Origin of the sequence: Pseudoalteromonas sp. CR1 (genome assembly GCF_019392235.1) — a bacterium.
Taxonomy (GTDB): domain Bacteria; phylum Pseudomonadota; class Gammaproteobacteria; order Enterobacterales; family Alteromonadaceae; genus Pseudoalteromonas.
In genome coordinates this window covers 1-42130 of record NZ_JAHXRM010000025.1, presented here as the reverse complement: position 1 = coordinate 42130, position 42130 = coordinate 1, and the positions used below count along the sequence as shown (strand labels likewise).

The following is a 42130-nucleotide window of genomic DNA, read 5'->3' as shown; positions in this document are numbered from 1 at the left end:
GTTGCCTGCTCTGCCGTCTCAGTGGGGTCGCATTATAGGGAGCCGCGAATTTAACGCAAGCCTTTTTTTACTAAAAAACTTATTTAAATTACACCCCAAGCAAGCGCACACCCTAAACACAAGTTACCCACAACCCACTGTTGATAACTCTACTTTTATGTCCGTTTATCCTAAACACTTGGTCATTCCTATGGTAAGTTGCGGTCACTTTTTTAACACATGTCTTTAGGTAGTAGTTATGGCAGATATAATAAATAGTATTAGTGGCCTTTTATGGGGTCACGTTCTCGTATACTTATTAATAGCAGCGGGTTTATTCTTTACCTTTAAATTGGGTTTTATTCAATTCGTACAATTTCCACATATGTTCAAGGTTATGTTTGGCTCTCGAAAGTGCGGTAATAACGAGATCTCTTCATTTCAGGCTTTTTGTACTTCACTAGCAGCCCGAGTGGGCACTGGCAATATGGCAGGTGTCGCTGTTGCATTATACCTTGGTGGCCCAGGTGCTATTTTTTGGATGTGGTTAATTGCTTTGATTGGTATGGCAACAAGTTTTGCTGAAAGTACACTTGCTCAGGCATACAAGACTAAAGATAGTGATGGTAATTTTAGAGGTGGTCCTGCGTACTATATGCAAACCGGCTTAGGTAAGCGTTGGATGGGAGTTTTGTTCTCACTGTGTTTAATTTTAGCTTTTGGTCTGGTATTTAATGCTGTGCAATCAAACTCTATTGCAGCCGCTTTTGAAGTAGCATTTGATATTCCAAAATATATTGTGGGTCTTTGTTTAGTTATTGGCTCTGGGATCATAATTTTTGGCGGCCTTAAAACAATTTCTCGATTTGCTGAAATGGTTGTTCCTTTTATGGCTCTAGCCTATTTGTGTGTTGCGCTTTATGTTTGTGCTGTTAACTTAAGCGCACTTCCTGATGTATTTATGCTGGTAATAGATAGTGCTTTTGGAATAGAACAAGCCGGTGCTGGCGCAATAGGTTATGGTGTAATACAAGCCATGATCCAAGGAATTAAACGGGGATTGTTTTCTAATGAAGCGGGTATGGGTAGTGCTGCTAATGCTGCAGCAACTGCAACCCCTTATCCCCCTCACCCAGCATCACAGGGGTATGTGCAAATGCTTGGGGTTTTTATTGATACAATTGTAATTTGTACTGCGACTGCTGCACTTATTTTATTATCTCAACAATTAATACCTGAATCAGGAGTGTTGGGTATAGAACTTACTCAGGCCGCATTAACAGAGCATGTTGGAAGTTGGGGCACCTACTTTATTGCTATCGCAATTTTATTTTTTGCTTTCACATCTATTGTTGCGAATTACTCTTATGCAGAAACCAATCTTATGTTTTTAGAACACAACTCTAAGAAAGGAATGTTTATATTTCGCTTGATTGTTTTAGGAATGGTTATGTTCGGGGCAGTAGGTGAGCTTGGGTTAATTTGGACATTAGCCGATATATCAATGGGTTTAATGGCTATTGTTAATGTTATTGCACTTTTTATGTTGTCAGGTGTTGTGATATGGCTTTCAAAAGATTACAACGAACAACGCAAAAGAGGCCTAACTCCTACATTTGATAAGAGCAAACACCCAAAGCTAAATAAAGAGGTTGACCCTCTGGCCTGGAAATAAAAATTAAATCGCGAGCTCCGGCTCGCTTTTTTAGATTTATTTTTACTACTACTTTATATTTATTGACGTATAGGAATGCATTAAAAAGTTATCTGTAAAAAAATGAGACCTAATGGATGACGTAACAAAAAAGTACAGTATCGACACGACTGATTATCAAGTTGGACAAGATAATGTGCAAAAATGGGGGTTCGACATCCATAACCCTGTATTTGGAATAAGCGCATTTTTAGTTGTTTTATTTGTAATACTTACCTTAGTTTTTGACCCCACACTTACCCGTGATGCACTAACTTCAACTAAAGACGCTATTATTAATCAATTCGATAGTTACTTTATGCTATTAGCCAACGCCTTTGTGATTTTTTGCGGTGTTTTAGCATTTTCCCCTTTAGGTAAAATTCGTTTAGGAGGTATAAAAGCTCGTCCAGAACATGGTTACATGTCGTGGCTTTCCATGCTCTTTGCAGCAGGAATGGGAATTGGCTTACTATTTTGGGGAGTTGCAGAGCCAACAGCCTATTATACCGGTTGGTATCATATGCCCATGGGAGTTGAGGCAAATTCAGCACAAGCACATTCATTAGCTTTAGGTGCAACTATGTACCACTGGGGCTTACACGGATGGGCGATTTACGCCGTGGTTGGGCTAAGTCTGGCTTTTGTTGCATTCAACAAAGGTCTTCCTTTATCTATACGTTCTGTTTTTTACCCTTTATTTGGTGATCGTGCTTGGGGTTGGCTTGGACATATCATAGATATACTTGCGGTACTGTCTACCTTATTTGGTTTAGCTACATAGTTAGGGCTTGGTGCACAACAAGCAACCAGTGGAATAAATTACCTATTAGGTACAGATTTCGGCACAGCTTTTCAAATATCAGTTATTGGATTAGTAACTTGTATTGCTATTTTTTCTGTTATTAGAGGTATTGAAGGCGGTGTAAAAGTACTAAGCAATGTTAATTTAATCTGCGCGTTTATTTTATTGTTAGCTGTTATCGTACTTACAGTCTCTGATTCAATTCCTGCCGTGTGGTTTACCCTTAAAGCATACGCAGAACACTTCGTGCCATTGAGTAATCCTTTTAATAGACCCGATGAAGACTGGATGCATTCTTGGACTGTATTTTATTGGGCGTGGTGGATATCTTGGTCACCATTTGTAGGAATGTTTATAGCTAGGGTTTCTAAAGGGCGAACTGTACGAGAATTCTTACTTGTTGTAATAGGCCTACCAACTCTGCTTAGCTTAGTATGGATGGGTGTATTTGGTAATATGGCAATTACACAAGTTATAGAGAAAGTTGGGCCACTTGGTCAAAATGGTTTAACTGATATTTCAGTTACTTTATTTCAAGTTTACGAACAGCTTCCGTTTTCTAGCTTTATCTCTATTATTTCTATCGCTTTGGTTTTAGTCTTTTTTATTACTTCATCTGACTCGGGATCGCTTGTAATAGACGGTATAACTGCTGGCGATAAAATAGATGCACCAGTGCCACAACGTATATTTTGGGCAACTGTAGAAGGTATGATAGCAGCAGTATTACTTTGGGTTGGAGGCTCGCAAGCATTAGAAGCACTTCAATCAGGAGTCGTTACAACTGCCCTACCGTTTTCAATAATACTAATTTTAATGTGCGTTGCGCTTATACAGGGCTTACTAAGTGAATACCCGTTTTACAAAGCCCAAAGTAAACTGCAATAACAGTTCATCTTTTGTAAGTGGCCCTGATGGGTCGCTTACACATCGACTTTAAAATTTACCTTAGACACGCCTTACATATATTCATATTCATTAACATCAGATCCCAATGTTACTTCATCATTTAGATAGGGCAAATTTTTCGCGCACACCGTTAAAAATATCTGATTTACTTAAGTGTAGATGCAGGTGTAATTGCCAATAGTAATTAAATCATTATCGTTCTTATTTTTTTCAGTCACAGTAAAAAATATATTAGAGGTAAGTTGGTGTTAAAAATAAAATGTGGGAACTTAAACTAGCAAACTTTAGGTGTTTTAAAGTGAGGGGTAGCTTTAAATTAAGACTATTTAATTTAGTTTTTAGTAAAGATGGTGCCCGAGGCCGGACTTGAACCGGCACGACTTGTTAGTCGAGGGATTTTAAATCCCTTGTGTCTACCAATTCCACCACTCGGGCATCGAGTTTGCTAATTAAAGCGTGTGGAGTAAATTATGTGGAGGCGGAACCCGGAGTCGAACCGGGGTAAACGGATTTGCAATCCGGTGCATGGCCACTCTGCCATTCCGCCTTAACCTTCCAAATAATTTGGAGCGGCACACGAGGCTCGAACTCGTGACCTCGACCTTGGCAAGGTCGCGCTCTACCAACTGAGCTAGTGCCGCATATAATAAATTTTTATCAAACTTTTAATTAAATTGGTCAGTAATTAAAAGTGGTGCCCGAGGCCGGACTTGAACCAGCACGACTTGTTAGTCGAGGGATTTTAAATCCCTTGTGTCTACCAATTCCACCACTCGGGCATCGAGTTTACTACTTAAAGCAAGTGGATAAAACTAATATGGAGCGGCACACGAGGCTCGAACTCGTGACCTCGACCTTGGCAAGGTCGCGCTCTACCAACTGAGCTAGTGCCGCATCATATTAATTCTAAAGTTTCTTTTTAAAAGGTATATGTTGGTGCATATAACTAAACCACAAAGTGGTGCCCGAGGCCGGACTTGAACCGGCACACTCTAAGAGCGAGGGATTTTAAATCCCTTGTGTCTACCAATTCCACCACTCGGGCATCGAGTTTGCTATTTAAAGCATGTGGAGCGTTGATTGGAGGCGGAACCCGGAGTCGAACCGGGGTAAACGGATTTGCAATCCGGTGCATGGCCACTCTGCCATTCCGCCCCAGTACTGGGGTACAACCTTAGATAACGTGGAGCGGCACACGAGGCTCGAACTCGTGACCTCGACCTTGGCAAGGTCGCGCTCTACCAACTGAGCTAGTGCCGCATTTCGTTATCTTGGGGGCTATGCCCTCTCAACACGGACGCATTCTACAGAGATTATTAAACGCGTCAATACAAAAAATGCTAGTTTTGAACTGTTTGCTTGTTTTTTATCTAAAACGGTGCGTTATTATACATTTACAGTTAATTTTTGGTCAATTCACTCCATGCTGCATTCAAATATTGCAGCATAGAACTCAAGGTCAAAAACGTTGCTATATAGAGTAGTCCAAAACTTAAATAATTCATCCATGTATCATATTGCCAAATCAATCCAATGATGGCTAACATTTGCGCAGCAGTTTTTATTTTACCCATATTTGATACAGCCACGTTGCCACGCTTGCCCTGCTCAGCCATCCATTCTCTTAATGCTGATATAACAATTTCACGACTAATAATAATAAGTGCAGGAATAGTCATGTACATTGACTGATATTGATCTGAGAGAGCCACAAGTGCCGCACACACCATTACTTTGTCAGCAACAGGATCTAAAAAAGCGCCAAATGGTGTTGATTGTTCTAGTTTTCTTGCAAGGTAACCGTCAAGTATGTCGGTAATTGATGCTAGCCAAAAAATAAAAGCGGCAGCAAAAAAAGCCCAGCTATAAGGCAAATAAAATATCACCAAAAAAATGGGGATAAGAAAAAGTCTAAATGTTGTGAGTGTGTTTGGAATATTCCACATAACTACTTGGATATGTCTTTTCTTTTATATTCGCATGAAGGGCTAGCCCTTGTCATGTAAATGGTTAAATATCTTCTCAGCCATGTCAGGGCTGATCCCGGGAACTTTCTTTAATTGTTCTATATTAGCAGCTTTTACCCCCTGCATGCCCCCTAAATATTTTAATAATGTTTGGCGACGCTTAGAACCTACTCCATTTATTTCTTCTAGCAAGGATTGAGTGCGTTGTTTTTGACGCTTATTTCGATGCCCTGCTATTGCAAAACGGTGAGACTCATCACGGATATGTTGGATAAGATGAAGTGCAGGTGCATCAGAATCCATCGGGATTGTTTTACGCCCTCCATCTATAAGTAAGGTTTCAAGACCAGGTTTACGACTTGTGCCTTTTGCAACCCCTACTAAAAGAGGCATTTTAGTATGAGACCAATTAGCAAAATATTGCTCTGCCCGTCCTAACTGTCCTTTACCACCATCTATAAATATAACATCGGGAATTTTGTCTTCATCAACGAGTTTGTTGTAACGTTTATTTAAAGCAAACTCCATGGCTGCATAATCATCACCACCAGTTATACCGGTTACATTGTAGCGTCGGTATTCTTTTGTATTTGGTCCTTGCGAATCGAACACAACACAACTTGCTACCGTGTTTTCTCCCATGGTGTGACTGATATCAAAACATTCCATCCGTGCTATATCATCTAAACGTAATGTTGCTTTTAATTGGGCATAGCGTTTATTAATAGAGTCTTGTGTACTTTGTTTGACAGCAATACTGTTTAACGCATTTTTATTTGCTAGTTGAAGATATTGCGCCCGCTCTCCACGCGTAACCACTTTAAGCGCCACTTTGCGATCACTGATTTGCGTAAGTGCTTCGCTTAGCGCGCTACTTTCTTCTATTTCAAACGGAAGTATAATTTCTTTAGCAATACGCCCTGTTGCACCTGGCGCTAAATAATACTGCCCTAAAAATGAGGTTAAAATCTCTTGCTCGCTTGAATCTTTCGGTACTTTAGGAAAATACGTTTTACTGCCTAATACTTTGTGATCGCGGATCATGAGTAAATGTATGCCGTTTAACCCATTTAAATGTGCGAAGCCCACCACATCCATTTCTGCGAAATTACCCGAAATAGACTGTTGCTCCTGCATTTTTCGTAGTAGCATTATTTGGTCACGTACCTTTGCTGCAAGCTCAAAATTGAGTTCCATGCTAGCCGCTTCCATTTTTTTTATTAGCTCAGCAATCACTTCATCCGATTTACCCGTTAAAAATTTACGGACATAATCAACTTGTTCGCTGTAATCGTCTTCGGTAACTTTATTAACACACGGTGCAGAACATCGCTTGAGCTGATACTGCAAACAAGGGCGGCTTCGGGCGCGATAATAGGCATCCTCACACTGGCGAACTGGAAATATCTTTTGCATTAAACGCAAACTTTCCGAAACAGCACCTGCACTCGGAAATGGACCAAAGTACTCGCCTTTTATCTTGCGGCTACCCCTATGAAACGCTAAACGAGGATGTTTGTGGTGCGTTAATAAAATATAAGGGTACGACTTATCGTCTCGCAATAAAATATTGTAACGAGGTTGATATTTTTTTATGAGGTTATTTTCGAGCAGTAGCGCTTCGGTTTCGGTATTAGTCAGTGTAACTTCAATATCACTGATGTTACTGACTAAAACACGGGTTTTGCTATCAGTGATGTTGGATCTAAAGTAACTGCTTACGCGTTTTTTTAGTTGTTTAGCCTTGCCAACATAAATAACTTGATTGTCACTATCAAGCATGCGGTATACACCAGGCTCGCTTGATAGCGTTTTTAAAAAGTGTACGTGATCAAATTCAGACATATAAAAGGATTAGTACGAAATGTCTATGTCAATCATCTTATGACGAATAGCTAAATGTGTAAGTTCAACGTCGCCACCTACGTTTAATTTTTCAAACATACGGTAACGATAACTATTAACTGTTTTAGAGCTTAGATTTAAGCGTTCTGCAATATCTTGTGCTTTTTCACCTTTGGTGATCATAAGCATTATTTGAAGTTCGCGCTCTGATAAACTCTGAAACGGATTTTCGTCTGTGCGACCAGTAACCTGTGCAAGTGCTATTTGTTGTGCAATTTCAGGCGCAATGTAGCGCTGACCTGCATGGACTGAACGAATGGCACGAACCATTTCATCAGAGCCGGCTCCTTTGGTAAGAAAACCATGTGCACCAATTTGCATTACTTTAGACGGAAATGGATCTTCGCAATTAACGGTAAGAACAATAATTTTTACATCAGGGCAATAGCGACAAATCTTTTTAGTTGCCTCCAATCCACCCATGCCAGGCATATTCATATCCATAAGTACGATGTTAGGTGTGTGCTGTCGACAAAACTGAACGGCTGCCTCACCGTCTTTTGCTTCACCTACAACTTTAAACCCACGCACATCATCTAAAATGCGCCTGATCCCGGTTCGTACTAGTTCATGATCATCAACTAAAAGTACATTAATCAATGCAATACCCTCATTAACTCAACAATACGCGTCTAAATAATTCAATTTGTCACATTAACACAGTTAAAGCGAAACAATAACTAATATTATCGCTCTCATTTTGGCACATTAACTAAAGTTATAACTACTGGAGTCAATGTGCCCAGCACTTTAAGACGCTGATTTTTCACTAAAACGGTCAACCCACAGTGCAATAATGCCATCGCCTGTTACATTACATGCCGTACCAAAGCTGTCTTGTGCTAAGTACAATGCAATCATTAACGCTACTGCCCCTTCATTAAATCCAAGCATGCTGGTTAAAAGACCAAGAGCCGACATTACCGCGCCCCCCGGTGCGCCTGGAGCAGCTATCATCACAACACCTAACATGAAAATAAATGGCAACATACCCATTAACGATGGAACTTCCATACCTGGCGATAAAAACATAACAGCCATAGCACACGTAACAATGGTAATAGTTGAACCCGACAAATGAATTGTGGCACATAAAGGTACTGTAAAGTTTGCAACATCTTCTTTTACATTATTTGCTTTACTTGATTGCAGAGATACTGGGATTGTTGCCGCGCTCGACATAGTACCTAATGCAGTAAAGTAGGCAGGTAACATATTTTTAACTAACTCAAGTGGATTACGCTTTAACAAAATTCCCGTAGCAATATACAAAACGCTTAACCATAACCAGTGCATAACAAGAGCCGCAATTAATACCACTCCAAATGTTTGCAGCGTATCAACCACTGTGCCCGCTACAGTCATTTCAGCAAACACACCTGCAATATAAAATGGTAATGCAGGAATAATCACTTTTGACAATAAGGCATCTATTACATCACGACCCTGATCTGATACCTTTTTAAGTGTGTCTAATTCAAGCTGGCTCATACCAATGCCAAATATAAAAGCCGTCGCAAGGGCAGTCATCACCCCCATTAGTGGTGGGATTTCTATATCAATAAAACTGCCTATCTCGGTGGCCACTTCGGCTTCGAACGTAATACCACCACTTAAAAATGGAATAACAGCACTTACTAACAAAAAGGCAAGCGTGCCGGCAATAACGGTAGAGCTATAAGCAAATCCAACCGTTTTACCAAGTAAGTGACCAGACCCTTTAGGAAGCCCAGCAATACCCGAAGCAATAAAAAATAAAATAATAAGAGGAATAGTGAAGGAAATAATTTGACCAATTAACTCTTTAACCGTGAATAAGAGTTCAACACCTGTTAAAGGCACGTAAAAGCCCACCAATATACCAGCCACAATACCGGCAATTAACTTTAAGATTAACTTCATTTTTATTACTCAATTATTATTAGATAAACGTTTTTATCATGTTTTGATTAGCTTGTGTCATAAAACCGCTGAACTAAGGTTTATTTGCATAAATAATCATCAAAATAAAAGTACATCTGCGCTCAGTAAATTATCGAACGCCAAATTCATTCAATTTATTGGTTGTTAGTGCATACAGCCTGTACCTATTAAGCCAATTAAAAGCGCGTAAAGTATTGCGTATGACTGTGTTGGTATATAAAGGCTACGCCTTTAGTATTTACATTTTTCCTTTAGTTTATTTATGAATAAAAAATCGCCATGACTAATAAAAGCGTCTTATCATTAAAGTTAATATGCGCACCTAATAACAAAAGGCACTGCTAATATAGATTTTTATTTCACTTAGTTATAAGCTCAATCGATATATCTTATAGCCAAACTTTACTTTTATTTTTTTAAACTCTCAGTAAAGTGTCAACATATAGTTAGTAGCAAAGGCTATTAGCAAGTTGATCAGATTGTATCCAAAGGAACATTATGTCTACTATTTTTGAAGATAACTCACTAAGTATCGGTAATACACCGCTGGTAAAACTTAAACGTGTTACAGGTGGGAATGTATTCGCTAAAGTGGAAGCGCGTAACCCAAGCTTTAGTATAAAATGCCGTATTGGTGCATCGATGATTTGGGAGGCTGAAAAAGCAGGTCAGCTAACTGAAGGTAAAGAACTTATCGAGCCTACATCTGGTAACACAGGTATTGCACTGGCTTTCGTTGCCGCAGCACGTGGTTATAAACTAACGCTTACAATGCCAAATACAATGAGTTTAGAACGTCGTAAACTACTTAAAGCATTGGGTGCAAACCTTGTACTTACAGACGGTGCTAAAGGCATGAATGGTGCAATACAAAAAGCAAAAGAAATTCAAGCAACAGACCCAGAAAAATACATTTTGCTACAGCAGTTCGAAAACCCAGCAAACCCAAAAATACACTTTGAGACTACAGGTCCTGAAATTTTTGACGCGCTTGACGGCAAAGTAGATTACTTCGTAGCGGGTGTAGGTACTGGTGGAACTATCACAGGTGTTAGTCGTTACCTTAAAACAGAAAAAGGTTTAAACGTTAAGTCTATTGCTGTTGAGCCAACTAACTCTCCAGTAATCAGCCAAACACTTGCCGGTGAAGAAGTTAAGCCAGGGCCACACAAAATACAAGGTATTGGTGCAGGATTTATTCCTGGCAACCTAGATCTGAGCTTAATTGATGCTGCAGAGCAAGTATCTAACGAAGATGCGATTTCAATGGCACACGAGCTAATGAAAAAAGAAGGCATACTAGTAGGTATTTCTTCAGGCGCTGCAGTAGTAGCAGCAAAACGAATTGCTGAAAAACCTGAAAATGCTGACAAAAACATTGTCGTTATTTTGCCAAGTGCTACTGAACGTTACTTATCAAGCCCACTCTTTGATGAAGAGTTTAGTGACCAAGAGCTTGTTCAATAAGCATTACTAACCACTTTTTAAAAGGATGCCTAGGCATCCTTTTTTATTATTTACTCTGTAATATCTTTTTATTTACCTTCCATGTCTTTACATATTAGCTAATTCACCACACACTTAAATAAAACTAACTAACAAAAATTAACATGAAAAAAATAACCTATTTAGTCAGCCTTATTCTGTGTTTGTTTTTAGTTGCCTGTAGCGATGATGTGAAAAAACTTGGTGATTCACCCGGCGACACCGCAACAGCTTACTTTGACGCCTTGTACAATCAGCAAGATCTTCAAAAAGCAACAACCATGGCTACACCCAACCTTACGCGAATTATGAAGTCGTACGGTACAGCCAAACAATTTACGCGTAACTTAGTTAACATGCAGTACGATGAGGTTGTTATTGAAGTTGATATGACCAACATGAGTGTGCGCGAGCAATATGGCGACAATGCTAAAATAAATCTTATTTTTACTGGTTATTTAAACGGTAACAAAATAGATGATATGCGAAGCGTAAAAATGCTACGTAAAAAAGGTAAATGGTATATCGATAAAATAGTCGCCGACCCATACGCACGTTAAAGTAATTAATAAAAAGGCCTTACACATGTAAGGCCTTTTTATTTGCTCAATAATTAATTCGTTATACCAACTCCGAAATAATACTTAATCATTTTGCGGAGCTAAAGTAGATCATTTAATTAAGCGAACGGAGATTACAACTCACCTTGCTGAAAATTATCAACAGCTATTGCTTGTTTGCGTAGCTTATTGGCATGGTGCATAGCATCAGCATCGGTTTGCGTTACTAAGTCATTATTTAATGCAAAATTAATTGCCCCCTCAATATCGAGTGTTGCAGGAATATTGCCTTTGCGCTGCCATTGTTTTAAATCTTTAAACTGGGCTTGCATATCGTGCATAGCTAAAAATGCACTTTCCATTACTCCAGTACCCGCGTTTTCATCTACATAGCACAAATGCGTTAAACGATTTCTAAACACACCGGGTTGAGTCATATGTTCACAAATACGTTGTGTAATTTCATCACTCGGTTTTTCATAATGATTACCAATTGGAAATACAATACGTTTAAGCACAAAATTAATAACTGGGTTTGAGAAATTTTTAAAAAAGCCATCAAACGCTTGGCCTATTTCAAATAATGATGTTTCTATCGCATATTTAACAAAAGGTAAGTCGGCTTGTTGACGGCCCTCGTCTTCGTAGCGCTTTAGAACCGTAGAGGCTAAATACAAGTGGCTCAATACATCACCTAATCGGGCTGATATCATCTCTTTGCGTTTTAGCTCACCGCCTAACATTAACATTGCCACGTCCGTACAAATAGCCAAGCTTCTGCTCATTCTACTTAAATGCTTGTAATAAATGGCAGTTTCGCCGCCAACTGGCGCTTTTGCAAAATAACTACGTGTTAAACCATGTATAAATGCCATGCTGGCATTACTTACTGCAAATAATATATGGTTCATTAATAAACCATCAAATTGATTCAGAGCAGCATCGTCATCTTCAAGAGCAGCGGCTTCCATTTCTTTTAAAACAAATGGATGACAGCGGGTAGCTCCTTGGCCAAATATCATTAAATTTCTGGTTAAAATATTTGCGCCCTCTACCGTAATTGAAACCGGTATTCCCATATAACCATGTGCTAAATAGTTGTTAGGCCCGACCTGGATACCTTTGCCCGAATGAATATCCATTGCATCGTTCATAACAGTACGGCCCATCTCAGTCATATGATATTTTGCAATTGCAGTGACAACCGAAGGGCTGAGTTTTAAATCTATTGCGCCTGCCGTCATTAATCGGCATGACTCTAGGGTGTAAGTTAAACCGCCAATGCGTGCAAGGGCCTCTTGCACACCTTCAAATTGCCCAATAGACACACCAAATTGTTGGCGTACCATGGCATATGCTGAAGTCATTTTAGCTGCTAAATGACCGGTTGCAGCACTCAACGCCGGAAGCGAAATACCTCGACCTGCACTTAAACATTCCACCAGCATGCGCCAACCACGTCCTGCGCACTCTTGCCCCCCAATAATCCAATCAAGCGGGATGAACACGTCCTCACCATAGGTTGTACCGTTCATAAATGCCATGTTCAGTGGATAATGGCGCTCACCTGTTTTCACACCGGGATGATCGGTTGGAATAAGCGCACACGTGATACCAAGCTCTTTTTCGTCTCCTAGTAAACCATCTGGGTCGTACATTTTAAAGGCAAGCCCTAATACTGTGGCCACCGGTGCAAGCGTAATGTAACGTTTTGACCAGTTTAAACGCAGGCCAATTACGTCTTCGCCGTTGTGCTGTCCTTTGCATACAACGCCAGAATCTGGAATGCTACCGGCATCAGACCCCGCCTCAGGGCCGGTAAGTGCAAAACATGGTACATCTTCGCCATTGGCAAGGGTGGGTAACCAGCGGTCTTGTTGCTCTTTAGTTCCATAATGTAACAATAACTCACCTGGCCCCAAGCTATTTGGCACCATAACAGTCACAGCCGCAGTTAAACTTTTTGTTGAAATTTTTGACACTATGGTCGAATTAGCAATGGCAGAAAACTCTCGACCTCCAAATTTTTCTGGAATGATCAGCGCAAAAAAACCTTCTGTTTTTAAGTATTCCCATACCTCTTTTGGCAAGTCTTTATCTTTTTGCACTATTTGGTAATCATCAAGCATGGCCATTAAGGTTTCTACCTGATTAGCCATAAATGCATTTTCTTTTTCACTTAATTCAGGCTTTGGAAAGCTGTGTAATTTTTTCCAATCAGGGTTACCACTAAATAGTTCTCCATCCCACCAAACATCACCCGCTTCCATTGCTTCTCGCTCTGTTTGCGAAAGCGGTGGAAGTACTTTTTTAAACATTTTAAACGTGGGTCTACTGATCAGGTTTAGGCGAATATCTTTAACAGCAAAAATAACCACTATTACAACCAGTAAAATGATAAATACCGACATGCGTACATTCCTTTCACATTAAAAAATAATAACCTAAGTATGGCCCATCTTAGTTTAAATACAATGGGTAGCCAGTCGAGTGCCACTAAAATGATGAGCCTAGCTAATTGCACTTTAAAATATAACGATAAGTAGGATTACACGTTTATTACACACAACAAAAAGCCCACAAATGTGGGCTTTTTGTTACTTAACTGATTTAATTTATGCGATTAAACGCTTAATTAAAACTGAAAACGCATATTAGCAAAGTACGCATCGTTATCAGAATCATCAGCATTGTTCTCGTAACCTACTTTAAGACCAATATTTTTGTTAATAAAGTGCTGAGCGCCAAAACTGTACGTATCTTGTTTATCGTAGCTTGCAAATACAGAGGTCGCTTTTGAAAAATAGTAATTCGTTTCTGCCACCCATTGGTTCTCAGCGTCATCAATACTTTCGTATTTACCTTCAAACGTTAGATAGTTACCTTGCTGTAAATCAATAAAGTATTTAGCTGCGACGGCGCGGTAATCAAAGTCGTCATCAGATGTTACTGTTACGCCAATGTAATCGGTAGTGTTTAGCATATGGTTATACGCTAAATCGAATAAAGCGAAGTCTTCGCCATCTTTATTTTCAACTAACGTCACTTTTGCAAGCAGGTCTGGGTTAAAAAAGTAACCGCCAGAAATTGTATATGCTTCGTTATGATTACCAACATCAAGGTTTGTGTATGACGCACCAATCACAAACTCATTAATAAAATACTCACCACCCACTGATGTTGTATCGCTAAAGTCGTCATCAGCGTATGCGCCGTAAATGTTGCTTTGTTTATTAATGTATTCAAATTGGTCGTACGGGCCTAACGTTTTTTTAGGCGATAGGTAATAAATAGAATCTACAGCAACGGTATCGTTGTTGTCGCTGTCTTTGTAGCTTAGATTACTAATTGATTGATAGCTGTCTGCAGCAGCCGCAGTGCTAGATAATAAAATGCTTGAAATAATAACTGCTAATTTTTTCATTGTAAGACTTCCCTATGTACATTGCGTTTTATGCTTTAGCTAAATTACTAAAGTGGGCACATGCTAACGCCGGGAAACTGAATGAAAACTTAATTAAACCTTTGTATTTGTTAAGTTAATTGTAAGGAGGTGTAAGAAACTGTAAAATTAAAGTAGTTGCAACATTTAGTCAACAACTACTTAAAATATATGTACAATTATAGAGCGTGTTGGCTAATTACTCTATAAACTTCATTAATGTTATCGCCCGCTTTAAACTCTTTTGTAAGTGGCGTTGGGTCAGAGCCAATCCAAATTTTAAGTTCAGCATCCAAATCAAAGTGCCCTGCACTCTCTTTGCTAAACTTGGTGATTTTTGAGTAAGCAATACTCACCATTTCCATTTTAGAACCAGTTACACCTTGCTTATCAATTAAAATTAAGCGCTTGTTTGTAAAAATGAACATATCGCGAATAACTTTATAGGCTTTTTCGACGTGCTCACCCTCAATTAATGTATTAGCGAGTACTTTTTCTAAATCAGAATCATCAACTTCGCTTGCGTTACCCATTAATCCGCTTAATAAACCCATTATGCTTTCTCCTGTTTAAAAATTTGATTTTCTAATGTATGGCCATTAACCAATTGTCTGTATTGCCAATTATGTTGGTGGCAAAACTGTAATAGTGCAATATCTAAGGCATGCTCAGATTGGTTGTACTCAATAACATACTCTTTGTGTTGGCTCATATAAACAGAGCTAACACCATTAAGTAGCTGTAACTGTTGCTCAACGTTTTCATACATCTCGTTTAGCATTAATGTGTAAAAGTGTTTGTCGGTTTGATTTACTTTTGTTTGATGCTCACTCAATACGCCTTTATCTAAATGCAGCACTTGGGAACATAGCCGCTCAAGCTCGGTTAAATCGTGCGAGCTTAAAATAAAGGTTGCCTCAGAGCTCAACGTTGACACCAACTCACGCACTTCTCTAGCATGAATAGGGTCAAGTCCTGCGGTTGCCTCATCTAGCATAACAATTTGCGGCGAACCTATTAGAGCCTGAGCTATGGTTACACGTTTGCGCATACCATGCGATAAATCACCTGCACGGTTTTTAGCAATTTCACGCAGCCCAACTAAATCAAGCACGCGCAATGCTTCTGTGTGACTTTGCTTGGTACTCATACCTTGTAATTTGGCGTAAAAAGCAAGTTGTTTATCTATATTAAAACGCGGATCGAGCTGCGCATCTTGCGGTAAAGCACTTACTTTATTAAATAACGCAGCACTGCCTGGTTTATACCCGAGTATTTCAAGCTCACCTTTGGTTGGCGATATATAACCGCACAACAAACTAAATAACGTCGTTTTACCCGCACCATTTGGACCAACAAGTGCAACGGGCGCACCTTGCTCAATTTCAAAGTTCACATTGTTAAGCGCAAGTTTAGAGCCGTACGACTTACTCAAGTTACGCCCTGTAATTAGTGTACTCATAGTGAGCTCCTTGCAAAAATACGTTGAGCCACGGCAAGTAGCACTGCGGTTTGTACAAGTGGGATTACCAAAGCACTTAATAATGGCAGGTTTTGCCCCGCAAGTTGCTCTATTTGTACACCCGGAAATAAATAATCAAGCACGCTCAATACCGGTATTTGCCACTGTAATAAACCGACTACAATACCGCCTGCTGTAAAGTATAAAATAGCGAGTACAATTGATAATCGCGACGAGCGTGCAAAAGTATTAATTAAAGTCATTAACGCCACAAACGGTGTAAATGTAACTATAAGAATTAAAAATATCGACAATGCACGGCCAACGCCCCCCACTAGCAAACTCGGATCGCGATAGCCTAATACCGCTAACGTGGCCACTAGAGTAATTGCTACCAAACACGTTAATACGGCTAATTGCCCTATAAACCGGCCAAACAATATTTCAAATCGGGTTGAGCGCAACGATAAAAATCTAAGCGTGCCGCGCTCTCTGTCACCCACTGTTTGGTCACTACAAATAAATAAACTAAACACAGGAAAACTGTACAAAGCAATAAGCCAATACATAGCAAACTCGGCTTCAGGCCAATCAAGAAGTTTGCTCAAGCCAATTGAACCTGAAATATCACGGGCTATTTGTTCAAAATTTGGCGAGCTAATAATGCTTACGGCTTGCCCTATCGGGTAGCGCAAAATAATTAACCAAACAAGTGCAAATGCCGCAAGGGCTATAAGCCCACGTTTAGTTAAAAACATACGCACTAGCTCAAAACCCGCAATTTGGGTTAAGCGTCCTACGTTTATTGGTAATGGTGTTGCCATTGACTATCCTTAATGACGTTGTTAATGCTGCAAATTAAAGCTTAATGTAACAACACTAAGTGTAAACACCTTGAATTACCAGCAAAAAAAAGCCCACGAAGAGTGAGCTTTGTAACAAACCATTTAAATGTAACTAGCGCGTAATTATAAATGCTGCTTGTATACCTCAAGCGCTTGGGCTAAATCAGCTGTTAAGTCATCGATATCTTCAAGGCCAATATGCAATCTAATAACCGGTCCTAAATCCCACCCGGTGGTTGAACGCAGCCCTTTCATGGTTAAATTGGCGGTGACCAAGCTTTCAAAGCCCCCCCACGAAAAACCCATCTTAAAATGCTGAAGGCTATCTAAAAATGCATCTATGGCTTTTTGATTCCCTGTTTTCATAACAATTGAAAACAAGCCATTACTGCCGTCAAAGTCACGCTTAAAAAACGCATGGCCTGGGCAGGTTTCAAAGGCTGGATGGCGAATGTGATCAACTAACTCATGTTGCTCAAGCCATTTTGCCACCTCTATCGCCGCCTTTTCATGCTGATTTAAACGCACACTCATCGTGCGTAAACCGCGCAGTGCCAAATATGCATCGTCAGCACTCGTACACTGACCTAGTAAATAAGAATGTTCACGAAGCGTTGGCCAATATTTTTTATTAGCCACTGCAACCCCCATCATTACATCTGAATGACCAACAATGTACTTTGTTGCCGCTTGAATACTAATATCGACACCATGCTCTAACGGTCGGTAATGAAGGCCGTTTCCATACGTGTTATCCAGCATGGTCATTACGTTATGTTCTTTGGCTACGTTTACCATGGCTGGTACGTCTTGAATTTCCATAGTTATGGAGCCAGGAGATTCTAAAAATAGCACCTTGGTGTTTGGCTTAAAGTACTCTTTTATGCCTGCACCAATTGTTGGCGGGTAATAAGTCGTGGTAATTCCAAGCCCTGCTAAAATTTTATCGCAAAAATCGCGAGTAGGCTCATACGCGTTATCAACCATTAAAATATGGTCACCCGTTTTTAAAAACGACAATAACGCTTGGCTAATTGCAGCAGCCCCACATGGATAAAGTGCACACCCTTCACCGCCTTCTAACTCGGTAATAGCCTCTTGCAATGCAAAGTGTGTGGTTGTGCCACGACGCCCATAAAAGAGGGTTTTATCGCCACGTTTTTTTGCCGCCTCTTTAAGTTCTGCAACTGAATCAAATACCACAGTTGATGCGCGCTGCACTACGGGGTTTACTACACCATGGGTGTAAGCTTTTTTGCGTCCAGACGACACAAGCTGAGTATTTTTATTACTGTTACTCGACATGGTTATTCCTTATGGATTAGTACGCCAATGTTCAATTAAATAGCGAGAAATAGAATCAGTACGAGGAAGTTTTAAATGCTCGCCTTCGTCATGCCAGTTACCAAAATTTGCCAAATCTTCACGGCTAAACCACTTAGCATCGTCAAGCTCGTCTTTATCTACGTTAATTTGCTCAGACGTTGCCTTGGCAAAAAAGCCAAGCATGATAGATGAAGGAAATGGCCAAGGCTGAGACGCTACATAAGTGACGTCATTAACCTCAACCCCTGCCTCTTCTTTTACCTCACGGGCAACAGCTTGCTCTAAAGTTTCACCAGGGTCTACAAAGCCAGCTAATGAAGAATACATTCCCCTAGGCCAAACTGCTTGGCGGCCAAGCAAACAACGCTCAATGCCATCGGCAAACGTTTTAGTTACAACCATGATTACCGCAGGATCGGTACGAGGAAACGTGGGGTGTTTACAGCGCTCGTTTTCACATAAACGAGAATGCCCCGCTTCAACTAAGTGGTTTTTACTGCCACAACGCCCACAAAAACGATGAGTTGCATGCCAATAACATAGCCCACGGGCAAGCGCAGCAATAGACCCCTCTTTTATATCAACAAGCGGCCCCTGTTTACGAATATCCATAAACTCTGCGCCACTTATTATCGGGGCAAGGGTTGTGTCGTCAATATCAGATACATCGAGGGCAAATACTCCCTTTTTTGTGGTGTTTAAGCCTAAAAATAGGGCATTGGTTAAGTTTAGCTGTGTAATCTGCTCGTACGGTAAAAACATTATTTGAGGCGTATTTTTAATAAATAATGTCTCGTTGTTTTTTACCAAAAGCCACACGCTTTGCGACGACATCTGACCTTTAAGCCACGTTGGGTCTTTTCGCACATTGGAGCATCTATCAAGCGGCATATCACTGTAGTTGAGCATGTAAATCCTTAATTACTCGTTATCGCTTAAAATTAACATAACCACCTAGCAAACCCAATTGATTACACCAATAAAAAAAGCCTATATTAGGTTTAAATGAACTATATAGGCTGTGTATTAAAAACTCTCATGTTGCAAGCACTTAGCCTCTCTTTTTAAAGCTTTAAAGTAATAAACTATCATCAATCAAATGAAACTGCTCTGCACTTTGCTTAAGCACTTCGGCGGTTAACTTATCTGCCCCGTATACATCACACGGCACATTATATTGATTTTTTAAATGCCCAAGTAACAGTGCAAAATCACCGTCGCCAGAGAGTAAAATCACCTTATCGAGGTTCTTTCCTTGCTCTAGCATATCGATAGTTATACCTACGTCCCAGTCGCCTTTAGCACTGCCGTCACGGCGTTGGATAAAGGGTTTAAGCTTTACCTCAAACCCAATCGCTCTCAAAATATTTTGAAACTGACTTTGCTTTTCATCTCCACGATAAATAGCGTAGGCAAAAGCACAGTCGATTTCATATTGCTCCTGCATAACTCGCCAAAAAGCATTGTAATCAAAGTTTTTTCTATAGCTTTCTCTACACGTATAATAAATATTTTGTACGTCAACAAATATGCCTACACGCGGTTTAATGTTTTGCTGCGGGTTTAATGAAGTCATGTAATTCCCTAGTCAGAATAATAGCCATAGCCTAATAATTTAAAGTTCAGTGTACCTTGCTATTTGCTTACAAGTAACCTAAATTAGTTACATAACGTAATGTAACCATTTTTGGTTACATTTTAAAAAGTAACTATTTTGGATTGTTATGATTGGTGTGATCAGCGGCGATATTATTAAATCGCAAACTATTCCTAAACAGCAGTACGATGCCATGCTTTATGAGCTAGAGCAAAGTTTACGTAGTGTATCGGGCAAGAGTACACTGTGGAATATTTACCGAGGCGATTCTTTTCAACTACAAATTAATAACCCTGAGTATTTGTTTAAGCATGCTGTTTTGATTTATTTATATTTAAAGGCATCAGGGTACGAAGTTAGGCAAAGTATGGCTATTGGGCAAATAGATAACCCGCGTAATGATATAAAAACAGCCACGGGTTCAGCATTTACCCTTTCAGGTCATGGCCTTGATCAAATAGCCAATCAACGGTTTTTATTTAGTACTCCCCTTGAAAACATCCATGAAAGCTTAAACCTTAATCTAGCCTTTGCTGATGTACTCCTTACTAAAATAACGCAAAAACAAGCCAATGCTTTGTACGCCTATTTAACGAGTACCGATAACAGCCATGCAGCTTTAGCAAAAGATCTTAAAACCAGCAGAGAAAACGTAACTAAGCTACTTAATTTAGCCCATTACCAACTTATCGAACGATTTTTAGATCATGCGAGCAACATTATAAAAAATATAAATCAAGGAAGATGCTAATGGCTTTTTCGCTTTTACTCGTAGCCCTAATTATTGGCCATTTATTGGCTGATTTTTACTGGCAACCTATGAGCTGGGTTAACGACAGAAATACCCGCCACTTCAAGGCAACTAAACTGTATTTTCATGTATTGGTCCATGGAGTCACTAGCGCAATAATTATCAGCGCATGGGAATACACTTATGGCTGGCAACAAATTAGCAGTGTTGTAATTGCAACGGCCGTTATTATGCTTAGTCATTACGCTATTGATATAGCTAAATCTTACTCAAGCAAAGGTGTCGTGCCCTTTTTATTGGATCAGCTCGCCCATATAGCCGTAATAATCTATTTAAGCGTGTGGTTGAGCGATAACACGCAATTTTTAGAAACCCTATATTCACTTGTCACTAACCCAAATGTGCTGTGGGTTGTGTGTGGATATTTAATTATTTTAAGTCCAAGTGCAGTATTTATTAGAATGATGCTAGAGCGTTTAACGGGTAACTTTAGTAGTAATGGTAGCTTGGTACTTGCTGGGCAAAGTATTGGCATGTTAGAGCGCGTGTTAATGCTAAGCTTTATTTTGCTTGATCAATTTGCTGGTGTTGGCTTTTTATTAGCAGCTAAGTCGGTCTTTAGATTTGGCGACTTAAGCGCTAGTAAAGATAAAAAGCTTACTGAATACGTCATGCTTGGCACACTACTAAGCGTAAGTGTGACTTTGTTTGTTGGTTTAATGGTAAAGTATTTAATACACTAACAAAAAACGCGCTACCGTTAAAAGTAAGCGCGTTTTTTATTAGAGCTAACTAATTAAAGCTAGGTAATTAAGTATTGTTGCAAATTGGTATTAATCGTTATTATTTGGACGACGACGGCGCTGGCCGTTTCCGCCTACCGACTGGCGCTTTGACCAAGGGTTTTGTGTGTTGTCATCTGTTTTAGCAGCAGGTTTTTTAGAACCCCCACGACGAGGACCCGTACCGTTGCCGCCATTATTTGGCTTTTTACTATTTGGCTTACTGCTGTCCGATTTAGGTTTATTAAAAGGCTGTTTTTTCTTCGGCTTTTTAGCAGGTAATGGTCGTGCGTCTAATGCGCGTTCTGCTACTGGGTTTACTGGCTCAAAGCCCTCTTCTTCTGCACGAGGAATAAGTTCACCAATAAAGCGTTCAATACCGTATAAATCGACTGCATCATCGACCGTTACAAACGAAATTGCATGGCCCGATGCACCAGCACGCCCTGTACGGCCAATACGGTGTACATAATCTTCATATACATTAGGTAAGTCGTAGTTTACTACATGCGGAAGCTCAACAATATCAAGACCACGAGCCACAATATCAGTCGCTACTAGCACACGCACTTCGCCGCTTTTAAAACCATCTAGCGCTTTTACACGGGCACCCTGTGATTTATTACCATGAATCGCTGCGCCTACAATATCGTCGCGTTCAAGTTGCTTAACTAATCGGTTGGCACCGTGTTTAGTTCGGCTAAAAACTAACACTTGCTGCCAATCGTTGCTACGGATTAAATGGCTGAGTAAGGCTGTTTTTCGGCCTTTATCTACCGCGTAAACACTTTGCGTTACACTTTTAGCTGTGGTGTTTTTTGCAGCAACTGAAATTTCAACCGGATCGTTTATTAATCCTTTAGCTAACGCTCGAATATCATCTGAAAACGTAGCCGAAAACATGAGGTTTTGGCGCTTAGCAGGCATTTTAGCAATAAGGCGTTTAATATCGTGAATAAACCCCATATCAAGCATGCGGTCAGCTTCATCTAAAACGAGCACTTCTACGCTATCAAACTTAACGGCATTTTGATTATGTAAATCAATTAAACGCCCAGGCGTTGCCACTAAAATATCAACACCTTTACGCAAGCGCTGCATTTGCGGATTAATTTTAACGCCACCATATACAACAAACGAACTCACATTTGAATGCTTAGCGTACTCTTCAACGTTTTCACTTACTTGCAGTGCAAGCTCACGCGTAGGGGCTAAAATAAGCGCACGTACATGGTTACTTTTTGCCTTTAGGCCTGTTGATAATCGTTCGATAAGTGGCAGCGTAAAACCCGCTGTTTTACCTGTACCAGTTTGTGCCGCCGCCATTACATCACGACGTCCAATAATTGCAGGAATTGCTTGAGCCTGAATTGGCGTTGGCGTTTCATAGCCCTTTTCTAAAACCGCATTAACTAAAGACTGTGATAAACCTAGACCTTCAAAACTCATATAAACTCTCTTTTAAATAAGGCCAAAACGGCCAGTTGCGCGCATTATACCTGTCGTGGGCTAGAATGCATGACATTATTTACTTTGCGCCCAATTGAAGCCCTATATTACTAGGCTTAAAACGCAAAAAACGGCTAAAAGCCGTTTTTTGGTAATGCTTAAACCTAACAGTAAGGCTTAATTAAGCTTATGTATTACTTAACACCTAGCTCGCGTAAGCGTTCTTGCAAGTAGCTATCCGCGGTGTAACGCTCTGAAAGTACAACGTCTGGGCGCGGGTGTAAAAATAACGGTAATGAAATACGCGACTTAGTAGACGCTTTACCCGTTGGATTAATAACACGGTGAATCGTAGACGGGAAGTAACCGCCAGATGCTTCTTGCAGCATATCGCCAATGTTAATAATTAGGCTACCAAAATCACAGGGTACATCTAACCAACCGCCGTCTGTCTTTTGAACTTGTAAGCCTGGCTCGTTTGATGCTGGTAATACGGTTAATAAGTTAATATCTCCATGAGCAGCAGCACGAATAGCACCAGGCTCTTCATCACCCGTCATAGGTGGATAATGTAAAATACGTAGCAATGTTTGATCCGAGTCTGCAATCATATCTTTAAGATCAATCGAAAACTTAGCACGCACATCAGCAGGCGCCTCAGCTTGAACCCAGCTTAAAAGTGTTGCAGCAAACTCATTTGCTAAGCGGTAGTACTCACGTACGTCGGCTTCAAGCTCAGCAGGTACACGCCCATTTGGGTAAACATGAAAGTATTCTTTAATGTCTTTAATGGTAAAGCCTTTAGCTACTTCAGACACTGAAGGCGGAAAGTAACCGTCTTGTGTTTCTTTAGAGTATAAAAAGTCGTGCTTTTGCTCTGAGTTAAAAAAGTCTTGCCAGTTTTTGTAAATAGACTCAACTAAAGACTGTGGAATTGGGTGATTTTTTAAAACACCAAATCCAGTATTTCTTAACGATTCAACAAATTGTGCAGCCGCATCGGGAGCTTTATAATCAACAGTAGGTAATTGCATTGTACGTTCCAGTGAATAGGTTGTTTGAAGTGAAGTACTTCAAATACTTTTAAGTATATAAAGTAGCAAGGACTTCATTATAGCGCCATGCGAGGATAGACAAACAGCCCCAAAAACATAAGGACATATGTCCGTAAAGTGCCACCATCAAAGCGTGCGTTGATCAAGATCAATAAATAAAAGCCATTGAATTTGCATTCATTAGTACTTATATCTGGTCTAGTATTACAACGTATTTTATTGGTTCAAAAAGGCGCCCCATGCGACAAAAAGTATCTTTTAAAAGTAATAACTTAGAACTTGCCGGACAACTTGAACTCCCCGATGGCAACATAAAATTTTATGCCCTATTTGCCCATTGCTTTACCTGCGGTAAAGACATTGCCGCAGCAACGCGCATTAGTCGTGCTTTAACTCAACAAGGAATTGCTGTACTGCGTTTTGATTTTACAGGCCTCGGTAACAGCGATGGTGATTTTGCTAACAGTAACTTTTCATCAAATATTCAAGACTTAGTATCTGCTGCTGATCATTTAAGAGAGCACTTTAAAGCCCCGCAATTGCTCATTGGTCATAGTTTAGGGGGAGCTGCCGTGCTTGCTGCTGCACAATATATTCCTGAAGTTACAGCTATCACAACAATTGGCGCACCGTCAGATGCGCAACATGTAGCACATAATTTTGAAGCCCATTTAGATGAAATAAACGCAGATGGCGAAGCAAAAGTGAGTTTAGCTGGGCGCGAATTTACCATTAAAAAGCAATTTATCGACGATATAGCTAAATACGATAAAAGCCACATAAGTAAACTTAAACGCGCTTTATTAGTAATGCACTCACCGGTTGATACAACCGTAAACATTACTGAAGCTGAAAAAATTTACGCATCCGCTAAGCACCCAAAAAGCTTTATAAGTCTAGATAACGCCGATCATTTACTGACTAATAAAAGCGATGCCGACTACGCTGCAAAAATCATTGCACATTGGGCAAACCGCTACGTAAATTTCGCATAAGAAGAACTTGCCATTACGCGCTGCTAAAACGGCGCGTTAACCTACTAATTCATAAACTTAGCAATTTCTTTACTCATTCTCTTAACCAGCCAGTTGGGGCCACCATCATACATACCGTTATGGCGAGATTTTTCAATACGAATTTGAGTAACCGGAAATTCGTCCAACTCTTTATCGCTTAAAAGCACATCTGCATCAGCTGGGTAATCACTGGCTCTGAGTGTTAATACACGAATATTTTTATTACGAGGCAATAACATACGACGATGATCAAGCGTAATTACAACGCTTACTTCATCAGGGTACATTGCGGCATACAAGGCTGAAATATCTCCACCATTAGAATGACCAAATAAAGTGAGCTTTGAGAAATCATACTCTGCGTATTTGGCTGCTAATTCATTGACTAAAAACTTAAGAGTGACCACACCGCGGTGCCAGTTCTCCATGCGGGTAGTCATGTAAGGGGGATGTACATTTAACGTAGGGTCGGTTTTTAATTCGTGGGCCACTGCAATTACTAGATAACCTTGTTTATTAAACTCATCACTGGCAAAAGTATAGCGATTGTGGCTCATACCATACCCTGCATTTATAAGGACAACGGGGCATTTATTTTGTTTACTGCATTTAACGTTATTGGTTGGTAACGAAATGCTAACTGGGATCTCGCGATCACGGCTAATGTCTGTAATAAACGCTTCGCTTGCATAGGAGCTTACACTTATAAAAAGAAGTGTGAGATAAAAAAGTGTTTGATGCATATTACTTAACATATTGTTTATTATAATTAATACCAGTTAGTTTAGGCGCTTTATAATCTTAATAACAGCCTTTAAAGTAATAATAGTCTGTGTGGTTATGCCAAATTTATTACATTTAAACTGCAGATTAATAAATGTTGAAAAAGACTAACAGCCGCAAACACAAAATTGTGCGATAATAGATGCAATTGTTCCAATATACTCAGTAAAAGATCCGACACATGAAATCATACAGCACCATTGAACAGCGCATTGAAATTCTAGAAGAAAAGTTAGCCTTAATTAATGATGAAATTAGCACATTAAAAACCCCCGCTAAAAACAACAATGAACGCATTATATTTAAGTTTATTGAAACCGGCAGTACAGGTAAAACAAAGGACTTTGTTCGTGAATTAGGAATTAAATCACCGCGTGATGGACTGTTTTCATCGGGTGATGTTACTGCTTTAATTAAAAATGGCGCTGACGATATTTCACCGGCGTTACTAGCGATTGCTAGGCAACTAGCCAGTGCACGCAATAAAAATGGCCCTAGCCGATAATTAAACAACACATGTAACGTTTAGAAGCTTAGGTATCGCCTTTGCTTCTTTTGTTTTAGCTAACCTTTATACTTAACCCTTTCCTCTTCACAATTATCAATGGCTATAGTCGCCTCTCTCTGGTAAATCTTTTCTAAGCGCAAGTACCGCAATATAAATTAGCCCGAATAGTGGAAACAATCCTAAGCACCCGCCTACAAAGGCTAAAACACCGGGGCTGGTGCTTTTTCGCTTACCTATTTTTAGCTAATTACAGCAAAAACAGGGATACACAGCACAATAAGAAAAGCTAAAAACTCGCCAAAAAAAGTGACATTAATTGACATGGAAATTCCTTTTTATAGTGGTTAAATTACAATCTGCGCTAAATTTAACCACAAAAAAACCCTTAAGCAAACAACTTAAGGGTTTTTAAATTCAACGCTTTAAACTCAGCGCAAATTACTCTTCGCTAGGGGCTGCTTTTTCTACCACACTGATTGCCAGTTCAGTTAACGAATCACTATTCGCTTTGCTAGGTGCGTTTGTTAATAAACAAGACGCTTGTGTAGTTTTAGGGAAAGCAATAACGTCACGAATGTTATCTGTTCCGCATAAAAGCATAACTAAACGGTCAAGGCCAAATGCTAAACCAGCATGTGGTGGTGTGCCGTATTTAAGGGCATCAAGTAAAAAGCCAAACTTATCTTGCTGCTCTTGTGCCTCAATACCTAAAATTCTAAATGCGGCTTCTTGCATATCTGCATTATGAATACGTACCGAACCACCACCTACTTCGTAGCCGTTTAATACCATATCGTAGGCATCTGAAATAGCCGCTGCTGGGTTTGCTTCAAGCTCACTTGCACTAATATCTTTTGGTGCTGTGAACGGATGGTGTACTGCGTGAAGCGTACCTTCATCGTCTTCTTCAAACATTGGGAAATCAACAACCCAAAGTGGTGCCCAACTGTTAAGGTTAGTGATTTCTAAATCTACACCAATTTTAAGGCGAAGCGCGCCCATTGCTTCATTTACTGTGTTGCGCTTATCTGCACCGAATAAAATAATATCGCCAGTTTGTGCGTTAGTACGCGCAAGTAACTGGGTAATTACGTCTTCGTTTAAAAATTTAGCAATTGGCGATTGCACGCCTTCAGCGCCTGCATCACGGTCGTTTACTTTCATCCACGCCATGCCTTTAGCGCCGTAAATACCAATAAACTTAGTGTAATCGTCAAGTTGCTTACGCGAAAGCTTAGCGCCACCCGGTACTGTTAATACAGCAACGCGGCCTTTTTCGTCATTAGCTGGGCCTGAAAAAACGTTAAACTCTACATCTTTTACTAAATCTGCAACATCAACTAATTTCATTGGGTTACGTAAATCTGGCTTATCAGAACCGTATAAGCTCATTGCCTCGCTGTAAGGCATAATTGGGAAGTCGCCTAAATCAACGTTTAGTAATGACTGCCACATTTCACGAATCATTTTTTCAGTCATGCCACGTACTTGATCCGAGCTCATAAACGAGGTTTCTAAATCTATTTGCGTAAATTCAGGTTGGCGATCGGCACGTAAATCTTCATCACGGAAACATTTAACAATTTGGTAGTAGCGGTCAAAACCCGACATCATCAACAATTGCTTAAACAACTGTGGTGACTGTGGCAATGCGTAAAAACTACCTTTGTGGACACGGCTTGGTACTAAATAGTCACGCGCGCCTTCTGGCGTTGCTTTTGTAAGCACCGGTGTTTCAATGTCTAAAAAGCCGTTTTCATCTAAAAAGCGGCGAACAAAGCTGCTAGCTTTAGCGCGTAATTTAATACGGTCACTCATCTCTAAGCGACGAAGGTCTAAATAGCGGTACTTTAAACGACGCTCTTCAGAGTTTGTTTGGTTAAAGTCAAGCGGTAAAGGCTCTGAACGGTTAATAATTGTAAGCTCGGTGCCTAAAATTTCTACTTCGCCAGTTGCCATGTCTTTATTTACTTGGCTTTCTGGGCGAGCACGTACAACCCCTTTTAACTGAACACAAAATTCTTGACGAAGCTTGTTCGCTGTATCCATTAGTCCTTCAACTTCTGGATCGAATACAACTTGTACTAAACCTTCTCTATCGCGTAAATCGACAAAGATAAGTCCACCAAGGTCACGTCGTTTGTTGATCCAGCCACATAGTTCAACTTCTTGATCTACGTGAGTTTTATTTAGCTGTCCGCAGTATATAGAGCGCATAGTTTTCCTGTCAGATAAAAGGCTTCAACGGTAAAAATTATTTGTTTATATAGGCGCATAATTTAAAAAAAGGCCACCACACTTCAAATAAAGCCGTAAGCAATCTAAGAATATTCAAATTAAGCCCTGCATTATACCCAAGTAGGTTGAAGATGCTAGGCGTGTTTGGTGTGTTGGTGTTAATTTAAAGCAGCCACTGTTGGTATTTGCTACACTGGCGCCACGATGTAATTTATTAGCTATTTTTTATGTTATATATTGGATGCCCTCAGTGGTCTAGCACTGCATGGAAAGGCAATTTATTTTCAAGCCAATGTAAAAACGCCGACATGCTAAGCCAATACGCGCAGCATTTTAATTCGGTAGAAGGTAACACCAGTTTTTACGCCGACCCATCACCCAGTACTGCTTTGCGCTGGGCACAAAGCGTACCTGACGATTTTAAATTTACCTTTAAATTTCATCGTCGTTTTAGCCACGAACTACAGCTTACCAATGTGCAAAAAGAACTTACCGATTGGCTAACCCTATTTGCTCCTTTACTTGAAAAAACAGGGCAAATAATGCTGCAATTACCCAAAGCATTTGGCCCAAATGATTTATCTAAATTGGCACACTTTATTAGCTTACTGCCTAAAGAGCTTACCTATGGTGTAGAAGTACGCCATGCTGAGTTTTTTAAAAAAGGTGAAGCCGAAATAGCGCTTAATCAGTTATTAATGGCAAACAACATAAATCGTATTTCTATGGATACGCGAGCGCTTTTTGCAGTAAAGCCAACCACCGAAGCGTTAATAGATGCGCAGCAAAAAAAACCTCACTTGCCGGTGCATGCAATTGCCACGGGGTCAGAGCCTATGGCACGGTTTGTGATTGCTGATTTACAAAACGACTACCAAACCTTTTATAAGCCGTGGCTTAGTAAAGTAAAACAATGGCTTGATGAGGGTAAATCCCCTTATGTGTTTTTTCATACTGCTGATAATCGTGAGTCGCCATTACTTGCACGCCAATTTTGTAAAGATCTTGGGTATAACCATAGTGTACTCAATCCGTTTAGCGGCGAGAAAGAAGCGCAGCAACATGCCCTTTTTTAAAAATAAAACAAGAATATAGAGACATAAAAATGAGTGAATACGCCCGTTACTTTACAGGCTACCCTGCAAATATTGTTGAGCAAGTATTAAGCCTAATTAGTAACAACAAGGCTTGTGACTACTTACTTAAAAAGTACCCGCAAGCGCACACCATAACCACCGATAAACTACTTTATAGCTACGCCACCGAGCTTAAAAAGCAGTATTTAAAAAACGCCCCACCATTTGGCCGCGCAGCATTTAAAAAACAAGGCGACATGGTCACCAACGCATTGGGTACGCACACCTATCGTATGCAAGGCAAAACCCGTAAACACGATTTAGCCATAAACAGCGATTTATTGCGCGCCCCCGAGCCTTTATTAAAAGCCTTAGTTGTACACGAGCTCGCACACTTTAAAGAAAAAGATCACAATAAAAGCTTTTATAAACTGTGCTGCCACATGGAGCCGAGTTATCACCAATTGGAGCTGGATTTACGGATATTTTGTGTAGTGGTAGCGATGGGAGAAAATCCTTATGGCTTGTAATCTCAGATCAGTTTCCATTGTTACTTTCCTCTTCCCAAATTGAAATGTATTTATCCTTCAAAATTTGTAGAGAATTTTCAAACCTTATGTGTGTTTCTTGCGACTCATTTAAAACCCTAGCTAATTCTTCAGCACTATTGTTAAAGCAAGCTCGATATATTTCGATATTTTTTTTAAAGTTATTTATCTGTCCTGAACATTTAGTTGCATATATATAAATAAGTTCTGCACTTCCACTATCAAATTTATCAAGGCACCTTTTTAAAACTAGCGACGTTGAATGTGCCTTCCAAGCGTAAGAAGTGGTTCTATATGATAAGGTAGCTAGCCCAAATTCATTTTTTTCTGTTAAATCCTGAACAGCTTCGCAACCTAGTGATTCAAGTTCATCAAAAGTATTAATGAAAAAAGATAGTAGCTGTTGCTGCTTCTCGTGTTCTATATTTTTTAGAAATGCAATTTTTTGCTCTTCTTGATACCTTACTGCTAGATCCTCAGCCAATAGCCGATCTTTTGCGGCTTGTTCATTAGCAGAAGCTTGGGCTGTATTACTTGCAGATTGAAGGTAAACGGTACATATAATCGCAATAAAAGAGAAGAAAGAAAGTATAGGACCTAATACCCCACCAAAGAAACTTCCAAAGTGAGACCAAGTCTCAGTGGTTCCTCCGATTCCTACACCTAAACCTTTGAACCAAAGTGTAAAGATGACAACCATTGAAACTATTGCTAATACAATTAAGGAAATCAAAACTCCTTTAAAAATTTTATTATTTTTCTTATCGATAACTGCCATGTAATCCCTTTCCTTTAGGTTTTATTTTTTATTCACAAAAAACGCGATTTAAAATCGCGTTCTCTTTGGTAGCTTTTCTAGTGACCGCTGATAGCTAAACAATACCAACTCAAAAGCACGTTGGGTTTCGTTTCACTCTACCCAACCTACGATTACAACCCTAGTTCAGCCATAAAGTCGTCATCAGCATCGTCTTGCACGGGCTCTTTTTTAGCCTGCGCTTTCTCAGCTTTTTGTTTAGCTTCGTTTTCGATAATGTCATCTGGGTCAATGGCTTCAATAATGTCAAAGTCGTGTAGTTTTATAAACTCTGTTTTATCCATTGCCAGTTCTAAGTAGAAAATATTTTGATTGCGGGTAGTAAAAGTAACGCGGCGCGCTTGTGGGCGATCCATTGTGGTATCGACCGAAATTTGCACTTGTTTATTAATTGCCATCATTTTCGGCTGATTTTGCGTAATAGAGGTATGAAGTTGTTCGCGCACTTTAGAGGTAAAGTCGCCTACAATTTGGTTCATTAACTCGCCCATTACGTTTGAAACATCGTCTGACAAATGGCTATGTGCTATTTCTTCTTCCGGCATACCCATGTTACGCATGTAGTCGCCGTATATTTCCATTGCTGCTTGCGATGTGAAGTTGGTGACAACAAGCCCTGTAAATCCGCCATCAAATAATACAAAGCAACCAATGTCTGGTCGCATGCAGGTGCGTGTTATTTTTTGCACCATGGCTGAGTAACTTATTTCGTTACCACTTGCTGATGAAAGTACCCCTGTCACTGAGTGACAAAGTGTTGCTAGTATATCGTCGGTGCTAATAACTTTACTTTTGCTCATTTAACGTTCTCTTTTGTACTTATTATTCATAATTCTAGCCAACCTACTGAATTTATCACTGACTATCCAGCATAAAATGTTAAAATAACCTTATTATTTTTAAAGAGACTGCCTTCGTGACCATAAAAGACAGTATTTACGCCTCTGAGCAACAAGTAAAAGATTTTAGCTTTGACCAAAATGTGGTTGAAGTATTCCCCGATATGATTCAGCGCTCTGTGCCTGGCTATGCCACTATTGTTAGCACTATGGGCAAATTAGCGGGGCAATATGCACAAAGTAATTCTAACTTGTATGACTTAGGCTGCTCGCTTGGTGCAGTAACGCTGAGTATGCGCCGTAATATTCGCACCGATAATTGCCATATTATTGCAGTGGATAACTCACAAGCCATGGTTGAGCGTTGCAAACTGCATTTACAGGGTTTTAAATCTGAGGTACCTGTAACCGTTACTTTAGGGGATATTAACGAGCTTGATATCAAAAATGCATCGGTTGTGGCAATGAACTTTACACTGCAGTTTATCCCTCATGCGCAGCGCCAAGCTGTTATTGAAAAAATATACGCTAATTTAAAGCCTGGCGGTGTGTTACTACTAAGCGAAAAAATTAAAGCTGAAAACGAGCAATGCGATAATTTATTGATTGATTTGCATCACGACTTTAAACGTCATAATGGCTACTCTGAGCTTGAAATAAGTCAAAAACGTACCGCAATAGAAAATGTAATGCGCCCCGACACACTCAGCACGCACCTTAACAGGTTAAGTGATATTGGCTTTAGCCAAACACAAGTGTGGTACCAATGTTTTAATTTTTGCTCAATGGTAGCAATTAAATAATAAAGAGTAATTTATGTCTCAATGGTTTAATCAATTTTACGCTGCTATTGCACAAAGCTCACTTAGCCACTGGCTAGAAACTCTACCCGCTCAATTAAAACATTGGCAGTTAGAGGCAAGCCATGGTGATTTACCAAAATGGCAAAAAGTACTTAAAAATTTACCAGTAGTAAAAACAACTCACGTTGATATCGCCACTAAAGTAGAAATTGGCGCACCAGGGGAGATGAGCGAAGGCGAGCAAAAGCAAGCTACACATTTATTAAAACGCATGATGCCTTGGCGCAAAGGCCCATTTAATGTGCATGGTATTGAAATAAACACCGAATGGCGCAGCGATTGGAAATGGGACAGGCTCCTTCCACATATTGAGCCGTTAAAAGGCCGTACCGTGTTAGATATTGGTTGTGGCTCGGGGTATCATTTGTGGCGCATGCGCGGAGAAGGCGCTGAGTTTGTAGTGGGTATTGATCCGTCTGACTTATTTTTATGTCAGTTTCAGGCCATTAAACATTATAACCCAGACGAGAACGTACATTTACTTCCGCTAGGTGTTGAAGCCCTACCAGAACTTAAAGCCTTTGATACGGTATTTTCGATGGGCGTGCTTTATCACCGTCGCTCACCTATCGACTTTCTAGCACAATTGAAAGCACAGCTTCGCCCGGGTGGCGAATTGGTGCTTGAAACGCTAGTAATTGAAGGCGACGAAAACACAGTACTCGTGCCTACCGACCGCTACGCAAAAATGCGCAATGTATGGTTTATTCCAAGTACTGCTGCATTAAAACTGTGGATGGAGCGCGTTGGCTTTAAAGATGTACAAATAAAAGACTGCGCAATTACCACGCTCGACGAACAACGTAAAACTGATTGGATGGAAAACGAATCGTTAGTCGACTTTTTAGACCCAAACGATACAAGTAAAACCATTGAAGGTTACCCTGCCCCACTCAGAGCAATACTCACAGCTAAAGCCTAATTACTATATTAAGTTTTATTTTGTTATTAAAAAGCGCCGTTGGGCGCTTTTTTGTTTACTAATACAGCAACTAGCGGACAAGTGTCCTTGTTAATTATTTCAAAGCTATATTTACGCTAGCCGCGCAGGTGCAATTGTTGTAAAATACGCGCGTTTCTAAGCAACCCAAAACAACTATTTTGAGGAAAACCTGTGAGCGAACAAAAACAGTCTCTTAGCTATAAAGACGCGGGCGTAGATATCGACGCTGGTAATGCACTTGTTGAGCGTATTAAAGGCGTAGTTAAAAAAACCCGTCGTCCTGAAGTGATGGGCGGAATTGGTGGTTTTGGCGCACTGTGCGAAATTCCTGAAGGTTATAAACAACCAGTATTAGTAGCGGGTACTGATGGTGTAGGTACTAAATTGCGTATGGCAATTGACCTTAAAAAGCACGATACCGTAGGTATTGACTTAGTTGCTATGTGTGTAAACGATTTAATTGTTCAAGGTGCTGAACCCCTGTTTTTTCTAGATTACTATGCTACAGGTAAACTAGACATAGACACAGCAGCAGACGTAGTAACCGGTATTGGTAAAGGGTGTGAAATTTCAGGTTGTGCCCTAATTGGTGGCGAAACAGCAGAAATGCCAGGTATGTATGATGGTGAAGACTACGACATGGCAGGTTTTTGTACTGGTGTGGTTGAAAAATCTAAAATTATTGATGGCACTAAAGTAGCTGCAGGCGATCAGCTTATTGCGCTTGCATCTAGCGGCCCTCATTCAAACGGTTTTTCTTTAATTCGTAAAGTACTTGAAGTATCCAACGCCGACACTAATCAAGTTATAGACGGTAAAACACTAGGCGAGCATTTATTAGAGCCTACACGTATTTACGTTAAACCGTTACTTGAGTTATTTAAGCACGTTGACGTACATGCCCTTTCGCATATTACGGGTGGTGGCTTTTGGGAAAACATTCCACGCGTACTACCTGCATCTGCTAAGGCAGTGGTTAAAGGCGATAGCTGGCAGTGGCCACCTATTTTTAACTGGTTACAAGAAAACGGTAATATTACTACGCATGAGATGTACCGCACATTTAACTGTGGTGTAGGCATGGTTTTGGTTGTTCCTGCGGATAAACTTGAGCAAAGCTTAACTATGCTTAAAGATTTAGGTGAAAACGCTTGGCACCTTGGCGAAATCCAAGATGCGGCACCAGGCGAAGAGCAAGTAGACATTGTAGGTGGTGCTAAGTAATGGCACCCACTCGTCTAGTAGTTTTAATTTCAGGCAGTGGCTCTAATTTACAAGCCATTATAGATGCCTGTGAACGTGGCGAGATAAACGGACATATTGCGGCTGTTATTAGTAATAAAGCAGACGCGTATGGCCTAGAGCGTGCTAAAAATGCAGGCATTGCAACGCAAGTCCTTAGTCATAAAGATTTTGACTCGCGCGAGGCCTACGATGCGCAGTTAATGAACGTTATCGACTCTTTTGAACCAAATCTAGTTGTATTAGCTGGGTTTATGCGTATTCTTACACCTAGCTTAGTGCAAAAATATATTGGAAAAATGTTGAACATTCATCCATCTTTGTTGCCTAAGTACCAGGGGCTGAATACCCACCAAAGAGCAATTGATGCAAAAGACGATGTTCATGGCGTAAGTGTTCACTTTGTAACTGAAGAATTAGACGGTGGTCCGGTTATTCTTCAAGCACAAATACCTGTACTCAAGGATGATACAGCAGACACATTAGCAAAACGCGTGCACGAACAAGAGCATATAATTTATCCTTTGGTGGTCAAATGGTTCAGTGAACAAAGACTTACTATGGAAGCAGATTATGCGGTTCTTGACAAAAAACAACTTCCTGCACACGGCGCGCACTACCCACAATAAAAAAATAAGCGCCCTAATGCTATGTGCGGGCGCTTTACTTCCAACAAGCCTTATTGCAGGCGAATTGACTCAATACGAAGCCAAGTATGATATTTTGCGTAAAGGCAGTAATCACGGTAAAGCTATTCGTACTCTTAAAAAAATCGATGAAAACACATACAGAATAAAATATTCCAGTGATATTGACTGGATGATTTTTACTGATGTGCGAGAAGAGTCTTCAACTTTTACTTTCAAAGAACAAAAGATAATACCATCACATTATTATCAAAAAAGTGAAGGGACTTTGCCTGATGAAGATTATAAGCTAGATTTTGACTTCAAAGCGCAAAAAGTAATGAGTAATCAAAGCGAATACCCTCTAAACTGTCAATGGCATGATAATTATCAAGACGCAATTTCGTACCAAGTTCAGGTTCGTGAAGGGTTAAAAAAAGGTCAAACTAACTTCTCTTTTCCGCTTATTGATAAAAAAGGTAAGTGTCGGGAATATAATTTCGAGGTTGTTGGTACAGAAATGATTTCTTTGCCTATAGGTAACATTGAGGCAATTAAAGTTAAACGCTTATACGATACCGACAAACGACAAGCCCTCGCTTGGTTTGCACCTGAAATGGATTACATGCTTGTGCGCATGTGGAAAGGTAAAAAAGGCACTGAACAGTTTGAAGTTCAAATGAATTCATTTACTGTGACTGCCCCAACCGCAACGGTTGACCACACTAAAAACCTTCAAGCTAATTAACTGAAAGTTTATTTGTAAAATAGGTGGGCTATATAAGCTCACCCATTTTAAATAACGAAAACTCTCCTGGCTCCATTTTTTTCCAACGTTCATCGTTTGTAAGCGGCCTTGTTGCAATGACAGTGACCACATCGTTTGGGGTTGTCTCTTTTTGAAAATCAACCACCATATCAGCATCAATTAATGTAGCTTTGCCAAATGGCGCACGGCGCGTTATGTAATGTAAGTTATTTGTGCAATACGCTAAAACAAATACACCATCGGTCAACAGCATATTAAATACACCTTTTTCACGTAACGTATGTGAAAGCTTTGCTGCGTATCTAAATACTGACGCCATGTTAGAAGGTCGCTTTGGGTATTTTTCACGAATTTTATCCAGCAACCAACAAAAAGCGAGTTCACTGTCGGTGTTGCCCACTGGGCGATAATATTCGGGTTTTAAATCGTGATAATTAGAAAGCTGGCCATTGTGTGCGTAGGTTATTTCGCGCCCCCATAGCTCACGCGTAAACGGATGAGTATTTTCAAGGCATACCCGACCTCGATTACCTTGGCGTATATGGCTGATAACCGAAACGCTTTTTATAGGATAAGCTTTAACAAGCTTAGCAATTTCAGATTTATAGCTGGGTTCAGGATCTTTAAATGTTCTACAGCCCTTACCTTCATAAAAAGTAATACCCCAGCCATCTTTATGCGGACCTGTATTACCGCCTCGCTCCAAAAGACCAGAAAAACTAAAACAGATATCAGTAGGTACATTGGCTGACATGCCAAGTAATTCACACATTTATAAATAGCCCTTAAAAAATACGGATAAATAGCAGTACATTTTACAAAAAAAATTTTGCTAGATTAGTTGCATATTTACTTAAAAAAATCATTATGACTACCTGAATTATAAATTTTTAACGCTCTGAATTAATAAAAAACATAATGTGTATGGCAAAAAGCACTATTCGTCCCCTTAAAAGGTATTTTGTAAAGCAAAACTTCTGACTTTTTACTATAATTTTACACGCTAATTTACTTGAAACTTGAGCTGACTAGCGCTACTCTAAATAAGGTGGTCTGACCTCTATTAAGGAATTAAAATGACACTCATATCTACACTCGGTTTAATCGTACTGCTGTGCACTGCGATTTACCACAGAGCGAGTTGGAACACAGCACTTGGTGTTTCTGCTGCAACGTTATTAATTGGTACCTTTGCGGGTGCTTTTGGTTTAATTAGCTGGTTGATCTTTTTGGTCATCGCAGTGCCTCTTTCAGTTACTGGTATTCGCCAGCAATACATCATCAAACCTATCTTTACGGTATTCAAAAAAGTAACACCGAGCATGTCTGACACTGAAAAGTCAGCAATCGATGCGGGTACAACTTGGTGGGAAGCTGATTTATTTTGCGGTAACCCAGATTGGAAAAAGCTACATCAATACCCTGTGCCTAAACTTACTATTGAAGAACAAGCCTTTATAGACGGCCCTGTTGAAGTAGTATGTAGCATGCTAGACGATTGGGAAGCAACACACGAGTTAACTGATTTACCGCAAGATGTATGGCAATACCTCAAAGATAATAAATTTTTTGCCATGATCATTAAAAAAGAATACGGCGGTTTAGAGTTTTCTGCGTTTGCTCAGTCTTGTGTACTTCAAAAACTAACGAGTAAATCAACATTACTTTCGTCAATTGTTGGTGTTCCAAACTCATTAGGTCCAGGTGAATTATTACAACACTATGGTACAAAAGAGCAAAAAGACCATTACTTACCGCGCTTAGCTAGCGGCCATGAAATTCCATGTTTTGCATTAACATCACCAGAAGCAGGATCTGACGCAAGTTCAATCCCTGATTACGGTGTTGTGTGTAAAGGACAATGGAATGGTGAAGAAGTTGTAGGTATAAGCCTAACGTGGAATAAGCGCTATATCACGCTTGCGCCCGTGGCAACGGTGCTTGGGCTTGCATTTAAATTACAAGATCCAGATGGCTTATTAAGTGATGTGAAAGAGCCAGGTATTACCTGTGCGTTGATCCCAACAGATACTCCTGGAGTAGAGATTGGTCGTCGTCACTTCCCGCTTAACGTACCATTCCAAAATGGTCCTACTCGCGGTAAAGACATTTTTGTACCTCTTGATTACATTATTGGTGGCCCTGATATGGCTGGCCAAGGCTGGCGCATGCTAGTTGAGTGTTTATCGGTAGGCCGTGCGATTACATTGCCGTCTAACTCTGCCGGCGGAATTAAAATGATTGCCACCGCTACGGGTGCATACAGCCGTATTCGTCGTCAGTTCCGTTTGCCAATTGGTAAAATGGAAGGTGTTGAAGAATCAATGGCTAAACTAGCCGGTTACGCATACAGTTCAGACGCTGCAGTAAGCATGTCGACTGGCGCGGTTGACTTAGGTGAAAAACCGTCTGTTGTATCAGCGATTATTAAATACCACTTAACCGAACAAATGCGCGATGCAACAATCCATGCAATGGACGTTCTTGGCGGTAAAGGGATCATGCTTGGTCCAAATAACTATTTAGGTCGTGGCTATCAAGGTGCACCTATTGCCATCACCGTTGAAGGTGCAAACATCCTGACCCGTAATATGATTATTTACGGCCAGGGTGCCATTCGCTGTCATCCATTTGTACTTACAGAGCTTGGTGCATGTGAAATTGAAGATCGCGAAGAAGCGCTTAACGTATTTGATAAAGCGCTAATGGGTCATATTGGCTTTACTATGTCGAACCTAGTGCGTACTAAGTGGCTTGCCCTTACAGGTGCTCGCTTTACAAGTGTGCCTTACCATGACGAAACAGCTGAGTTTTACCGCATAGCGTCTCGCTTTAGTGCTTCACTTGCGCTTATGTCTGACATAAGCATGGCTGTATTTGGCGGCTCTCTTAAACGTAAAGAGCGTATTTCTGCACGTTTAGGTGATTTATTAAGCTACCTATACTTAGTATCTGCAACGCTTAAACGTTACAACGACGAAGGCCGTAAGAAAGAAGATTTTGCGCTAGTTCAATGGAGCTGTCAGGATCACCTTTACCACTGTCAACGTGCGCTTGCTGACTTGATTAACAACATGCCTTCTGCACCACTTCGTGGCGTATTGAAAGTGTTATTGTTCCCGTTTGGTCGCCCGGTGCGCAAACCGACTGATAAGTTAGAGCATAAACTAGCTCAAATCTTACAAGTACCTAGCGAAACACGTAACCGTTTAGCAAGTTATGTATACTTAACAAATGAGCCTCTTAATCTTGTAGGTCGTCAGGAGCAAACGCTTAAAGACGTACTAGAAGTAGAGCCGTTATTTGAAAGAGTATGTAAAGAAAAAGGTGTGAAACTGCCGTTTTTCCAACTTGATAAAGTAGCGCAAATGGGTCTTGAAGCGGGTATTTTAAGCCAAGCCGAAGCGGATAAGTTAGCCGCTGTAGAACAGGCTCGTTTAGACGTAATTAACGTAGATGACTTTGACCCTGCTGATTTGCTTGCAGGCAAAGCCGCTCGAGATAGTGTTATTACAAAAGTGGATGCTGCTTAACTAATTTAGTAAAGCAAGCAGCCCAACGGTAGAAATAATCCAAACCAGCGCATAATGCGCTGGTTTTTTTTGTGCAAAATAAACCTGCAATAAACACCACATAAAACCCAAGCTTAATAACATACTGTTTAATCTCTCAAACGTAATGCTATAGGTTATAAAGGCTCCTAAAAGCAACAGTATACTGGGTATAAACTGGCTGATATTAAACGCTCGCGCCTTATGAGTCATTTTGAAAAACAAGCGGTATTGTTCATAAACCTTAGTACAATCAAATTGTAATGAGCTGCTAAAAAGTACAATAAAAGCAATTGCCACAGTATCTGGTATATTTACAAGATCTGGACGCTTTTCTAATAAAGCAGCCGATGCCATAAATACACATAAAAGTAACGATATACGCCATACCAACGTCCAGCTATGGTTTATGAAGTAACAAAACCAAAAACCAAACAAAGAGCGCACACTCACCATCCTATTTATATTAATTACCGGTATAAAAATGCTAAAGAAAAAGATAATTGCATAACCCAGATGATAAATAAGCGGTGATAACTCAACAGAAGTTAATAAAAATAAAGTGCTAAAAACAAACCCATAAACGAGTGCACTAGGTTTGTATAAACAGATAATGCCTAAACCTAACTGAAGGCATATAAAAACGATAAAGTGCGGTACTTTTATCCACTGTACTAAGGTTAAATCAAGTGCTACCAGCAGACTCGCTATAAGCCAGCCATTGCTAATAAGTAGCAATTTTATATCTGCTAAATTTAACCAGCTTGGACGAGCGATTGTGCGCTGAAATAACCGTTGATTGCTATTCTTAATTGCCGGTTTCATTGCGCTTAACATCACGCTTTGCAATAACAAATAAAACAGCGCCATTTGAGCACCACTTAAAGGCGCATCTGTACTGTCTATAATTTTCCCTAAACCTAAAAAGAGCAACAGCACCAAGCCCAAAATGGATGAACCCAATACCACTAAAAATATCAAACCAAAGCTCTTTAGCTGCACTAGCAGCTGCTTAAGCTCAAGCGTGTATGCTAAGTACCGATAGCTTATAAACGCATGGTACTGCTCAAGCCTGCTTTTTACGCTCACAAAACTCATAACGGCACACATCTGAAACCATGTGTGGTAAAGACTGCAGGCTCATGACAAGTAATAATAATTTGCCCATTCGGCTTATCAATCAAATAAACATCGAGTAAGTTTAAAAGGTACTGAATACTCATTTGATCAAGTGCAGCACTTGGCTCATCAAGAAATAAGTAAGGTGACTTTCGCATTAGCGCTAAAATAAGCTGACACTTTTTTTGATTGCCCGAAGACAAGGCACTAAATCGAGTATTTAAAAATTCAGTAAAGCTAAACCCTTTAACTAATTCATGTGGCCACTGGCAATCGACTGTGCGAACAGACAAATCAATGATTTGCTTAGCTGTTAAAAAATCAGGTAACGTAATTCGGTCACTGGCAATCGCTACTGTTTTTGTAGGCTCACTTAAAGTACTGCCGGCAAATAAAAATGAGCCACTTTGTGGTTTATCAAGCCCTGCTAACATCATAAGTAATGTAGTTTTACCGTGGCCATTAGGCGCTTCTATACAGAGTTTTTGATCTGAAAAAACCTGATTATAATTTTTGAAAACTACATTGTTGAAAAACTGCTTATTTAAGCCAACGACTTCAATCATAAAATATCCCTTTAAACTAAGGTTTTATTATAAGCCGACAAAGTAAAGAGGCAAACTTATTGATTTGACTACTGCTGTAGCTAGAAGTACTTACTCATTTTTATAAATAAACTAATACCAACTCGCTTAATTAGATGATCTATTTTGAGGCTGGAAAAACGTGTTAATAGCCAGACAAAAAATTCGCTATTTAGTTGTTCTTGGCAATTGCTCCTGCATTGCTCTACCTTCTGCATCCATGCTGTTGTAAAAGAGAATTTTTTAACAAGGTAGCGACACGCTTAGCCCCGCAAAATGATTAAGTATTATTGCGGATTTGTATAAAACAACTTAATTAGCTCTGAGGTAATCTGTGGCGGTAAAAAATTTAGGTAGTGGGTTTTATTTAATAACGAAAAATAGCATCTACAGTGACGTTATAAGCCTATTCAATGCAAATACATGTGTATATTTAAAAGTATTATTTAAAACACAAAAAATGAATGAAAATAATTATTTATTAATTTTTATTTAATAGTTTGGCAGTATTAATAATTCTAAAATTTAAAATACTAGAAATGCTTTTGGTGAAAACTAAATTATGCTTATAACCTTGTTATTGAGGAAATAACAATTGGCGGAGTGGACGGGACTCGAACCCGCGACCCCCGGCGTGACAGGCCGGTATTCTAACCAACTGAACTACCACTCC

The 42130-nt window shown here is 39.9% G+C and carries 35 protein-coding genes, 9 tRNA genes and 3 pseudogenes; 16 read left to right on the top strand and 31 right to left on the bottom strand.

Annotated features, from left to right (window positions below):
• Positions 1-238 precede the first annotated feature (238 nt).
• Both KZZ04_RS17430 and KZZ04_RS17425 read left to right on the top strand, forming a co-directional pair.
• On the top strand, positions 239-1654 hold the full coding sequence (locus tag KZZ04_RS17430; RefSeq protein ID WP_058405610.1) for a sodium:alanine symporter family protein: 1416 nt from the start codon (positions 239-241) through the stop codon (positions 1652-1654).
• 112 nt (positions 1655-1766) lie between these two features.
• Positions 1767-3365: pseudogene (locus KZZ04_RS17425) on the top strand (BCCT family transporter).
• Positions 3366-3734: 369 nt separating this feature from the next.
• Here KZZ04_RS17425 and KZZ04_RS17420 read toward each other — a convergent pair.
• The 12 genes from KZZ04_RS17420 to KZZ04_RS17365 all read right to left on the bottom strand — a co-directional run bounded on the left by KZZ04_RS17420 (position 3735) and on the right by KZZ04_RS17365 (position 9160).
• A tRNA-Leu gene (locus tag KZZ04_RS17420) sits at positions 3735-3821 on the bottom strand.
• Positions 3822-3859: 38 nt separating this feature from the next.
• A tRNA-Cys gene (locus KZZ04_RS17415) sits at positions 3860-3933 on the bottom strand.
• Positions 3934-3951: 18 nt separating this feature from the next.
• Positions 3952-4027 (bottom strand) — tRNA-Gly (locus KZZ04_RS17410).
• A gap of 51 nt (positions 4028-4078) precedes the next feature.
• A tRNA-Leu gene (locus KZZ04_RS17405) sits at positions 4079-4165 on the bottom strand.
• Positions 4166-4204: 39 nt separating this feature from the next.
• Positions 4205-4280, bottom strand: a tRNA-Gly gene (locus KZZ04_RS17400).
• Between the two features lie 65 nt (positions 4281-4345).
• Positions 4346-4431, bottom strand: a tRNA-Leu gene (locus KZZ04_RS17395).
• Positions 4432-4467: 36 nt separating this feature from the next.
• Positions 4468-4541 (bottom strand) — tRNA-Cys (locus tag KZZ04_RS17390).
• Positions 4542-4570: 29 nt separating this feature from the next.
• A tRNA-Gly gene (locus KZZ04_RS17385) sits at positions 4571-4646 on the bottom strand.
• Between the two features lie 140 nt (positions 4647-4786).
• Entirely contained in the window at positions 4787-5332 is a 546-nt protein-coding gene (gene pgsA, locus KZZ04_RS17380; protein WP_006794013.1) for a CDP-diacylglycerol--glycerol-3-phosphate 3-phosphatidyltransferase, read from the bottom strand.
• Positions 5333-5374: 42 nt separating this feature from the next.
• Positions 5375-7198 (bottom strand): excinuclease ABC subunit UvrC, encoded by a 1824-nt coding sequence (uvrC, locus tag KZZ04_RS17375; protein WP_058405612.1) that lies wholly within the window; start codon positions 7196-7198, stop codon positions 5375-5377.
• A 9-nt stretch (positions 7199-7207) separates the two neighbouring features.
• A complete protein-coding gene (uvrY, locus tag KZZ04_RS17370) occupies positions 7208-7858 on the bottom strand; it encodes a UvrY/SirA/GacA family response regulator transcription factor (RefSeq protein WP_058552795.1) in 651 nt (216 codons plus the stop codon).
• Between the two features lie 150 nt (positions 7859-8008).
• Complete coding sequence (locus tag KZZ04_RS17365; protein ID WP_006794016.1) at positions 8009-9160, bottom strand: dicarboxylate/amino acid:cation symporter; 1152 nt, start codon at positions 9158-9160, stop codon at positions 8009-8011.
• 519 nt (positions 9161-9679) lie between these two features.
• On the opposite strand from KZZ04_RS17365, the gene cysK reads away from it, so the two are divergent.
• Together cysK and KZZ04_RS17355 are read left to right on the top strand one after the other, a co-directional pair.
• Positions 9680-10648 carry a cysteine synthase A gene (gene cysK, locus KZZ04_RS17360; protein ID WP_058405615.1) on the top strand — a complete coding sequence of 323 codons (969 nt, stop codon included), beginning with the start codon at positions 9680-9682 and terminating at the stop codon, positions 10646-10648.
• Positions 10649-10791: 143 nt separating this feature from the next.
• Positions 10792-11226: a hypothetical protein gene (locus tag KZZ04_RS17355; RefSeq protein ID WP_058405616.1), complete on the top strand. Its 435-nt coding sequence runs from the start codon at positions 10792-10794 to the stop codon at positions 11224-11226.
• 134 nt (positions 11227-11360) lie between these two features.
• On the opposite strand, the gene KZZ04_RS17350 is transcribed toward KZZ04_RS17355, so the two are convergent.
• From KZZ04_RS17350 to KZZ04_RS17315, 8 genes are all read right to left on the bottom strand, one after another.
• Entirely contained in the window at positions 11361-13637 is a 2277-nt protein-coding gene (locus tag KZZ04_RS17350) for an acyl-CoA dehydrogenase (RefSeq protein ID WP_219423479.1), read from the bottom strand.
• 224 nt (positions 13638-13861) lie between these two features.
• Positions 13862-14650 carry a putative porin gene (locus KZZ04_RS17345; protein WP_058552798.1) on the bottom strand — a complete coding sequence of 263 codons (789 nt, stop codon included), beginning with the start codon at positions 14648-14650 and terminating at the stop codon, positions 13862-13864.
• A 197-nt stretch (positions 14651-14847) separates the two neighbouring features.
• Positions 14848-15222, bottom strand: coding sequence for a PH domain-containing protein (locus KZZ04_RS17340; RefSeq protein ID WP_006794021.1), 375 nt, complete (start codon positions 15220-15222; stop codon positions 14848-14850).
• Entirely contained in the window at positions 15222-16130 is a 909-nt protein-coding gene (locus KZZ04_RS17335; protein ID WP_219423477.1) for an ABC transporter ATP-binding protein, read from the bottom strand. Before KZZ04_RS17335 ends, KZZ04_RS17340 begins: the two co-directional genes overlap by 1 nt.
• Positions 16127-16954 carry an ABC transporter permease subunit gene (locus KZZ04_RS17330; protein WP_219423475.1) on the bottom strand — a complete coding sequence of 276 codons (828 nt, stop codon included), beginning with the start codon at positions 16952-16954 and terminating at the stop codon, positions 16127-16129. The genes KZZ04_RS17335 and KZZ04_RS17330 overlap by 4 nt, the downstream gene beginning before the upstream one ends.
• A 144-nt stretch (positions 16955-17098) precedes the next feature.
• Positions 17099-18280, bottom strand: coding sequence for a cystathionine beta-lyase (locus tag KZZ04_RS17325; protein ID WP_058405621.1), 1182 nt, complete (start codon positions 18278-18280; stop codon positions 17099-17101).
• A 9-nt stretch (positions 18281-18289) separates the two neighbouring features.
• The gene (gene nudC, locus KZZ04_RS17320; protein WP_219423472.1) at positions 18290-19210 is read right to left on the bottom strand and encodes an NAD(+) diphosphatase; all 921 of its coding nucleotides are present in this window, start codon (positions 19208-19210) and stop codon (positions 18290-18292) included.
• Between the two features lie 163 nt (positions 19211-19373).
• Positions 19374-19877 (bottom strand): NYN domain-containing protein, encoded by a 504-nt coding sequence (locus tag KZZ04_RS17315; RefSeq protein ID WP_138530421.1) that lies wholly within the window; start codon positions 19875-19877, stop codon positions 19374-19376.
• A 148-nt stretch (positions 19878-20025) separates the two neighbouring features.
• Between KZZ04_RS17315 and KZZ04_RS17310 the strand changes: the two genes are divergently transcribed.
• Both KZZ04_RS17310 and KZZ04_RS17305 read left to right on the top strand, forming a co-directional pair.
• Entirely contained in the window at positions 20026-20649 is a 624-nt protein-coding gene (locus KZZ04_RS17310; RefSeq protein ID WP_219423469.1) for a hypothetical protein, read from the top strand.
• The gene (locus KZZ04_RS17305; protein WP_219423467.1) at positions 20649-21392 is read left to right on the top strand and encodes a DUF3307 domain-containing protein; all 744 of its coding nucleotides are present in this window, start codon (positions 20649-20651) and stop codon (positions 21390-21392) included. Before KZZ04_RS17310 ends, KZZ04_RS17305 begins: the two co-directional genes overlap by 1 nt.
• 90 nt (positions 21393-21482) lie before the next feature.
• Here KZZ04_RS17305 and KZZ04_RS17300 read toward each other — a convergent pair whose 3' ends face one another.
• Complete coding sequence (locus KZZ04_RS17300) at positions 21483-22880, bottom strand: DEAD/DEAH box helicase (protein WP_219423465.1); 1398 nt, start codon at positions 22878-22880, stop codon at positions 21483-21485.
• 194 nt (positions 22881-23074) lie between these two features.
• The gene (locus tag KZZ04_RS17295) at positions 23075-23914 is read right to left on the bottom strand and encodes an isopenicillin N synthase family oxygenase (RefSeq protein ID WP_058552807.1); all 840 of its coding nucleotides are present in this window, start codon (positions 23912-23914) and stop codon (positions 23075-23077) included.
• Between the two features lie 260 nt (positions 23915-24174).
• Here KZZ04_RS17295 and KZZ04_RS17290 point away from each other — a divergent pair.
• Positions 24175-24918 (top strand): annotated as a pseudogene (locus tag KZZ04_RS17290) (alpha/beta hydrolase family protein); the annotation flags it as partial.
• A 56-nt stretch (positions 24919-24974) separates the two neighbouring features.
• On the opposite strand, the gene KZZ04_RS17285 reads toward KZZ04_RS17290, so the two are convergent.
• Positions 24975-25694 (bottom strand): alpha/beta hydrolase, encoded by a 720-nt coding sequence (locus tag KZZ04_RS17285; protein WP_219423461.1) that lies wholly within the window; start codon positions 25692-25694, stop codon positions 24975-24977.
• A gap of 221 nt (positions 25695-25915) precedes the next feature.
• Between KZZ04_RS17285 and KZZ04_RS17280 the strand changes: the two genes are divergently transcribed.
• Positions 25916-26239 carry a hypothetical protein gene (locus KZZ04_RS17280; protein WP_006794033.1) on the top strand — a complete coding sequence of 108 codons (324 nt, stop codon included), beginning with the start codon at positions 25916-25918 and terminating at the stop codon, positions 26237-26239.
• Between the two features lie 96 nt (positions 26240-26335).
• Here KZZ04_RS17280 and KZZ04_RS21310 read toward each other — a convergent pair.
• Positions 26336-26565 (bottom strand): annotated as a pseudogene (locus KZZ04_RS21310) (hypothetical protein).
• A gap of 115 nt (positions 26566-26680) precedes the next feature.
• Complete coding sequence (aspS, locus tag KZZ04_RS17275; RefSeq protein ID WP_219423459.1) at positions 26681-28459, bottom strand: aspartate--tRNA ligase; 1779 nt, start codon at positions 28457-28459, stop codon at positions 26681-26683.
• Positions 28460-28707: 248 nt separating this feature from the next.
• Here aspS and KZZ04_RS17270 point away from each other — a divergent pair, with 248 nt between their 5' ends.
• The gene (locus tag KZZ04_RS17270) at positions 28708-29556 is read left to right on the top strand and encodes a DUF72 domain-containing protein (protein WP_219423457.1); all 849 of its coding nucleotides are present in this window, start codon (positions 28708-28710) and stop codon (positions 29554-29556) included.
• Positions 29557-29585: 29 nt separating this feature from the next.
• Entirely contained in the window at positions 29586-30086 is a 501-nt protein-coding gene (locus KZZ04_RS17265) for a M48 family metallopeptidase (RefSeq protein ID WP_219423455.1), read from the top strand.
• Between the two features lie 7 nt (positions 30087-30093).
• On the opposite strand, the gene KZZ04_RS17260 is transcribed toward KZZ04_RS17265, so the two are convergent.
• Complete coding sequence (locus tag KZZ04_RS17260; protein WP_219423453.1) at positions 30094-30882, bottom strand: hypothetical protein; 789 nt, start codon at positions 30880-30882, stop codon at positions 30094-30096.
• 152 nt (positions 30883-31034) lie between these two features.
• Positions 31035-31721 carry a DUF3334 family protein gene (locus KZZ04_RS17255; RefSeq protein ID WP_006794039.1) on the bottom strand — a complete coding sequence of 229 codons (687 nt, stop codon included), beginning with the start codon at positions 31719-31721 and terminating at the stop codon, positions 31035-31037.
• Between the two features lie 116 nt (positions 31722-31837).
• On the opposite strand from KZZ04_RS17255, the gene cmoA reads away from it, so the two are divergent.
• The 5 genes from cmoA (at position 31838) to KZZ04_RS17230 (ending at position 36182) form a co-directional block, all read left to right on the top strand.
• Positions 31838-32563 (top strand): carboxy-S-adenosyl-L-methionine synthase CmoA, encoded by a 726-nt coding sequence (gene cmoA, locus KZZ04_RS17250; protein ID WP_058552814.1) that lies wholly within the window; start codon positions 31838-31840, stop codon positions 32561-32563.
• 13 nt (positions 32564-32576) lie between these two features.
• Positions 32577-33545, top strand: coding sequence for a tRNA 5-methoxyuridine(34)/uridine 5-oxyacetic acid(34) synthase CmoB (gene cmoB / locus KZZ04_RS17245; RefSeq protein WP_219423451.1), 969 nt, complete (start codon positions 32577-32579; stop codon positions 33543-33545).
• 192 nt (positions 33546-33737) lie between these two features.
• Entirely contained in the window at positions 33738-34790 is a 1053-nt protein-coding gene (purM, locus tag KZZ04_RS17240) for a phosphoribosylformylglycinamidine cyclo-ligase (protein ID WP_219423449.1), read from the top strand.
• Complete coding sequence (purN, locus tag KZZ04_RS17235; RefSeq protein WP_006794043.1) at positions 34790-35437, top strand: phosphoribosylglycinamide formyltransferase; 648 nt, start codon at positions 34790-34792, stop codon at positions 35435-35437. Before purM ends, purN begins: the two co-directional genes overlap by 1 nt.
• A gap of 16 nt (positions 35438-35453) precedes the next feature.
• Positions 35454-36182: a DUF3108 domain-containing protein gene (locus KZZ04_RS17230; protein WP_219423447.1), complete on the top strand. Its 729-nt coding sequence runs from the start codon at positions 35454-35456 to the stop codon at positions 36180-36182.
• A 28-nt stretch (positions 36183-36210) separates the two neighbouring features.
• Here KZZ04_RS17230 and KZZ04_RS17225 read toward each other — a convergent pair whose 3' ends face one another.
• Positions 36211-36975: a class II glutamine amidotransferase gene (locus tag KZZ04_RS17225; RefSeq protein WP_058405638.1), complete on the bottom strand. Its 765-nt coding sequence runs from the start codon at positions 36973-36975 to the stop codon at positions 36211-36213.
• Positions 36976-37279: 304 nt separating this feature from the next.
• On the opposite strand from KZZ04_RS17225, the gene fadE reads away from it, so the two are divergent.
• Positions 37280-39736: an acyl-CoA dehydrogenase FadE gene (fadE, locus tag KZZ04_RS17220; RefSeq protein WP_219423445.1), complete on the top strand. Its 2457-nt coding sequence runs from the start codon at positions 37280-37282 to the stop codon at positions 39734-39736.
• Here fadE and KZZ04_RS17215 read toward each other — a convergent pair whose 3' ends face one another.
• From KZZ04_RS17215 to KZZ04_RS17205, 3 genes are all read right to left on the bottom strand, one after another.
• Complete coding sequence (locus tag KZZ04_RS17215) at positions 39737-40852, bottom strand: DUF6136 family protein (protein ID WP_219423443.1); 1116 nt, start codon at positions 40850-40852, stop codon at positions 39737-39739.
• Entirely contained in the window at positions 40849-41439 is a 591-nt protein-coding gene (locus tag KZZ04_RS17210; RefSeq protein WP_219423441.1) for an ATP-binding cassette domain-containing protein, read from the bottom strand. The genes KZZ04_RS17215 and KZZ04_RS17210 overlap by 4 nt, the downstream gene beginning before the upstream one ends.
• A gap of 614 nt (positions 41440-42053) precedes the next feature.
• A tRNA-Asp gene (locus KZZ04_RS17205) sits at positions 42054-42130 on the bottom strand.

Bases quoted from the DNA above. Each gene is read 5' to 3' on its own strand.
- KZZ04_RS17430 (WP_058405610.1), top strand. From the start codon at position 239: ATGGCAGATATAATAAATAGTATTAGTGGCCTTTTATGGGGTCACGTT.
- pgsA (WP_006794013.1), bottom strand. From the start codon at position 5,332: ATGTGGAATATTCCAAACACACTCACAACATTTAGACTTTTTCTTATC.
- uvrC (WP_058405612.1), bottom strand. From the start codon at position 7,198: ATGTCTGAATTTGATCACGTACACTTTTTAAAAACGCTATCAAGCGAG.
- KZZ04_RS17365 (WP_006794016.1), bottom strand. From the start codon at position 9,160: ATGAAGTTAATCTTAAAGTTAATTGCCGGTATTGTGGCTGGTATATTG.
- cysK (WP_058405615.1), top strand. From the start codon at position 9,680: ATGTCTACTATTTTTGAAGATAACTCACTAAGTATCGGTAATACACCG.
- KZZ04_RS17355 (WP_058405616.1), top strand. From the start codon at position 10,792: ATGAAAAAAATAACCTATTTAGTCAGCCTTATTCTGTGTTTGTTTTTA.
- KZZ04_RS17350 (WP_219423479.1), bottom strand. From the start codon at position 13,637: ATGTCGGTATTTATCATTTTACTGGTTGTAATAGTGGTTATTTTTGCT.
- KZZ04_RS17345 (WP_058552798.1), bottom strand. From the start codon at position 14,650: ATGAAAAAATTAGCAGTTATTATTTCAAGCATTTTATTATCTAGCACT.
- KZZ04_RS17340 (WP_006794021.1), bottom strand. From the start codon at position 15,222: ATGGGTTTATTAAGCGGATTAATGGGTAACGCAAGCGAAGTTGATGAT.
- KZZ04_RS17335 (WP_219423477.1), bottom strand. From the start codon at position 16,130: ATGAGTACACTAATTACAGGGCGTAACTTGAGTAAGTCGTACGGCTCT.
- KZZ04_RS17330 (WP_219423475.1), bottom strand. From the start codon at position 16,954: ATGGCAACACCATTACCAATAAACGTAGGACGCTTAACCCAAATTGCG.
- KZZ04_RS17325 (WP_058405621.1), bottom strand. From the start codon at position 18,280: ATGTCGAGTAACAGTAATAAAAATACTCAGCTTGTGTCGTCTGGACGC.
- nudC (WP_219423472.1), bottom strand. From the start codon at position 19,210: ATGCTCAACTACAGTGATATGCCGCTTGATAGATGCTCCAATGTGCGA.
- KZZ04_RS17315 (WP_138530421.1), bottom strand. From the start codon at position 19,877: ATGACTTCATTAAACCCGCAGCAAAACATTAAACCGCGTGTAGGCATA.
- KZZ04_RS17310 (WP_219423469.1), top strand. From the start codon at position 20,026: ATGATTGGTGTGATCAGCGGCGATATTATTAAATCGCAAACTATTCCT.
- KZZ04_RS17305 (WP_219423467.1), top strand. From the start codon at position 20,649: ATGGCTTTTTCGCTTTTACTCGTAGCCCTAATTATTGGCCATTTATTG.
- KZZ04_RS17300 (WP_219423465.1), bottom strand. From the start codon at position 22,880: ATGAGTTTTGAAGGTCTAGGTTTATCACAGTCTTTAGTTAATGCGGTT.
- KZZ04_RS17295 (WP_058552807.1), bottom strand. From the start codon at position 23,914: ATGCAATTACCTACTGTTGATTATAAAGCTCCCGATGCGGCTGCACAA.
- KZZ04_RS17285 (WP_219423461.1), bottom strand. From the start codon at position 25,694: ATGCATCAAACACTTTTTTATCTCACACTTCTTTTTATAAGTGTAAGC.
- KZZ04_RS17280 (WP_006794033.1), top strand. From the start codon at position 25,916: ATGAAATCATACAGCACCATTGAACAGCGCATTGAAATTCTAGAAGAA.
- aspS (WP_219423459.1), bottom strand. From the start codon at position 28,459: ATGCGCTCTATATACTGCGGACAGCTAAATAAAACTCACGTAGATCAA.
- KZZ04_RS17270 (WP_219423457.1), top strand. From the start codon at position 28,708: ATGTTATATATTGGATGCCCTCAGTGGTCTAGCACTGCATGGAAAGGC.
- KZZ04_RS17265 (WP_219423455.1), top strand. From the start codon at position 29,586: ATGAGTGAATACGCCCGTTACTTTACAGGCTACCCTGCAAATATTGTT.
- KZZ04_RS17260 (WP_219423453.1), bottom strand. From the start codon at position 30,882: ATGGCAGTTATCGATAAGAAAAATAATAAAATTTTTAAAGGAGTTTTG.
- KZZ04_RS17255 (WP_006794039.1), bottom strand. From the start codon at position 31,721: ATGAGCAAAAGTAAAGTTATTAGCACCGACGATATACTAGCAACACTT.
- cmoB (WP_219423451.1), top strand. From the start codon at position 32,577: ATGTCTCAATGGTTTAATCAATTTTACGCTGCTATTGCACAAAGCTCA.
- purN (WP_006794043.1), top strand. From the start codon at position 34,790: ATGGCACCCACTCGTCTAGTAGTTTTAATTTCAGGCAGTGGCTCTAAT.
- KZZ04_RS17230 (WP_219423447.1), top strand. From the start codon at position 35,454: ATGCTATGTGCGGGCGCTTTACTTCCAACAAGCCTTATTGCAGGCGAA.
- KZZ04_RS17225 (WP_058405638.1), bottom strand. From the start codon at position 36,975: ATGTGTGAATTACTTGGCATGTCAGCCAATGTACCTACTGATATCTGT.
- fadE (WP_219423445.1), top strand. From the start codon at position 37,280: ATGACACTCATATCTACACTCGGTTTAATCGTACTGCTGTGCACTGCG.
- KZZ04_RS17215 (WP_219423443.1), bottom strand. From the start codon at position 40,852: ATGAGTTTTGTGAGCGTAAAAAGCAGGCTTGAGCAGTACCATGCGTTT.
- KZZ04_RS17210 (WP_219423441.1), bottom strand. From the start codon at position 41,439: ATGATTGAAGTCGTTGGCTTAAATAAGCAGTTTTTCAACAATGTAGTT.